The following is a 55,004-nucleotide window of genomic DNA, read 5'->3' on the forward strand; positions in this document are numbered from 1 at the left end:
TGCTGGCGGCAGTGATCGCGCGGCAGCAGAGTGGGGTGGGGCAATACCTGGATGTGAGCATGACGGACTGCTCGTTCAGCCTAAACTCCATGGCTGGCGCGGGTTATCTGGCGTGCGGTGTAGAGCCTCAATGGGAAACCCAGGTGCTCAATGGCGGCAGTTTCTACGATTACTACCGCACGCGGGACGGGCGCTGGATGTCGGTGGGCAGCCTGGAGCCGGCGTTCATGCAGGCCTTGTGCACGGCGCTGGGCCGGCCGGAGTTGACCGCCCACGGCCTCACATCCGAACGGCAGCCGGCGTTCAAGCAGGCGTTGCAGGTGGAATTCGAAAAACGCAGTTTTGATCAGCTCTGTGAGTTGTTTGCCGGTGTGGATGCCTGCGTGGAGCCTGTGCTGACGCTCAGCGAAGCCGTGGCCCATCCGCAGATAATGGCGCGGGCACTGGTCAGCCAAGTGCCCAGAAGCGATGGCTCGAGCCAGGCGCAGATTGCCTGCCCGTTGAAATTTTCAGAAGGGTTGCCGGCGCCCCGACACATTGGCGCCGCCGTGGGCGCACACAGTGATGAAGTGTTGGCGGAGCTGGGTTTCAGTGCTCAGCGGATAGCCGATTTGCGGCGGAGCAAGGTGGTAGGGTGACTGATCTGGCGCTATCGGGGGCAAGCCCCCTCCCACATTTGAAAGTTGATCGACATGACAGTGCGGTCAGATATGGGAGTCGGGCTTGCTCGCGAAGAGGCCCTTATTCCACCCGCGTTTCCCCGCTGAACACCAGGGTCTGCCGACACCGCCGACACAAATACCGCCGCCCCTGAGCCACCATTCCATGACGCTGCGACGAAAATGGAAAGTCGCTATCGGCACACGGGCAGCGGTAGATGTAGCGGGTCATCTGGCGGCGTTTCACCGCATAGGTGTGACAACGGTCCGGCGGCAGTTCGTAAACCCCGCGCATGATCAATTGCCATTCTTCGCCGTGGGGCTGGATGCGTTCGCCGAACAATTGGTGGGCGATCAGATGCGCCACTTCATGGGCCACGGTCTGCTTGAGGAAGTGTTGGCTGTTTTCCTGGTAAAGCTGGGGGTTGAAGCGCAGCAGGTTCTCGTGCAAATGCGCGACACCGGCTTTCTGGCCCCGCAGCTTGAGGCTGACCTGGGGGCGTTTGAAGCTTCGTTTGAAAAAGGACTCGGCTAGCTGGAAACACTCTTCGACGCGGGTATTGAGTTGCTCGGGCATGCTGTATCTATCTCCAGAGACGCCCAGTATGCCGTAAAACCGGGTGTTTCCGAATCTGTCAGGCGCCGAATGGTCATGCCAGACGCACAAGGCCACCTTGCGGTGGCCCTGCCGGCGCGGTGGGTGCGTCAGTTGGTGTAGATCGGCCCGACGCCCAGGCCCCAGACAATCACGGTAAACGCCATGATCGCCACCAGCACCACCAAACCTACGGCCAGTATGGAGCTGGAAAACAGGAAGCCTTCATCCGGATCGATGCTCATAAAGGTCGGCACGCCCACATACAGCAGATACACCGTATAGCAGATCGCCGCTGTCCCCACGACCATGCCCAGCCACATATGCGGGTAAAGCGCCGCCAGCCCGCCGATAAACAGTGGGGTCGCGGTATAAGTGGCGAACGCCACGCAGCGCGCCATGCTGGGATTGGCGTCGTAGGTGCGTGCCATCCAGTGGATGAAGGCGCCCATCACCGCCACGCCGGCGAGCATGGCCGCGTAGGACATGATGGTCATCCACAACGCGCTTTCCTGAGTCAACATCACGGGTGCGCGGTTGCCGATAACCCAGCCGACCCGGGTAGTGCCGATGAAGGCTGACAGGGCGGGAATCGCCGCAAGAATCAGCGTATGAGTGAGGTACATGTGGCCGATGCTTTCTTCCTTATCGCCACGGATCTCCCGCCATTCCTGGTCAGGATGGGTAAACAGCCCCACGACGTGATGGATCATGCCAGTCACTCCTGTCGTTATTACCATCGCCCCCCATCGGAGCGCCCACGGGCCAGTTGGCCTGAAAGGTCTGGATAGCTTGTATGCGACCTTATGTCGCAGTATAGGAACGGATGACCGCAAAAGCCGTAGGCCCGTTAGAGCATATTGCACTGTAAACACGCGGCGTAATCGCGCCAGGGTCTGTAGGTGGAGCACTGCAACCGCGCATTGGACTCGTTGGCGCATCCCGGTAAAATGCTGCGCTTTTCGTCACACACCTCAAGCGGATCCAAGCGCCATGGGCACTCTTACGGTCAACCAGAACAAACTGCAAAAACGCCTGCGTCGCCTGGCCGGTGAAGCGGTCGCCGATTTCAATATGATCGAGGACGGCGACAAGGTGATGGTCTGCCTCTCCGGCGGCAAAGACAGCTACACCCTGCTTGACGTGCTGCTGCACCTGCAAAAGGTCGCGCCGATCAAGTTCGAGATCGTTGCCGTCAACATGGACCAGAAACAACCGGGCTTTCCCGAGCATGTGCTGCCGGCCTACCTGAAAGAGTTGGGCATCGAGTATCACATCGTCGAAAAAGACACCTATTCGGTGGTCAAGGAGCTGATTCCGGAGGGCAAGACCACCTGCTCGCTGTGCTCGCGCCTGCGCCGTGGCACGCTCTACACCTTTGCCGATGAGATCGGCGCGACCAAGATGGCGCTGGGGCATCATCGCGACGATATCGTCGAGACGTTTTTCCTCAATATGTTCTTCAACGGCTCGCTCAAGGCCATGCCGCCCAAGCTGCGCGCCGATGACGGGCGCAACGTGGTGATTCGCCCGCTGGCCTACTGCAACGAGAAGGACATCCAGGCCTACTCCGATTTCAAGCAATTCCCGATCATCCCGTGCAACCTCTGCGGCTCCCAGGAAAACCTGCAGCGCCAGGTGGTCAAGGAGATGCTGCAGGACTGGGAGCGCAAAACGCCCGGACGCACCGAAAGCATCTTCCGCAGCCTGCAGAACGTGATCCCGTCGCAGCTGGCCGACCGCAACCTGTTCGACTTCACCAGCCTGAGGATCGATGAGACCGCCGCGTCGCGCTTCGTTAATGTGGTGAACCTCTGAGTCGATTCAAGGCTCTGACACACGGCGCTCGCGGGCGCCGTTTTCAATTCCACTGCCAGGAGAGGGCATGCGCGATTACAAGTGGCTGCACGAATATTGTCTGAATCGCTTTGGCTCGGCGGCCAAACTGGAAGCTCATTTGCCGACTCCCAAGACCCCGGCGCAATTGCGCAGGATCAGCGATGATCGCTACCTGTCGACCTTGGCACTGCGGGTATTTCGCGCCGGCCTCAAGCACAGCGTGGTGGACGCCAAATGGCCAGCCTTCGAACAGGTGTTCTTTGGCTTCGATCCGGAAAAGGTCGTGTTGATGGGCGCCGAGCATCTGGAGCGGCTGATGCAGGACACCCGCATCATTCGTCACCTGGGCAAGCTCAAGAGCGTGCCGCGCAATGCGCAGATGATCCTGGATATCACCCAGGAAAAAGGCAGCTTCGGCGCGTTCATCGCCGAGTGGCCGGTGACCGACATCGTTGGCCTGTGGAAATACCTGAGCAAGCACGGCCACCAGCTGGGCGGCCTGTCGGCCCCACGCTTTCTACGCATGGTCGGCAAGGACACCTTTGTGCCCAGCGATGACGTGGTCGCGGCGTTGAATGCACAGAAGATCGTCGACAAGGCCCCCACCAGCCTGCGCGACCTGGCGACGGTGCAGGGCGCCTTCAACCAGTGGCATGCCGAGAGTGGTCGGCCAATGTGCCAGCTGTCGATGATGCTGGCGTACACCGTCAACCACTGACCCCCACGGTCAGCGCGGCGTTCGTGGCGAGTCGCCTCGCCACGGAGGATTTATGCGGCCAGGCGTCGGTTCAACTGATGGCGCCAGCGCACATACAGCAGCGCGGTACAGAACACCGCCAGACTCGCCAGCATTTCCAGCACGCCGAACCACTGGCGGTTCGGGTCATACGCCGCCAACGCGCCCTTGATGAAATACAGGTTCACCGCAAAGCACATCCACGAGTGCCCGCGGGCGCTGCCGAGCAGCATGCCCGGTGCCAGTATCAGCAATGGCACCAACTCGATCAGCAGGATCACCCAGGGGCGAGCGCCGTGCAGATCGGCGACAAACAGGTAATACCCGCACAACAAACCCACCAGCGCCAAAAACGCCAGCAGGCTTAATGCGCGCGCCACTTTTACCCGTGGCTCCAGCCACGCTTGCGGTGGCAGTACCTTAGGCTTTCTGGCCACGGCCGTTCTCCAGCAACGTGGCGGTAGTGGCCAGGCGCAGGCCGAGGGCTTTGCACAGCGCCATTTCATGGGGGTCGAGCAGGCGCTTGCCGTCCGGCCCGGCATGGTGGCTGGCGCCGTATGGCGTGCCGCCGCCCTGGGTGTCGAGCAGGGCCTGTTCGCTGTAGGGCAGGCCGGTGATCAGCATGCCGTGGTGCAGCAGCGGTAACAGCATCGACATCAACGTGGTTTCCTGGCCGCCGTGCAGACTGGCCGTGGAGGTGAACACCCCGGCCGGTTTGCCCACCAATGCGCCGGTGAGCCACAGGTTGCTGGTGCCGTCGAGAAAATACTTGAGGGGGGCGGCCATGTTGCCGAAACGCGTCGGGCTACCGAGCGCCAGGCCCGAGCAGTGTTTCAGATCATCGAGGCTGGCATACAGCGCGCCCTCGTCCGGGATGCTCGGCGCTACCGCCTCGCACTCGGTGGACACCGCCGGCACCGTGCGCAGGCGTGCTTCCATGCCGCCCAGCTCAATGCCCCGAGCAATGTGCCGGGCCATTTCACTGACCGAGCCGTTGCGGCTGTAATACAGCACCAGCACATAGGGCGCAGTCACGGCAGAATCTCCAATACGTTCTCCGGAGGACGGCCGATGACGGCCTTGTCGGCGGTTTCCAGGATCGGGCGTTCCATCAGCTTGGGATGGGCGGCAATGGCGTCGATCAACTGGGTTTCACTGAGGCTGGCGTCAGAAAGGTTAAGGCTTTTGTATTCGTCTTCGCCGGTGCGCAGCAGCTGGCGCGCACTCAGGCCGAGTTTGCCCAGCAGCGCCTGAATTTGCGCAGCGTTGAGCGGGGTTTCCAGATAACGCACCACGGTCGGGGTAAGGCCGCGCGCTTCCAGCAGTTCGAGGGCACCGCGCGATTTCGAGCAGCGCGGGTTGTGATAAAGCGTCAGATCGGTCATATGCGGGTCGCATCTTGCAGGAGGTGGCGGGTATTCTACCTGCGCGGCGCCCGGTCCTTAAACCGTAAGAGGCATCCGGTCGCAGCCCATGTCTATTTTTACGAAGGATTACCCCATGACACGTCGACTGATCGGTGCATTGGCGATCATTACAACCCTGCTGCTCAGCGGCTGCGGGAATGACTATGGCATTGACCAATACGGCCAGAAAGTCGCGGCCGAACGTTTGGACAAACAGTGGGTGGTGATCAACTACTGGGCCGAATGGTGCGGCCCCTGCCGTACGGAAATCCCCGAGCTCAATGCCTTGGCCGAACAGCTCAAAGGCCAGAACGTCGGAGTGTTCGGGGTCAATTTCGACAATGTGCAGGGCGAAGAACTCAAGGCCGCCAGCGAGAAACTGGGGATCAAGTTCACGGTGCTGGCGCAGAACCCGGATGGCATCTTCGAGATTCCGCGCAGCGAAGCGCTGCCGGTGACGTACATCATCGATGACAAGGGTAAGGTGCGCGAGCAGTTGATGGGCGAGCAGACGGCCGCAGGGGTACTGGCCAAGCTCAAGGCGTTGCGCGGGTAAAGCGAGCTCTCAACGCAACGGTGGGAGAAGGCTCTGGTCCCACCGTTGGATGTTCATCCGATCAGAACTCGGATCAGCCTTCTTCGAGCCACAGGCGGATCGGCTTGCCTTCGGCCGGCCAGAAGCGGGTCTGCTCGATGGGCGAGACGTCCCAGCGTTGTACGTTTTGCAGGGCCTGAAAGAAGCGGTGCTCCTGCTCCATCAGGGCCTCGGCGCAGAGTTTGCGGGTGCTGCCGATCTTGCCGAAGCTGAGTTTGTCGCCGTCCAAGGTGTAGGGCGCAAACCAGTGGTTGCAGCCTCCATTGCCGTAGGCACGTCCGTCATTGCCAAGGGTGACGGTCAGGTGCGCGTAATCCATCAGCGGCCGCTCACCGATCCACTCCACCACGTAGCTGTGGTCCTGCTTGAGTTTGACCTCATCGCCCGCACAGCCGGCCAGGCCCGCGCCGAGTGCTGCCATCAGCAGCACGCCTTTCATTGCGTGGCCTTCCGGCAGCTCGGGCAGCGGTGCTTGTCGCCGTCGCTGGCCCAGCCCAACTCCGCGACACGCGCGTTGGCGGCCGGCTGCAGCGGCTCCTTGGTCAGCTTGGTTTCCACAGCGAACTCAAATTCCAGCACGGCGTCGCAGCTGTCGCAGTTGACCTTCCAGGTGTGGATCTCCAATTCGCCGAATTTCGGCCCCTGGGCCATGGCGACCCATTGGCCGGCCGGGCGGATGGAGTAGCGCGCATCGCCTTCGACGGTCAGACGCATCGACAGGGTTTTACTGCCGCGCAGGGTGACGATCAGAACGTCGCCATGTTTGATCGAGCCACCGTTGCCGGTGACCTGGTAACGGCCCGGCACCAGGGCGCGGCATTCGATCAGGGTGTGTTGCGGGCTCAGCAAGCTGAAGCGGAAATCGTGTTCGGCCATGGATCCTCCAAATAGGCGCGGCATCCTATCACGGGTGCCGGCCTATCATCAGCGCGCTATGTGACCGCTGATCAACCGTCAACCTGATTTCGCACCTGGCCGTCGGCCCATGCCGCGATGTTGGTCAGCGTGGTGGTGGCGATGGCCGCCAGGGCCTCGCGGGTCAGGAACGCCTGGTGCGCGGTGATGATCACGTTGGGAAAGGTCAGCAGGCGCGCGAGGACGTCATCCTGTAAGGGCAGGTCGGAGCGGTCTTCGAAGAACAACTGGGCTTCTTCCTCGTACACGTCCAGCCCCAGGTAGCCGAGCTGACCGTCCTTGAGGGCGTCGATCAAGGCGGGCGTGTCCACCAGTGCGCCGCGTCCGGTGTTGATCAGCATCGCCCCAGGCTGCATCTGTGCCAGTGAAACGGCGTTGATCAAGTGCCGGGTGTCTGTAGTGAGCGGGCAGTGCAGGCTGATCACCTGGGCCTGGGCGAGCAGCTCCGGCAGGCTCACGTAGCGCGCGCCGAGCGCCTGCACGTCGGGATTGGGGAAGGGGTCGTAGGCCAGGAGCGCGCAGCCGAATCCGGCCATGATCCTGGCAAAGGTTGCGCCGATCTGCCCGGTGCCGACCACGCCGACGGTTTTGCCCGCCAGGTCGAAGCCGGTTAATCCGTGCAGACTGAAATCGCCGTCGCGGGTGCGGTTGTAGGCGCGGTGCAAGCGGCGGTTGAGCGCCAGGATCAGCGCTACGGCGTGCTCGGCCACGGCGTGGGGCGAGTAGGCGGGCACGCGCACGATGGTCAGGCCCAGGCGCTTGGCGGTGGCCAGGTCGACATGGTTGTAACCGGCCGAACGCAGCGCGATCAGGCGCGTGCCGCCCTTGGCCAGGTGTTCCAGCACCGGGGCGCTGAGGTCGTCATTGATAAAAGGACAGACCACTTCGTGGTGCTCGGCCAGCGCCACGGTGTCGAGGTTCAGCCGCGCCGGCTGGAACTGCAGCTCCAGACCCGGCGGCAGCGGCGCGCCGAGAAAACTGTCGCGGTCGTAGGTTTGGCTGCTGAACAGAATTACGCGCATTGCAAAGCTCCCTGCGTATTCAAATCAATGGGCCGCGTCAGGCGCTGACCCGCGCTTCACTGGCCAATCGGGCGATGGCCATGTCGAGCTCGTCCAGTGCGTGCAAGGCCTTGGCGTCGTCCTGCTTGAGCAGGGTTTCAGCGCGCTGGCAGGCAGCGCGCAGTTGCGGCACGCCACAGTAACGTGTGGCGCCGTGCAGGCGATGCACGCGTTCGATGAGCGCGTTGTTGTCATTGGCTTGGCGAGCGACGCTGATGGCCGTGCGGTCCGCTTCCAGCGAAGCCAGCAACATGGCGAGCATGTCGGCGGCCAGGTCGGTCTTGCCGGCGGCCAGGCGCAGGCCTTCCTCATGGTCCAGCACCGGCAGTTGCACGCCAGGGGCCAGGCCGTCGGTGGTGCGCTCCGGCGCTTGGTTGCGCAGCGCCAGCCCGGTCCATTTGAGTACCACCTGGGCCAATTGCCGTTCGCTGATGGGTTTGGTCAGGTAATCGTCCATGCCGCTTTGCAGCAAGGCGCGTTTTTCGTTGGCCATGGCGTGAGCGGTGAGGGCGACGATCGGCAGCGGCGTGCCATGACGCTCGCTTTCCCACTGGCGTATCGCTTCGGTGCTCTGGCGACCGTCCATGCCGGGCATCTGCACGTCCATCAGCACCAGATCGTAGGCCTCCTGCTTGACTGCGTCGACGGCGGCGTAACCGCTTTCCACCGCGTGCACTTTGGCACCCATGTCTTCCAGCAACGTTTGCACCAGCAACAGGTTCGCCGGGTTGTCATCTACGCACAGCACACGCGGCGCGCGGCTGGACAACGGTTCGCCCGGCTCGCTGCGCGAAGGGCGCGGGCTGATCAGGTCCGACAGCGCCCGACGCAGTTTGCGGGTACACGCCGGCTTGGCCTGCAACTGGCTGTTGGGGTTGGGCACCGACTGATTGAACAGCATCTGCTCAGTGGTAGGGCACAGTACCAAGACCTTGCAGCCCAGGTGCTCCAGGTCCCACAAATGCTGGTTGAGGCGCTCCGGGGGAATGTCGTTGGCCGTCACGCCGAGTACGGCCAGGTCGATGGCCTGCTCAGTCTGATGGGCGCTGGTGATCCCGTTGGTCAGGCTTTCGAGGGTATTGAACGGGGTAACTTCCAGGCCGCAATCCTCCAGTTGGTGTTGCAGGGCCTGGCGCGCCAACTCGTGGTTTTCGAGGACGGCCACGCGATGCCCCAGCAGCGGCGCGCAGGGCAGGTCCTCGACGTCGTCCCGGGTTTTGGGCAGGTTCAGGCTGATCCAGAACTCCGAGCCTTCGCCAGGCGTGCTGTCGACGCCGATTTCGCCGCCCATCTGTTCGATCAACCGCTTGGAAATCACCAGCCCCAGGCCGGTGCCGCCGGGCTGGCGCGATAATGAGTTATCGGCCTGGCTGAAGGCCTGGAACAGCGCGCGTACGTCCTGGCTGGACAGGCCGATGCCGGTGTCCTGCACGCTGATGCGCAGTTGCACGGTGTCTTCCTGCTCCTCCTCGATCATCGCGCGGGCCACGATGGTGCCCTCGCGGGTGAACTTGATCGCATTGCTGATCAGGTTGGTGAGGATCTGCTTGAGCCGCAGCGGATCGCCCACCAGCGCCAGCGGCGTGTCGCGGTAGACCAGGCTGACAAGCTCCAGCTGCTTGGCATGGGCGGCGGGCGCGAGGATGGTCAGGGTGTCCTGCAGCAGGTCGCGCAGGTTGAATGGAATGCTGTCGAGCACCAGCTTGCCGGCTTCGATTTTGGAGAAGTCGAGAATCTCGTTGATGATGCCCAGCAGGTTGTCGGCGGATTTTTCGATGGTGCCCAGGTAGTCGAGCTGACGCGGCGTCAGTTCGCTTTTCTGCAGCAGGTGGGTAAAACCGAGGATGCCGTTGAGCGGCGTGCGGATTTCATGGCTCATATTGGCCAGAAACTCCGACTTGATGCGGCTCGCCTCCAGGGCTTCCTTGCGCGCCAGGTCCAGCTCGATGTTCTGGATTTCGATGGTTTCCAGGTTCTGGCGTACGTCTTCGGTGGCCTGGTCGATGCTGTGCTGCAGTTCTTCCTGGGCGTTCTGCAGGGTCTCGGCCATGCGGTTGATTCCCGAAGCGAGCTGATCCAGCTCCTGGCTGCCCAGCGCGGGCAGACGCGTTTGCAGATTGCCGTCCTTGAGCTGGGCCACGGCTTGCTTGATCAGGCCGATCGGCGAGGTGATCGTGCGGCTGATGCGCAGCGCCAGCGCGGCGGTAAAGATCAGCCCGATGGCAATCAACAGCAGGCTGGCGAACAGGCTGCGGTAGCCGCGCAGCAACATGCCGTTATGGGACAGTTCCACTTCGACCCAACCCAGCAGGCGGTCGCTTTCGTCGGGAATCAGGTCGCCCGCGAGGTTGCGATGCCGGCCGAACACCGGCAGCAGGTAACGGGTGGCGTCGTTGCCGGTGCGTTGCAACAGGTGTGAACTGTTGCCGATCGGTGCCGGATTGAGCATGGTCGGGCCGGCGTGGGCGAGGGTGCCGCGGTCGGGCGCGAGGAAGGACACGGTGCGTACATCCTGCTGCTCCAGGGACTGGGTGGCGATGCGCTCCAGCAAGTCCACGTTCCTGCTGCTCAGGGCCGGTGCCACCAGTGGCGCCAATTGCTCGGCGATCATCTCGCCGCGCTGCAGCAACTGGGTTTGCAGCTCCGACAGCTGCATCCAGGTGAAATACCCACCCAACAACAAGGCCATCAGGCTGGTCGGCAACAAGGTCAGCAACAGTACGCGGCCTTTTATCCCCATTCTTCTAAGCACGCCACTCTCCTGCTACTACATTGAAATCAATCGTTCGCGCAGGCATCCCGCCCGCGCCACCTGCGCAGTGTAGCCATTTGCGCGGGGTGTAATCTTGCAAATTCGACACCGCCGACAATCTTCAGGATATTGGAGGGCGAGCGGCGATTGCCTGCGGCGGGCTAATCTTGAATAATTGGCGATTGAGAATGACTTGCAGACGCTAATGACTCCCGCAGCCAGTATCCTGACCATCGAAGACGATCCCGTGCTCGGTGCCTACGTTCATGAACACTTGGAGCGCAGTGGCTTTCAGGTCACCTGGTGCCAGAACGGCCAACAGGGTCTGGACATGGCGCGCGCGCGTGCATTCGACGTGGTGTTGATGGATATTCTGCTGCCGGGGCTGGATGGCTTGTCGATCCTCACCGATTTACGCAAAAGTCATTCGACCCCGGTGATCCTGATGTCGGCCCTGGGCGCCGAGGCCGACCGGGTCAGCGGTTTTCGCCTGGGCGCAGACGACTACTTGCCCAAGCCTTTCAGCATGCTTGAGCTGCGTGTGCGCATTGAGGCCATTCTGCGTCGCGTGGCGCTTGACCGACGGCCGTTGCCTGCCCGGCCAGCCCTATGCGAAGACGTGCCGGGCCTGCGCTTTGACGATGAGCTGGATGATGTTTTCCACCAGCAGCACGCCGCCGGCCTGACCCGCAGCGAATTCCGCCTGCTGGAAACCCTGCACCGCAACGCTGAGGAAGTCTTGAGCAAAGCCTTTCTTTATCAGCATGTGCTGCAACGCGGTTATGCCCCCCATGACCGCAGCCTCGACATGCATATCAGCCAGATCCGCCGCAAGCTCAAGGCCATCGGCTACACCGAGCGCGAAGTGCGCACCGTGTGGGGCAGGGGTTATACGCTGAGCGGTCGCGATGACAGCCTTTGAACGTCCTTTGAAGCGCCTGCCGGGCAAGCACTCGTTGTTCTGGAAGCTGGCCTGCCTGTTGATTGCTTTCTGCTTACTGATGATCTGGCTCAGTTGGTCCTGGGGCCGCTACATGGAGCAGCAGAACGCCTACCTGTCCGAAGAGGCGAAATTTACCCTGGGCGGTTATGCGGCGGGCGCGGAGCAGGCTTGGAACCGAGGTGGCCATGCAGGCGTCGATGCCTGGCTGCAGATGCTGGGGGCTCGGGAAACCACCTGGGTCGGCGTGATCGGCAACGACCTGCAATCATTGAGCAGTTATCCCCTGAGCAGCTCGGAGAGCCAGCGCCTGACCTTTCTGCGCGGCTTGGACTGGCCGGTGAGCCGGCATGTGAAAGGGCTGCCCTGGTTGAAGATTGCATTCCCCACCGACCCCGAGGCCGGTTCGTTGGTGATCGAATTGCCGCAGCGTTTTATGCCCGGTCGCTATCAAGTGTTCTGGCGTGTGGTCACCAACGGCGTGATCCCTGGTTTGTTCACGCTGTTGTTGTGCATTGGCCTCTATCGCCTGCTGATCATGCCGCTCAATCAGTTGCGCGAACAGGCCAACGCCTGGCGCGCCGACCAATTGAACACACGCTTGTCGCAAGATGCGACCAGTCGCCAGGATGAGTTGGGCGAACTGGGCCGCGCCTTTGACCATATGTCCGAGCGCTTGCAGGGCACAGTGGTGCTGCAGCAGCAGTTGCTGCGAGACATGTCCCACGAACTGCGCACGCCGTTGAGCCGCCTGCGCGTGGCCTGCGACAGTGAGCAGGACCTGGCGCAGCTGCGTGAGCGCCTGGGCCGGGAAATCGACGCGATGCAGCGGCTGGTGGAAGACAGTCTGCAACTGGCCTGGCTCGACGCCGAACGGGCGCCGCTGGTCAAGGAAGCGATCCAATTGCAGGCGCTGTGGGACATGTTGCGTGAAAACGCCTGCTTTGAAAGCGATTGGCCGGCGTCGCGCCTGCCGTGCCTGCTGGGGCCTGAATGCTGGGTGCGGGGCAACCTCAATGGGCTGGCCCAGGCCCTGGAAAATATCCTGCGCAATGCCATACGGCATTCTCCGACGGGCGGGGTGGTGTGCCTGGACGGGCGGCGCGAAGGGGAGTACTGGCACTTATGGCTGGAAGACCAGGGCGGTGGAATCGATGAGCGGGACCTGGAGCGTATTTTTGCGCCGTTTACTCGGCTGGACGGCTCGCGCCCGGGCGATGGCGGCTTCGGCCTTGGGTTGAGTATCGCGCGCAATGCGCTGCAACGTCAGGACGGCAGCCTGTGGGCGGAAAATACCGGCGCGGGCCTGCGTATGCATTTACGCCTGCCGGCGCTGTAGATCTCAGCCGCGACGCTGTTTGCGTTTCTTCCATTGATGGGCAACCCACCAACGCCAGTAGCCCATGGTCAGGCAATAGGCCAGTGCGCCCAGCACCAGCCCCAGTACCACCGAACCGAGCAGAAAGGGTTGCCACAAGGTGCTTAACTGGCCGCTGATCCATTCCCAGGTCAAGTCGTCGGGAAGGCTGCGCGCGGGGACGTTCATCAGCCAGGCGCCGGTCAGATAGGTGCAAATGAACACCACCGGCATGGTGATCGGGTTGGTCAGCCACACCAGGCTCACGGCGATAGGCATGTTGCCGCGCACCGTGATGGCGAGGATCGCTGCGAGCAGCATCTGCAAGGGAATCGGAATGAACGCCGCGAACAGGCCCACGGCCATGGCCCGCGCCACCGAGTGTCGGTTGAGGTGCCAGAGGTTCGGATCATGCAGCAACGTACCGAGAAACTGTAATGACTTGTGTTCCCTGATACTGGTGGGGTCGGGCATGTACCGTTTGAATAAGCGCCGAGGCATAAGGGGTCCAGGTCGGTTCGAGGGGCAAGTATGCCCGCATTCTATAAACAGGAAATTCAGACTTTGTGACAAAACATCATAGGCCTTGTCGCAGGCCCGTCTAAGACTGAGTGGATCACTTGAAAAGGATGATTCATGAGGACAGGGATGTGTGCGCTTGCGTTGGGGCTGCTGGCGGTGGTGTTCCTACCCACGCTGCCTGCCACGGGATGGCTGATAGGCATGCTGGCGCTGGCGTTGATGCTGTTGCCATTTCGAACCTACCCACTGGCGTTTTTCCTGCTGGGACTGAGTTGGGCGTGTATCGGCGCGCAGTGGGCCCTGAATGACCGGCTGTCGCCGACGCTGGATGGGCAGACCCGTTGGGTAGAAGGCCGGGTGACGGGGTTGCCGCAACAAACCGAAGAGGCGGTGCGTTTCGAACTGACCGACGGACGGTCGCGGGCGGGTCGATTACCCAAGCGTATTCGCGTGTCCTGGCGTGACGGCCCGCCGGTACGCAGCGGCGAACGATGGCGTTTGGCAATTACCTTGAAACGGCCTGCCGGTCTGCTGAATTTCCATGGCTTTGACCGCGAAGCCTGGCTGCTGGCCCAGCGTGTCGGTGCGACCGGTTCGGTGAAAGACGGCCAACGCCTGGCGCCAGCGCACAATGCCTGGCGCGACGGCGTGCGCCAGCGGCTGCTGGCGGTGGATGCCCATGGTCGCGAGGCGGGCCTGGCCGCTCTGGTGCTGGGCGATGGCTCCGGCCTCACCATTGAGGACTGGCAGGTCTTGCAGGACACCGGCACGGTGCATCTGTTGGTGATTTCCGGGCAACACATCGGCCTGCTGGCAGGCCTGATCTACGGGCTGATCGCCGGGCTGGCGCGTCGGGGCGCCTGGCCGCGAGGCTGGCCGTGGCTGCCGTGGGCCTGTGGCCTGGCGTTTGCCGCCGCCCTGGGTTACGGATTGCTGGCCGGCTTCGGCGTGCCGGTGCAGCGTGCGTGTGTGATGGTAGGGCTGGTGCTGTTGTGGCGTTTGCGTTTTCGTCACCTGGGAGTGTGGTGGCCACTGTTGCTGGCATTCAATGGGGTGTTGATCCTGGAGCCGTTGGCCAGCCTGCAGGCAGGTTTCTGGCTGTCGTTTGCGGCGGTGGCGGTGCTGATCCTGGCGTTCAGCGGGCGTCTGGGGCCGTGGAGCCTCTGGCAGGTATGGACGCGGCCGCAATGCGCGATCGCCGTTGGGCTGTTTCCGGTACTGCTGGTGCTGGGGTTGCCCATCAGCCTGAGTGCGCCGCTCGCCAATCTGGTGGCCGTGCCGTGGATCAGCCTGGTCGTACTGCCATTGGCGCTGTTGGGCACCGCGCTGTTGAGCGTGCCAGTTGTAGGGGAAGGGCTGTTGTGGCTCGCGGGCGGCGCATTGGATGGGTTGTTCGTCGGCCTGGCCTGGCTCGCAGGGCACATGCCCGCCTGGCTGCCGGCCCAAGTGCCGTGGGCTGCCTGGCTGGTCAGCCTGCTCGGCGCGGTGGTGCTGTTATTGCCCCGCGGCGTGCCGCTGCGGGGGCTGGGTTGGCCGATGCTGCTGCTGGCGGTATTCCCTCCGCGCGCGCCGGTGCCCCACGGCCAGGTCGATGTGTTGCAACTGGATGTAGGGCAAGGGCAAGCGCTGATTCTGCGTACTCGTAATCACACGTTGCTCTACGACGCCGGGCCGCGCGCGGGAGCGTTCGACCTGGGCGCGCGCGTGGTGCTGCCGTCGTTGAAGAAACTTGGCGTCGCCAAATTGGACCTGCTGCTGCTCAGCCATGCCGATGCCGACCATGCGGGCGGCGCGGTGGCGATCGCGCGAGGCATGCCGGTTGACCGCGTGATCAGCGGAGAAACGCAACGGCTGCCGGCCCTGCTCGGCGCGCAGGCGTGTGTCAGTGGCCGGCAGTGGGTATGGGACGGGGTGGCTTTTGAATTATGGCAATGGCCTGAGGCTATCAGCGGCAACGCGAAATCCTGTGTCCTGCAAGTGCAGGCCAACGGGGAGCGCCTATTGCTGACCGGCGATATCGATCACGCCGCCGAGCGGGCGCTGCTCGACTCGCCGCTGGCGGTGCCGACCGACTGGCTGCAAGCGCCGCATCATGGCAGCCACAGCTCGTCCTCCTGGGCCTTTCTGGAGCGCCTTGCGCCCCGTTCGGTGCTGATCTCGCGCGGGCGCGGCAACGCGTTCGGACATCCCCATCCGCAGGTCATGGAGCGCTATCGGGCGCTGGGCAGCCGGGTCTACGACAGCGCCGAGCAAGGCGCCGTGCGTCTGCAATTGGGCGCTTTTGCGACCCCGGAGGTTGCGCGCGGTCAACGGCGTTTCTGGCGCGAACGGTTACCCTGACCCGGTATGCGCGACGAGCCTGGGCAATGCCAGGGTCGACGAGCCCCGCTGTCGAACCTATATGGTAAAGTGGCGCACTTTTTCGAGGGGACATTCACTGTGTGGGAATTGGTCAAATCCGGCGGCTGGATGATGTTGCCGATCATCTTGAGCTCCATCGCCGCACTCGGCATCGTCGCCGAACGCCTGTGGACCCTGCGCGCGAGCCGTGTCACCCCCGAGCATCTGCTGGGGCAGGTGTGGGGCTGGATCAAGAACAAACAGCTGGACAAGGAAAAGCTCAAGGCCCTGCGCGCCGATTCACCGCTGGGTGAAATCCTCGCCGCCGGCCTGGCCAACTCCAAGCACGGCCGCGAGATCATGAAAGAGTGCATCGAAGAGGCCGCCGCGCGGGTGATCCACGAACTGGAGCGTTATATCAACGCTCTCGGCACCATCGCCGCCATGGCGCCGCTGCTCGGTTTGCTGGGTACGGTGCTGGGCATGATCGATATTTTCAGCTCGTTCATGGGCGCGGGTATGACCACCAACGCGGCGGTGCTGGCCGGCGGCATTTCCAAGGCACTGATTACCACCGCGGCAGGCTTGATGGTGGGGATTCCCTCGGTGTTCTTCCATCGTTTCCTGCAGCGCCGCATCGATGAACTGGTCGTGGGCATGGAACAGGAAGCCATCAAATTGGTGGAAGTGGTGCAGGGCGATCGCGACGTGGATCTGGTTGGAGGCAAAGCGTGAAATTTCGCCGCAAGCAACGGGAAAATGTCGATATCAACCTGGCGTCTTTGATCGACGTAGTGTTTATCCTGCTGCTGTTTTTTGTCGTCACCACCACGTTTACCCGGCAGACCGAGTTGCGGGTCGACTTGCCCGAAGCGGTCAGCGGTTCGCCGGCCGAAGACCAGCAGGTCAAGCAGTTGGAGATCGCCATCAGCGCCGAGGGCGTGTTTTCGGTGAATAACCAGGTGCTGGAGAAAAACGATCTCAACAGTCTTATGGACGCGTTGCAGAAAGAATCCGGCGGCGATACGAAAATGCCATTGTCCATCAGCGCCGATGGCAAGACCCAGCACCAGGCCGTGGTCACCGCGATGGATGCCGCCGGCAAGCTGGGCTTCAGTCATTTGCGCATGAGCACCGTCGAGGCGGCGAGCCAACCCTGATGGCCATGTCCGATCGATTGCTCAAAGGCTGGTATGAAGGTCATCCGGCTCTGCTGTTGCTGCGGCCGCTGGAAGCCCTGTATCGCCGGGTGGTGCAGCGCAAGCGTGCGCGCTTCCTGGCGGGCGAGGGCGAAATTTATCGGGCGCCCGTGCCAGTGGTGGTGGTCGGTAATATCACCGTCGGCGGCACCGGCAAGACGCCGTTGATCCTATGGCTGATTGAGCACTGCCGCCGCAGCGGCCTGCGTGTAGGCGTGGTCAGCCGAGGCTATGGCGCCAGGCCGCCGCAATTGCCGTGGCGGGTCGAGGCCAGCCACAGCGCCGAGACGGCGGGTGACGAACCCCTGCTGATTGTGCAGCGCTGCGGCGTACCCCTGATGATCGATCCGGACCGCGGCCGTGCGGTCAAGGCGCTGCTGGACAGCGAACCCCTGGACCTGATCCTTTCCGACGACGGTTTGCAACACTATCGCCTGGCCCGTGACCTGGAGTTGGTACTGATCGATGCCGCGCGTGGCCTGGGCAATCGCCGCTGCCTGCCTGCCGGGCCTCTGCGCGAGCCAGCGGAGCGACTGCTGAGCGTCGACGCGCTGCTCTACAACGGTGCCCCCGATGATCGGGACGGTGGCTTTGCCTTCAGCCTGCAACCCACCACGCTGGTCAACCTGCAGACCGGTGAGCGCCTGCCGGTGGATCACTTTGCCAAGGGCCAGGCCGTGCATGCGGTCGCGGGCATCGGCAACCCGCAACGTTTCTTCAACACCCTTGAAACGCTACACTGGCGGCCGATACCCCATGCGTTTGCCGACCATGCGTCGTACAGCGCTGAAGTCTTGAGTTTTACACCGTCGTTGCCGCTGGTCATGACTGAGAAAGACGCGGTGAAGTGCCGCGCCTTCGCCCAGCCCGACTGGTGGTACCTTGCGGTGGATGCGCGGCCATCGCCGGCATTTGTCGCCTGGTTCGACAACCAGTTGATGCGCCTGCTGCCCGCCCGTTTCTTGCCTTAAAACGCTTCTTTCCAGGACACATTCATGGACACCAAACTGCTCGATATCCTCGCTTGCCCGATCTGCAAAGGCCCGCTCAAGCTCAGTGCCGACAAAACCGAGCTGATCAGCAAAGGCGCCGGCCTGGCATACCCGATCCGTGATGGCATCCCTGTGATGCTGGAGAGTGAAGCCCGCACCCTGACCACCGACGAGCGTCTGGATAAATGACCACTGCCTTTACCGTTGTCATTCCCTCACGCTATGCCTCGACCCGCTTGCCCGGTAAGCCGCTGCAACTGATCGGCGACAAACCGATGATTCAGCTGGTGTGGGAACAGGCCTGTAAAAGCAGCGCCGAGCGGGTGGTCGTAGCCACCGACGACCCGCGGATCATCGAGGCCTGCAAGGGTTTCGGTGCCGAAGCGGTGCTGACGCGTGAAGACCACAACTCCGGCACCGATCGCCTGGCGGAAGTGGCCACGCAACTGGGCCTGGCACCCGACGCCATCGTCGTTAACGTGCAAGGCGACGAGCCACTGATTCCGCCGAGCGTGATCGACCAGGTGGCCGCCAACCTGGCCGCCCATGCCGAAGCGCGCATGGCGACCCTGGCCGAACCGATCGAAGACATCGAGACCCTACTCAACCCGAACGTGGTCAAGGTGGTCAGCGACATCAATGGCCTGGCCCTGACGTTCAGCCGTTCCACGTTGCCGTGGGCGCGTGACGCGTTTGCCAAGCGGCCTGACGTATTGCCGGAAGGCGTGCCTTATCGCCGTCACATCGGTATCTACGCCTATCGCGCCGGTTTCCTGCATGACTTCGTCGGTTGGGGCCCGTGCTGGTTGGAAAACACCGAATCCCTGGAGCAACTGCGGGCCCTGTGGCATGGCGTGCGCATTCATGTGGGCGATGCCCTCGAAGCGCCGCCGGCCGGTGTCGATACCCAGGAAGACCTTGAGCGCGTTCGTCGTTTGCTGGGGGCTTGATGGAAGTTTTGTTCGTCTGCCTGGGCAATATCTGCCGTTCGCCGACTGCCGAAGGTGTGCTGCGCCATAAATTGCGTGAGGCCGGGCTGGCGGGACAGGTCGAGGTGGCGTCGGCCGGCACCGGCGACTGGCACGTCGGCAACCCGCCCGACCAACGCAGCCAGCGGGCCGCGCTGCGGCGTGGGTATGACCTGTCGGCCCAGCGCGCCCAACAGGTGTCGCGCGCCGATTTTGCCCGCTACGATCTGATCCTGGCCATGGACCACAGCAACCTGCGCAACCTCAAGGCGATGCAGCCCGCGCAGGGCAAGGCTGAACTGGACCTGTTCCTGCGTCGCTACGAAGGGGTGGTGGATGAAGTGCCAGACCCTTATTACGAAGGTGAACAAGGCTTTGAGCGGGTCCTGGACTTGATCGAGACCGCCTGCGATTTACTGGTGATCGAATTGAAGGGGCGCTTATGACCTTGCATATGCGAGCGCAGGCGTCGCTCAAGCCATTCAACAGCTTTGGCATTGATGTGCGTGCTCAGCTGTTTGCCGAAGCCCGCAGCGATGATGATGTGCGCGAAGCGCTGGCCTATGCCGCGACGCACGCGCTGCCACTGCTGGTGATTGGCGGCGGTAGTAACCTGCTGTTGACCCGGGATATTCCAGCGCTGGTGCTGCGCATGGCCACCCAAGGTATCCGGGTATTGCACGATGATGGTATGCAGGTGGTGGTCGAGGCCGAGGCAGGCGAGGCCTGGCACCCCTTTGTGCTGTGGACCCTCGCACACGGCTTTGGCGGCCTGGAAAACCTCAGCCTGATCCCTGGCACCGTCGGTGCGGCACCCATGCAGAACATCGGCGCCTATGGCGTAGAGATCAAGGACGTGTTCGCCGGCTTGACCGCCCTGGATCGCCACACGGGTGAGTTGCGCGACTTCAGTCTGGAGGAGTGCCGCTTCGCCTACCGCGACAGTGTGTTCAAGCACGAGACCGGTCGTTGGCTGATCCTGCGCGTGCGCTTCGCCCTCAGCCGTGCCAGCCACCTCAAACTCGATTACGGCCCGGTTCAGCAGCGCCTGGCCGGGCAAGGCATCACCGAAGCCACGCCGAGTGATGTGAGCCGCGCAATCTGCAGCATTCGCCAGGAAAAACTACCGGACCCGGCAGTGCTGGGCAATGCCGGCAGCTTCTTCAAGAACCCGCTGGTGTCCAAGGCGCTGGCAGAGGAACTCAAGGCGTTGTATCCGGATCTGGTGGCATATCCACAAGCCGATGGGCAAATGAAGCTCGCCGCCGGCTGGCTGATCGACAAGGCCGGCTGGAAGGGCTTCCGGGATGGCGACGCAGGCGTGCACGCGCTGCAGGCGCTGGTGCTGGTCAACTATGGCGGCGCCTCAGGGCACGACATCGCCAACCTGGCCCAGCGCATCCAGCATGATATCGCTGAGCGCTTCAAGGTTGAGCTGGAAATGGAACCCAACCAGTATTGAACCCCTGAAAACAAAAATGCCCCGCATCTTTCGATACGGGGCATTTTTTTTCCGCTGTGAATCAGTCGTCGCGGCTCATGATGCCGAAGATCTGCAACAGGCTGATGAACAGGTTGTAGATCGATACATACAGGCTCACGGTCGCCATGATGTAGTTACGCTCACCGCCGTGGATGATGGCGCTGGTCTGAAACAGGATGCACACCGAGGAGAACAGCACGAAACCGGCGCTGATCGCTAGCTGCAAGCCGCTGATCTGGAAGAACATGCCTGCGACCACAGCCGCCAGCAACACGAAGAAACCAGCGGTGATAAAGCCGCCCAGGAAGCTCATGTCCTTACGGGTAATGAGAACGTAGGCCGACAAACCACCAAATACCAGCGCGGTCATCGCAAACGCCGAACTGACCACTTCCGCCCCGCCGGCCATGCCGAGGTAACGGTTGAGGATCGGGCCGAGGATAAAGCCCATGAAGCCGGTCAGGGCAAACGCCGACACCAGGCCCCAGGCCGAGTCGCGCAGCTTGTTGGTGAGGAAGAACAGGCCATAGAAACCGATCAGCACCACGAAGATATTCGGGTAGCCCACACGCATTTGCTGCGCTACGAACGCCATCACGCCACTGAAGGCGAGGGTGAGGGCGAGCAGGCCATAGGTGTTGCGCAACACGCGGCTGACTTCAAGCTGCTCAGCCTGCGCGTTGCCATTCACTGCGTAATTCTGTTCGCGCATGGCGACACTCCTTGGGTTTTGAAACGTTCAGTCGCAAAGATCATAACAGACGCTCTGTAACAAGCGATGGCGAGAGTTTGACAGTGTGTTTCATTCGGGTATTATGGCGCCCGCTGAGACGGGATGGGCTATTATCATCCGTTATCGCACAAGGGAAATTGGCAGAGTGGTTGAATGCACCGGTCTTGAAAACCGGCGGACGTTAATAGCGTCTCCAGGGTTCGAATCCCTGGTTTCCCGCCAAACATGAAAGAGAAATCCCGCAAGCCAGGGGCTTTGCGGGATTTTTTTTGCCTGTGATTTGTGTTTCTACCCCCCTCTGTACCCCCGTTTGTGGCGGGATTGGCAGGGCCCGTGTGGGTCGGTATGGCGGAGGGGGGAGCAAAAAGTGACAGGCCGGCAGCAGTGCAACGGTTTAAGTCTCACACCTCATTTGTCTGGAAATGGTAGCGACAAAAGCCAGGCACTAAATGCATTCAACGAGGGTAAATTCTGATACCGAGTCGCGTAGATAAGATAGTAGCTACGACCGCTTTCCATCGGTTCAAACAATGCAACGAGTTCGCCGCTCTTCAATTCATCCTGCACAAGAATTTCTGGAACTAGGCCAATTCCAATCCCTGCTGATACCGCCTGAATGAGGTGAGCCGTGAGCTCAAAGCTCGGGCCTGCACGCATGTTTCTGTGGTCAACGTTATGGTTGTCGAACCAGTCAGACCAGGCACTGGGCCTCGATACGACATTTAACAATGTATGCTCAGCAACGTTCGCGGGTGTCATTGAGCGGTACTCGGGCAGCGCTGCAGGACTGGCAACCACTGCCAGTTTTTCAGTGAGCAACTTATGTGAAATGTAGCCTGGCCAGTCCCCGGAGCCGACGCAGATGATTGCGTTCATGTCGTGAGTTGAAGAGTGCACGTCCTCCCGGATGATTCTCGAATGTATGTGAACCAGGATTTCCGGGTGTTTTGCGTAGAACTCATGCATCCGTGGAAGCAGCCATTTCGAACCTAGTGTCGGCAGTACCGCCAGGCTCAGTGGGCCACCGTCATTCTTGTACGAAATGGTCTGCAATGTTGCGCTTCGAATGCGACCCAAAGCCGCCGTCAACTCGTGTTGATACAGCGCGCCGGCAGCCGTCAGTTCAATCTTTCGGCCTTCACGCCTGAAGAGCTCGATTTCAAGTTGAGCCTCCAAGGTTTGTACCTGGCGGCTGACAGCGCTCTGGGTCAACGCCAGCTCTTCTGCTGCCTTGGTGAAGCTGCAATGGCGCGCAGCAGCTTCGAAGGCAACCAACAGCGACATTGAGGGGGTCAGTCTTCTCGCGTTCATTCATAAAGCTCATGCAAAACCAGCAGAAATTACGTTTGTTCCAAGCGTGCGTAGGCGCAAGAATCATTGAAACCATATGCAGCTACTCGGTGCGCCCTGTACTAAGCATACGTAATGCGAATGCATAGATTAGCTTTTTAGCCCGTAGGAATTCCATCATGATTGCCCGGTTATCACCTCCAAATACCCAGAAAACGACCTATGACGCTTTTCTGAACGCGCTCCAAGGGGCGGGGTTTCAAGGTGAAATTGCCCGCAACTATGGCGACCGAACGGTATTAGCTACCGACAATTCTATTTACCAGCGTCTGCCCCAAGCTGCTTTGTTTCCATTGGACGCGCAGGATGTGGAGATTTTGGCGCGGCTGGTCAGTAATGCTGAGCACAGTACAGTGGTGCTCACGCCTCGAGGTGGAGGTACTGGCACCAATGGGCAATCGCTTACTGACGGTGTGGTGGTCGACCTGTCCAGGCATCTCAACAACATCCTGGAAATCAATGTCCAGGAGCGCTGGGTCAGAGTACAGAGTGGTGTGGTTAAGGATCAGTTGAACGCGGCACTCAAACCCTATGGATTGTTCTTTGCACCTGAACTCTCAACGTCGAATCGCGCGACTATTGGAGGGATGATCAACACCGATGCGAGTGGTCAGGGGAGCTGTACCTATGGCAAGACTCGCGATCACGTTCTCGAGCTTTCTACAGTATTGCTTGGCGGTAATCGTCTCACCAGTTCAGCTGTCGACGCGGAGCATTTGCCCGCGCTGACAAGGCGCAAAGACCGGGTCGGTGAGGTCTACAGATGTGTTTTGGACATCGCCGATACTCAAGCTGAATTGATCAGGAACACCTTCCCCAAACTCAATCGCTGCCTGACCGGTTATGACCTGGCACACCTGCGCGAATCGGACGGACGCTTCAATCTGAATAGTGTGCTTTGTGGCTCTGAAGGGTCGCTTGGATTCATCGTTGAGGCAAAACTGAACGTCTTGCCTATCCCGAAATATTCCATTCTGGTTAACGTACGTTACGCCGGATTTATGGATGCCTTGCGCGATGCGAAGGCCCTGATGGAAATGAAGCCGCTGTCGATCGAGACCGTGGACTCCAAAGTGCTGATGCTGGCGATGAAAGATATTGTCTGGCACGGCGTCGCAGAGTATTTCCCTGAAGATCCTGATACAGCGACGCTGGGGATCAACCTCATTGAATTTAGCGGAGACGATGAAGAGGTTGTTCTGCAGAGTGTTCATGAATTCGTACTGCACCTGCAGCGCGATACCTCTGTTGTGCGCTTGGGGCACACGCTGGCGATCGGAGCTGATGCGCTAAAGCGGGTTTATGCGATGCGTAAGCGCGCAGTGGGTTTGTTGGGCAACGTCAAAGGAGAGGCCAGACCACAGCCGTTTGTCGAGGACACCGCTGTTCCTCCCGAAAACCTTGCTGACTTCATCCAGGAGTTTCGAGCGCTCCTGGATAGCTATGACTTGCAGTACGGTATGTTCGGCCACGTCGACGCTGGTGTACTGCATGTGCGCCCTATCCTTGATATGAAAGATCCTGTTCAGGCGGCCTTGGTCCGACCGATTTCCGATGCGGTCGCTGCCTTGACTCAAAAACATGGCGGGTTGTTATGGGGGGAGCATGGCAAGGGCTTGCGGTCGCAGTATGTGCCAGATTACTTCGGCGATTTGTACCCGGCTTTGCAGGAGCTGAAGGCAGCCTTTGACCCACACAATCAACTCAATCCAGGCAAGATTGCAACGCCGAAAACTGTCCCGGGTTCTCGACTGACACGCGTTGACGAAGTGGAGTTGCGCGGTGACTTAGACCGGACAATTGATGAGCGTGTTTGGCAAAGCTATGACACTGCTGTTCATTGCAATGGCAATGGCGCTTGCTACAACTTCGATCCTGATGACGCCATGTGCCCATCCTGGAAGGCTACGCGCAATCGAATTCACTCTCCGAAAGGCCGAGCATCGCTGATACGTGAATGGCTGAGATTGCAGGGGGAGCAGGGCGTTGATGTTCTGGCTGCAAGTGATCGGCTGCGTTTGTCCGCTGCCCCTCAGAACCTTGCACATCGGGCCGTTAACAGCTTGGCGCAGAAGATGGGCCAGCAAGACTTTTCCCACGAGGTTTATAACGCGATGACAGGTTGCCTGGCATGCAAATCATGCGCAGGCCAATGCCCTGTCAAAGTGAATGTGCCTGAGTTTAGATCACGCTTTCTTGAGCTTTATCACAGTCGGTATTTGCGTCCCCTTAAGGACTACCTGATCGGCTCCTTGGAATACACAGTTCCTTACATCGCCAAGATGCCGCGTCTCTACAATTTCGTGATGAGCGCTCGACCGGTTCGCTGGTTACTCGAACGAGCTGCCGGGATGGTAGATAGCCCTCTACTCAGCCTGGTGGATTTTGCGGCCGTTTGCCGGCGCTGGAACGTGGAGGTGGCAATGCCTGAACGCCTGGAAACTCTTTCAGGTGAGCAGCGTGCGAAAAGTGTCATCCTTGTACAGGACGCTTTCACTCGTTTTTTTGAAACACCGTTGCTCGTTGACTGGGTGGAGCTGATCTCTCGGCTTGGCTACAAAGTCTACCTGGCACCGTACGCGCCTAATGGCAAACCCCTTCAGGTGCAGGGCTTTCTCAAAGCATTTGAGAAGGCTGCCAGCGTCAATGGAAAGTCGTTGCTCAGTCTTCAGCAGTATCAAGTTCCATTGGTGGGGCTCGACCCAGCGATGACCTTGGTGTACCGACAGGAGTACGCCAAGATATTGGGCGCCGGCGAAGCTCCCCTGGTGATGCTTGCGCAGGAGTGGCTTATCAATGCGTTGCCGCAAAATGAAGTAACGAAAGTGGATGAGCCTTACCACTTCCTGCCGCACTGCACTGAAAAAACTAATGAACCAGGCAGCATCGGCCAATGGCAGAAGATCTTTGAACGTATGGGACTAACGCTTCAGGTACAAGCAAGTGGCTGCTGCGGGATGTCGGGTACCTACGGACATGAAACGAGAAACGCCGAAACGTCGGAGACGATCTATGGGCAATCCTGGAAGCTGCTCATCCAGAAGTTTAACCAATCGGGACGAGTTGTTGCCGATGGCTATTCTTGCCGCAGTCAGGTTAAGCGACAGGAGGGTGCGACGGTGCTCCATCCGCTGCAGGTTCTGTTGGCTCGCATGAAAGAGACAGCGATGGAGACCTGATAAATCTCCACCAGCACCGACTCATGAGCAGGCTGGGGTACAGCAAGCGCTGTGAACTGTTCCCCGGTACCGAGGTTTCATGAATGGATTTGGGCTGGTCAACGGTGGTTTAGGAGCGGGCGGGTGGAGTCTGATCCCACGTGCTCAGCGATGGATTGAATTTGCTTTTGGATGTTAAGCACTGTGAAACCCGCCAAGGGGCTAGGCAGGACTTAAATCATCGGCCGGCTCCTAATGCACGGACGAAGTCATTGGTTATAGGTTGCTCATATTCAACCTCAATGTCGTGGGTGGTTCGGCCCTCAGGGCCGCTCTGCTGCCATGATAGAAACAAACGCCGATAGGCCCGTAGTGCCAGATTTAGGGAAATGCTGGGTCAGATGAGTTCGAAGGCGATGGGGATGTGGCGATGATCCACTTTATGTATTTCGTCATTTCTTTGAGTGGAGCGGCACCCTCGAAGATGATGAGTAGCGGCAGGCAGAAATTTGTTTCATGGATAGCGGTATAAGTAAAACGGATTAGCCCCTGTCCTGGTCGCCGTGAAAAAATCGCCCTGCTTTAGGTTCTGTGTGCGGCAAACAGGATTGATTTGAACATTTTGACGGGTGGAATCAATGGTCGACGTTATGCTTTCTAGCCTATCTAATGAAGAATTGGAGCGCCTTTCAACCGAAATTGATGCGCAGTATGCAAATTGCTGCGATCTCGGCTTCAAGTTGAATATGGCCAGAGGCATACCGTCGCTAGAGCAATTGCAGCTTTCACAAGAGCTTTTGGTTGACCGTTTGGAGCCGCCCTATGTTGACGTCAGTGGTGTGGATGCGCGCAATTATGGCGGGCAAGCTGGGCTTTTGGAGTCGAGGGCTCTGTTTTCTGAGTTACTTGAGGCGCCAGTGGAAAATGTCGTGGTCGGCGGTAGTTCCAGTCTCGCACTGATGTATGAGTGGATTTCTCAAGCGTGGCGAGTTGGAACCTGTGAGGGAGATGTTCCTTGGTCGCAAGTTGCGGGCGGTATCAGTTTCATATGTATTGTGCCGGGGTATGATCGCCATTTCGCAATGTGTGAAGATTTTGGAATAAAAATGATTGCTGTGCCGATGCTGGAAGATGGCCCAGATATCAATATGATCAAAGATCTCGTGCTGGACGATCCCTCGATTAAAGGTGTTTGGTGTGTGCCTAAATACAGTAATCCAACAGGTACAAGCTATTCGACTCGTGTGATATACGAACTCGCCTCTATGCCGGTCGCAGCTCGGGATTTTCGGATTTTTTGGGATAATGCCTACGCGGTGCACCCTCTTGCCCAAGACGATGTGCAGATCGCCAATATCCATGAATTGTGCGCGGCCAGTGGGTATCCTGACCGTTCGCTGGTATTCGCGTCGACTTCGAAGATGACCCTGCCTGGCTCAGGAATGGCTGCCATTGTCTCCTCAAAGCGAAACACCGATTGGTGGCTTGAGCGAGCAAAACTCAGAAGTGTCGGGCCAGACAAGATCAGCCAGCTGCGCCAGACACGATTTCTGAAAAGTGCCGATAACGTGAAATTGTTGATGGGAAAGCACAGGGATCTGCTTGCACCTAAATTTGCTAAAGTTGACGAAGTATTTTCTAGCAAATTGTCCGGTTATGATTTTGCCCGCTGGACTAAGCCGAAAGGCGGATACTTTGTAAGCTTGAATGTGGCTCCGGGTACTGCAAGTAGGATTGTGGAACTTGCAGATAACGCCGGGGTGTCCTTCGCGGTTCCTGGTTCCTGTTTTCCTGGCGCAATAGATCCAACTGACTCGCAACTTCGAATTGCGCCGTCTTATCCGCCACTGGACGATTTGACTGTTGGACTTGAGGTTGTCGCTGTAAGCGTGCTTAAAGCGGCTGTGGATCAAGCGAAAGCACAGCGCGGATAATTTGTGGAAGTTGAAAATGGCAATGTCTTTGATGTTGCCATTTCTTTGTGTGTAAACATTTTTTTATTGTGTATTTTGGCTTTATTTGTCTTGTGGATTTGACTATATAAAAAAGGGATTTGCCTTTAAACAGGGCGTTGGCGAAATTAGCTTCGTCTGTTGTGGATGCTGTGGGCGCACTCGATCTCGTCAAGAAAACGAAAATCTTTGATGCGGTCGCCAGTTTAAATAAGAAGTACAAGTCAGGCAGGAAAACAATATGAGTTCCGAATACAAGTACCATCGTTCTAACGTTAGCTGGACTGCTGAGAAGCGCGCAGCTGCCGCCACCGCCGTGTCCAATCTCATGGGCTGGGGATCTGCGGTCGAGGAAGTTCAAAGCTGGCCTGGATACAAGGTGCTGCCACTGTGGTCGCTAGACCAGCAAGCACGATCGCTGGGGCTGGGCAAAATTTTCTTCAAAGACGAGAGCGAGCGTTTCGGTCGCGAGCTCGGTAGCTTCAAGGCATTGGGTGCCCCGTACACGGTCTACATGCTCCTCGCCGATGCTGTCGAGAAGGAAACGGGCATAAGACCTACCGCTGCACAGCTGCGCTCGAAAGAATTCAAAGCCATCACTGAGCGCGTCACCGTCTGCGTCGCCACCGATGGCAACCAGGGGCGTGGCCTGGCATACGCAGCCGCAAACTTTGGTTGCCGTTGCGTGGTCTATATCCATGGCCATGTCAGCCCAGGCAGGAAAGAAGCTATGGAGCGCTACGGTGCGATCGTGATCCGCATCGATGGCGAGTACGAGGCTTCCGTTAAACGCGCCAAGGAAGACGGTCGCATGAACGGTTGGCATTTCGTCAGCAGCACCTCTTGGGACGATTTCAACGAGCCGCTGCCGCGCCACGTCATGAATGCCTACATGGTGATGGTGGAAGAGGCAATTGCAGCTGTCCCTGACTTGTCCAAAGTCACCCACGTTTTCATGCAAGGCGGTGTGGGCAGCATTGCGGCGGCGATCTTCCTTGGCATCGCGCTAGAGCTCAAAGAGGACAACCTGCCTCGTTTCGTCATGATTGAGCCTACTGAGGCGGACTGCCTCTATCAGAGCTCTGTCCAAGGCATCGCTACGCCATCCTCTGGCAGTCTGCGCACCATTATGGCTGGCTTGGCGTGCCGCGAAGTGTCACCTGCCGCCTGGAAGATCCTGGAGTGGTTGTGCACTGACTATCTTGCTGTGCCGGACACCTGGGCTGTCGATGCCATGAAGGCACTGGCCGATGGCGGCGGCGATGCGCCAATCGTATGTGGTGAGACGTCTGCAGCGGGTTATAGCGTGTTGTTGAAAGCGGCTCAGTTGCCTGAGCTGAAAGCACAACTGGGGCTCAACCAGAACAGCCAAGTAATGCTGTTTGGTGCTGAGGGTGCCACGGATCCAGTCATCTACGAGAACCTGGTGGGCATCGCCCCCTCCGACGTTTTCGCGCGTCAGGAAGCATTTTCGAAATAGTTCGTCATCCCCCAGCTTAGGCTTGAGGAACGAAGGAGTTTTTAAATGGCACACAATCCTGATCTTGAATTTGAAACGCTTGCGTCGAGCTTTGGAATCAATGCTGACTCACTCGCAGGCCCCGCCGGGCTTTACAAGGCCGCAGTCATCGACGGAGCCAGCGTATTTCTCAGTGGCCAGATCCCGAAAGTCGGAAATGAAGTAGTCGTTTCGGGAAAGGTTGGAAGTGAGGTAAGTCTCGAGGACGCCAAGCGTGGGGCTGCAATCGCTGCCATACGGTTGCTGGCGGTTCTTAAGGACGCTGTGGGTTCGCTCGCCAACATCAGCGCGGTTACCCGAGTGAACGTCTTCGTTCAGTGCGCCGAGGGTTTTGCTCAGCAGACCCAAGTTGCCGATGCCGCCTCCGGGGTGCTGCAGGCGGTACTCGGTGAGGCCGCTGGACATGCACGCACAGCCGTGGGTGTCGCGGCTCTTCCTCGTAATGCAAGCGTAGAAGTTGACCTGATGGCTTCCTTGAAGCACTAACAGCCGGCGACAGATGCTGAGGAGGCGACTCGGGGTGAATTGCATCCCCCTGCGCTGTCCTCCTCAGCTTCAAAATAAATACAGCATTGGTGGATTGGTGATGAATGCAGCAAATTCAAATGAGGCCGTTGTATCCCCTGATGAAATCAGATCGATTTTCTCAGAGAGAATGTCTCAGATGTACAAAGACGAGGTGCCTCAATATTCGACGCTTCTCGATATTGTGTCTGGAGTGAACCGAGAGGTTCTGGATCAAGATCCTGCCCTTGAGATCTGCCTGAAAAATAACGACGACTTAGCCCGACTTTCCCAGGAATACCACGGTGCCATTCGACTTGGCACCGCCACCGAACTTTCGACCATGCGCCGGGTGTTTGCTGTGTTGGGTATGGATCCTGTCAATTACTACGATTTGAGCGTTGCCGGCATTCCTGTTCACGCCACTGCATTTCGACCTACCACGCGGGCGTCTTTGTCCAAGAATCCATTCCGAGTGTTCACCTCGCTTCTGCGTCTGGAATTGATCGACGATCCAGATCTTAGGGAGGTCGCCTCTCAGATTCTGAGCAAACGAAACATCTACACCGCTCGGGCGCTTGAGTTGCTCGAAATCGTTGAGCAGCGGGGAGGGCTGGATGACCGGCAGGCCAAAGAGTTCGTCGAGGAAATCCTCGAAACTTTCCGTTGGCACAATGAGGCAACCGTACACGCAGCGACGTACGAACGGCTTCATTCGGCTCACCGCCTTGTGGCGGATGTGGTCAGCTTCAGAGGGCCGCACATCAATCACCTGACGCCTCGTACGCTGGACATTGATAAGGCGCAACACGAGATGCCGAAGCGAGGGGTAACTCCTAAAAACATCATCGAAGGCCCACCTCGGCGTAACGTGCCTATCTTACTTCGCCAGACGAGCTTCAAGGCGCTGGAGGAAACGGTGTCTTTCCAAGGCGCTAGTGAAGAGGGCACCCATACCGCACGTTTTGGAGAAATCGAGCAGCGAGGCATAGCGCTGACGCCAAAAGGTATGGCGTTGTACGATCGATTGCTCAATCAAGCCAGGGCATCGATCGGTGAGGAAGTCGATTACGATAAAGTCTTGAGCCAGGTGTTCAGTGAATTCCCAGACGATCTGGACGAAATTCGGACTAAAAAACTTGCGTATTTCAAGTACCGTGTTGCGCGCGAGGATGCCACCGGCCTTAGTATGAACACTGATGTCGAAGATCTTATCAAGATCGGAGTGATTGAGGTCACGCCTGTCCTTTACGAGGATTTCCTTCCTGTAAGTGCTGCAGGCATCTTTCAATCGAATCTCGGTGGGACTGAGCAAAAGGCCTATGCGTCTAATGCCGCCAAGGCTGAGTTCGAAAGGGCGTTGGGTGCGAGTGTGTTGGAAAGCTGTGAGCTATATACCGATATTCAGGAAAAATCGCTCAACGAAGTTCAACTTTGGATTTTGAACTGTGCGGCTGAAAGCGTCAATGCCTGATTAAGATGAGTGCGCCGATGGCAGTAATTCTGGCTTAGGCTAATCTATCTATTTTCATTCGGGTTATAATGGAACGCTATAGAGCATCATTGATGATGCTCTATAGCGTTTTTGTAGTTTGTGGAAAGGTGAGATCATGAATTTGCGATCGGTTGACCTGAATCTTCTCGTCATTTTTGACACGCTGATGACGGAGCGTCACGTGACTAGGGCGGCATTGAAGGTTCCCATGAGCCAACCCGCAATGAGTAGTGCGCTTGCCCGTCTTCGACTGTTGTTCAAAGATGATCTTTTTGTCAGGGTGGGTGGCAACATGGAGCCCACCGCGCGGGCGCTTGAATTGAGCGTGGGCGTTAGTCGTATCCTGAGGGAAACCGAGCGACTGATGAATTCGGATGTCATGTTCGATGCCTCGACCAGTGAACATCACTCTGTAGGGCGAATGTCCGACCTGGTGAGCTATCTGGTTCTGCCCAAGTTGCTTCGCCGATTGGAGCTGGACGCGCCAGCCATGAAGCTGGACGTCAAACATATTTCCATCGATGAGACTTTAAAAGGCCTTGAGGATGAACGCTTAGATTTCGCCGTGTCCACTCAATTGGAGCACACTAATAGCATTGTAAGCCAGCCGGTATTCACGGATCGATTGGTGTGCGTTATGCGGCCTGGGCATCCTCTAGCAGGTAAAAAAATGTCAATGGATGAGTTTCTCGCAGCGGGGCATATTCATGTTGCGGTGACATCTCACGACCTGCGTTTTGTAGATAACACTCTTGTAGAGAGCAAACTTGAAAGAAACATAGTTATCACTGTACCACACTGGTTAATCCTGCCTGCTGTACTCTCCGATACGAACTACATCGCGGTGTTTTCAGAAAAGCTTGCCAGGCAACTACCTGACGGCGTGATTGCGTGGAGTGAAATGCCATTTTTTTGCCCCACGTTTAACTGGGAGCTTTATTGGCACAAACGAAATCAAAATAGTGCACCGCACGTGTGGATGAGATCGCTCATAACCGAGTCGTGTAACTCACTGGACTGAGAAACTCATTCCAGGTTTGAAAAGGCGTTGTAGGTGATTATCTGTGTTTAATCAATCGGATGCCTGAAAAGATTGTTCCGATCCCTGCAAAGATCACACCTAGCCACAGTGCGAAGTAGGGCGCTCTGTCAGGCTGCGTGTGAAAGGCAAAGGCCACAGAAGCGGCTCCTAGGGTTTGTCCGATCAGACGCGACAGAGCGACCATTGCACTTGCGCTACCGCTTCGATGTTTGGGGGCGCTGGAGATCATGGTCTTGAGATTGGGCGCCTGAAAGAGTCCGAAACCCAAGCCACAAATCATCATCCGCCAGGCGATGTCAATAAATCCGATCTCGTCCGGCAGGAAGCACAGGCTGAGCATGCCGATGGCGAGAATGAATAGCCCGGCAGTGCACAAGCTGCCTGGATTCATTCTGTCCGACAACGCGCCGCTGACGATCGCCATGCAGGCCACAACTGCAGGCCATGGTGTGATGTACAGGCCGGTCATCATGGGCGTTGCAGACAGAAAATCATGGAAGAGAAAGGGGAGGGCGATGAAGGCAACGCCCTGTGTCATGAACGCAAAAATTGAAGTCAGGGAAGAGAAGCTGAATTGCGCGGACTTGAACAGGTCTGTCGCAAGCATCGGGGAGGCGTGCTTTCTTTGATGGAAAATCAAAATCAGAAAGCATGCACCTGCAGCTAACAGTTCATAGACCGCTTCTGAGTCGAATCCTGAATGAGCCAAAGTCACCAGACCCAGAATGGCGAGTACGAAAAGGGCGATACATAAAACCGCGCCAAAGAAGTCGAAGGAGCGTCTAGACATGTCCGTAGCAGGAACGTGCTTTCGTGTCAGGTACAGGCAATAGATGCCGACTGGCACATTCAGCAAAAAAAGCATATGCCAATTGGCTACAGCTAGCACGCAAGCGGCTACCGTTGGGCCGGCGGTGAAGGATAGACCGACAACAAGAGCATATATACCCATGCCTTTGCCTAGCTTTTCTGGCGGATAACATTGTTTGATCAGCGCTGTTACAACACTGCCAATCGCAGCGCCGCCGATGCCCTGAAGAGAGCGGGCGACAATGAGCCACAGGAGGTCTGTTGAAACACCCGCCAAAAACGAGGATGAGGTGAACAGAATCAGTCCGAAAAAGAATACTTTCTTGTGGCCGAAAATTTCGCCAAGTGAAGCAAATGGTAGTAGTAGAGCAATGACGGAAATCTGGTAAGTCGTAATTAACCAGATCGTCTGCGATGATGTTACACCGAGTGCACTTGAAATAGTTGGCAGGGCGGTGTTGATCAATGACAGGTCAAGTGTAATTATTGTTGCTGCCAGGCATAGCGCGATGATTGCACAGACATTGATTTTACTGGGGTCGTTTATGAGATTCTTTGAATCTAATGTGCTGCTGAGTGTCATTGTCTGACCTTATATAAATTCTGGGGTAGGTGCACACCATGCGGTAATTATCCTGTTATTATTTTGTGCCTATTCTGTTCTTCGACGCAGAATGCTGCAATTCATTTTATGTATAGTGCTATTCATCAATTCAATTTAGGCGGAAGCGGATCACGATGAAAATTTTGGAATTGGTCTGCTTGCCAGGATTTATGTTGTCGGATGACTTATGGAGCGACCTCATTCCAGAGTTGCCTGCCAATGTACGGGTTACATGCATTGATATCCGTGGCACGTCTATTAGAGAGATGGCCGAGCATGTGGTGGTATCTGCTCCCCCGAGCTTTGTTATTTGCGGGTTCTCCATGGGTGGTTATGTGGCACGTGAGGTCGTGCGACTTGCCCCGGAGCGGGTGAAGGGGTTGATTGTCATTGCCAGTTCCAGTCGAGCCGATACCGAGCAGCAGATCTCTCAAAAAAACTTTGCGCATGAGCAAATATCCAAAAGTGACTTTGCCGGTTTGAGTAAAAGCGTCATCGCTAAAGGGTTTGGCGATCTTAATCGCGGGAATCAGCGGTTGGTTGACAGAGTTCAGGCCATGAGTATTAAACTTGGTAAAGATGTCTTTTTGAAGCAATCTCAGGTTGTACGTGAGAGTGATCTAGAGTCGCTGTCTAGCGTGTCCCAGCCGACGCTTTTGATTGCTGCTGATCAAGACAAATTGCGCTCCCCAGAGGAGATGCTTGAAATCGCGGAGCGTATCCAAGGGTCTGAATTTTCACTGATCCGTGAATCTGGCCATATGATCCCGTTAGAGCAGCCGAAGAAACTAGGGGAAGTTATTTCTCGCTGGGTGAATCAGTGGATTGCGTTATAAGCGCTATTCGTATTATCTTCTTTTCATACCCTCATCCACTAGCTGGATAAGGGTATATCAAATATCGATTGTACTTATTCACTTCCTGAGCCGAGTATCGGAGCTGCTTCTGGTGAGGTGGCCGAAGTGTATGGTTGGCTGTTTTAAAAGTGGTGCCGCCTGCTCGTGCCAGGTATGGGCGCGATGTTCCAGGTCGGAGGTTAATAAACCCCTTCTGTTAATAATAACAGGCATTTACTGAATGGATACTTTCTGCCATTCTTTAATGAAGGCTATATATGAACAAAATAATAGTAAGAAGCATTATGGTTGCAATGGTGCTGGGTATCCTACTGGGTGCTGCAATCCATCATTCAGTCAGTGACCCTCAGCGCATTGCCGAATTGTCTGGTTATCTGAGCATTGGCACTGATATCTTTATGCGCCTCATAAAGATGATCATCGGGCCGTTGGTATTTGCGACGTTAGTTCCAGGTCTTGCGAGGATGGGTGACTCTTCCGATATTGGCCGCGTGGGCGCCAAAGCCATGACTTGGTTTATAGGCGCATCCCTGGTTTCTCTTTTTCTCGGGATGCTCATGGCCAACCTCTTGGCCCCTGGCGCCGGCATGGGATTGACGCTTCCAGCAGCGGACGCTCAGACGAATCTCAACACTTCAGTCTTCTCACTCAAAGACTTCATCACTCACTTGGTGCCTCGCTCGATCGCCGAAGCAATGGCGCAGAATGAAGTATTGCAGATTGTCGTATTCTCCATTTTTTGCGGTACCGCCTTGGCTACTCTGGGGAAATCCGGAGAGCCCTTCGTTGATGTGGTCGAGTCTATCGGCCACATGATGCTGAAGATCACCACGTTCGTGATGTGGCTCGCCCCTGTAGCTGTGTTCACCGCGCTTGCCAACGTCATCGCACTCAAAGGCCTTGGCGTCGTTATTACCTTCGCGAAGTTCATCGGCTGTTTCTACCTCGGACTTGTTGTCCTGTGGGCACTACTGATTTTTGCCGGGTACATGGTGCTGGGCAAAAGCGTGTTCACCCTGATCAAAAGCGTCAAAGGGCCTTTCTTTCTGTCGTTCTTTACCGCCAGCTCCGAGGCTGCGTTCCCGCAGCTTCTGGTTTGTCTGGATAAGTTTGGTGTCAAACGCAAGATATCGGGATTTGTCCTGCCACTCGGATACTCCTTCAACCTCGATGGCACCATGGTTTACTGCACCTTCACGGTGCTGTTTATCGCTCAGGCGTATGGCATCGACATGTCCTTGGCAACTCAGGTGAGCATGTTGCTTATGCTGATGGTTACCTCCAAGGGCATTGCTGGTGTGCCACGAGCATCATTGATCGTCATCGCGGCAACGCTGACACACTTTGGGTTACCAGAGGAGGGTATTCTGCTTGTCATGGCCATCGACACTTTCCTGGATATGGGACGATCTGCAACAAATGCCGTGGGTAATTCCATCGCCTGTGCTGTGGTCGCTAAGTGGGAGGGAGACCTTGCGCCTTCTGCCGCCTGCGATGAACTGTTCGTTGAATGTCCTCCTTTAGAACAACCAGTTCCGCGACGCTCTAATGTGGCCTAGTCTTCCCTCAGCGTAGAGCCACCTGGTGACCCGGGTGGTTCTCATCTCCTAAGCCCCACAATGCGATTGTGCGTCGTGTTTACGGCGCCTACAGTGTGAAAACGATCATTCGATAACATTCAGCTTCTCCTCACTGAGCTTGTTCCATATGACCTTTGAGCTTCTGCAAAATGTAGACGGCAATTGCGCCAGCCAAATTGTTAGCAAGACGCGCTTCGGCATGATGCGCGGCCTTGTTCCCGCCATGTGCACTGCTGACATGCGTGCGCAAAACACCCACTCCCTGAGCAATTGATTTCACTCCGCCGAAAAGCCTTGCTATGTCGTCACCGTAAGCGGTTCCATCCGGGAGCTTAAGTGCCGGAAAATCATTAACTACTTGTCCTATGAGCTTCGTAATGACGAGTTCAGTTGGGAGGGGTAACCCCCTGGTTTCAAGGTAATGGCGGCAGACAGATTCGACGAAAGCATTGGTATGAGAGATTGAGTCGGCTGGATCGGTCAGTATCGCAATGCGAGCTTTGTTCCATTGCTTTTCAAGATAGCTACCGTTCATCAACTCCGTGAGATCGTCATGAACAGCCTCGCTTTGATTGTTCGAAAACTCCGACAATAACTGCGCAGAACTCTTTGCTTCGCCTAGCAGTTGAGTCAGACTTTTTTCAACCGCATTCCATATGGAGTCGATCGCTGCGGGGGAGGCGAGCTTCGTCAGCTTTTCATCACTCAATTCGCTAATGTTTTTGATGGTCATATGCCCTTCATAGGGCGTGCCCTGTTGCATGGCATCATCAATGGTAGAAGACGTTAGAACCCTAAGATGCTGGCCATCAAAATAGAACTGGCCATACTCTCAGTCATTCTCATCGATATAACCGAGATTAACATGCTCCCCTGTTGCATACAGATTTAGCTCCCCAACAGCCTCCCGAAGTTCTTTTTCTACGGCATCTAGTCCGGCACGAATTTCACCACGTGATTCGCGCACCTGTTTCGCCAATCGGGCCAGAACATCCTTTCTACTGGTCATGGATCACTCGCAATCTAGTTTTCTGAAGGGAATATGAGGGGCGTGTTGGCGCTTTGCAACGCAGCTTCCGCCTTTTGTATCAGATGGATTGAGCACGCCGTGCTAGGTTCGAGCAGGGGCCGCCAATCTTGAGAGGGAACAAAACCTTCTTTCTAACTGGTAGCCCATACCCATGTTTCGCTGAGCGTCCCGGGATGGCAGCATGCTGCTGCCTGGGATCCTCGATGTTCAGCCGCATGCTAACAGTCTCAGCTTCCGCTCTGAGCTGGAACACGGGCGCCATCCACGGCCAATGATTCTGAATAAGAATTTCATGAGAGGCAGTGAGAGAGTTAGGAACTGCGGAAGCAGGCAACGTGCTATTCGATGAACTGCGAGAGTAAAGCAGTAAGGAACAACGTCGCTTTGAGATTGGTAGCGGTCATACCAAGTTCTTGCTGATCGACACCATGGTCGCAGGGCCAAGGTTGTGTTGGCAATCACTGCGACCAGAGTGAAGGCGAAAATTGCGCGCGGATCAAGGTTTCGCCTTCGCAGGGGAGTGACAGTTTAGATTACAAGGTGACCTGAAGCTGCCTGAACACAGCCGCCATCAAAATCCCGGCTGCAATCGCTGGAAGAGATTTGCGCAGTGTTAGCATCACAATGGCAGTCGTTAGCAATGCGAGTCGCGCGCCGTTATCACCCGTGATCGCCATCGGTGTCAGCACCGCCACCAATACCGATCCAGACATGGCGCTGATGAACTGCTGCACCCTGTAGTTGATGGGCACAAATGACATCACGAATACGCCACCCCATCGGGTCGCGAGTGTGACAATTGCCATGATCAGAATGATGTACAGCGTGCCGAACCCTGATATTTCAATGCTCATTCTTTTTCTCCGTCCACACTGCGCCCAGCAAACCACCCGCCAATGCTCCAGTAACAACGTGACTGTTTTCAGGCAAATACAAATAGGCCAATAAGGACGCTACGGCTGCCACACTCCAGATGACCAACATACGCAGGTTTTTTTGACCTCCGAGCACCATCGCGAGAAGAAAACAGCCCATCACCATGTCGAGGCCTAGACTCACTGGGTTCTGAATGACGCTTCCAAACTTCAGCCCCAGCCAACTGCCAAGCGACCAAGCCGACCACAGCGCAAGACCGCCCCCAAACAGCAGTCCCATGCCTCGCTTGCCGCTGTTGAACGCCTGCATCGACATCGCCCAGTTGGCGTCGGAAACCACCATCATCACGCCGTAACGCTTGGCGCGTGGTAGTTCGCGTAACCAGGGGTACAGGGTTGCTCCCATCAACAGATGGCGGGCATTGATCGCGAATACCGTGATCACCAACGGTATTACCGGGACGTGCTGACCCCAGAGGTCAAGCACGGCAAATTGTGCTGCGCCGGCAAATACCAGAATACTCATTAGAAGAGTTGACGCTTCGCTCAGCCCTGTCTGCGCGGCAGCAAGCCCGAAGGCAATCGCAAAGACCACAACGAACATGGAGATCGGCAATAGCTGTTTGAAGCCGCTCCATATTTCGTATTTATCCAATTCTACTGAGCTTGCATCGACACTTAACACCATTCCACCTCACTGGATTAGGTTGTACCTCTATTCAGGCGTCATTTTGGGGGCGCTGAGCGATCCAAGAAAAGCGAATAAGTTTTATAATCGCCATTCGAGTTTCGAATGGCTAAGGTTTAGTGATGCACTCCAAGGATTTGCAGATTGACTGGCTACGAACGTTCGTGGCTGTGGTTGATACCGGTTCCATGACGGCGGCAGCGCGACAGGTATCGCGCTCGCAGTCAGCCGTCAGCATGCAACTGAAGAAGCTAGAAGATAGTATCGGTCGCCCTTTGCTCAACCGCGAGCCTAGGCAACTGTCTCTGACGCCCGCTGGCTTCGATCTGCTGGGCTATGCGCGCAGGTTGCTGGCGTCTCACTCGACGCTGGTGCTTGCTATGCATGGTGGGGCTCTTTCAGGACGGGTGTCTCTTGGCGTTCCTGACGACTATGCAGTGCCGTACCTGGTGCCAGTGCTCAGACACTTTGCTGCGCGCTTCGGTGAGGTCGAGGTCACTTTGGTATGTGAAGAGTCCACAGCGCTGCTCGCAAAGGTTGATCGGGGTGAGATCGATTTGGCGCTGGTAACCCGTGATGCACCTTCACGTGGTGAGTTGCTCTTCAGGGAGGCCTTGGTGTGGGGCGCCGCTGAACAACACGAGATCTGGAAGCGCAGCCCGCTACCGATTGCAGTGCATGAATTAGGCGGACGGTTGCGTACCGAGATACTGGCAGCGCTTGAGGCTCAGCAACGTGAGTATCGAGTTGTCTACAACAGTCCTAATATCGGCGGGCAGATTGCTGCTGCTCAAAGCGGAATGGCAGTTGCTGTGCTTACGCGGTGCAGCCTTCCACCTACTCTAAAGATGCTGGATGCGCGGCAAGGTTTACCCGAGCTTCCAGTAATTGAAGTCGTGCTGATGCGGAGCCGGGACTCAAAGGGATCTCGTGCCGTAGATACACTGTACGATGAGGTCGTGGGTTCCCTAAGAGATCCACTATGTGTTGAACGAGCTAAATGAATCGAGCTTTGAGCTGACAGATATGACGGGAGCGCCGGGCAAATTGCTTCTCTCAGATAGAATAATTCGACTCTTCGGTGCTATTTGCTGTACCTAGCAGGATATCTAAAAAAATATGCACATGAGTGGCTTTGAATTGTACTCATAAATCAATGTGCTGACTGTAGCTGTATCCAAAAAGGGTAAGAAACTAAAATTCAGTGACTCTCAACCCTATTGGACGACCAATCATGCACAGCGTCAGTTTTAAGCAAGTTGATGTGTTCACTTTCGAACGATACAAAGGTAACCCTGTGGCAGTCGTTCTCGATGCGAAGGAGCTGTCGGACGCCGAGATGCAACAGATTGCCAATTGGACGAACCTTTCAGAAACCACTTTCGTATTACCGAAAACTCAAGAGCAGGCCGATTATCGCGTTCGCATTTTCACGCCTGGATCAGAGCTCCCGTTCGCGGGCCATCCAACTATCGGCACCGCACACGCTCTCATAGAGGCCGGCGCCATCGCTCCCACCGACGGCGTCGTAGTTCAAGAGTGCGGTGCTGGGTTGGTGCGGCTTGATGTCACCATTGACGAGGCCGGAAAGCAGTTAATCTCGTTTGAGCTCCCCCATCCGAAGTTCGAGCCATTTGATACTCAACGCATTGATGAATTGGAGGCCTGTTTGGGCACATCCATATCACGTGAGTATCCACCTGTTCTTGTTGACGTCGGTGCACGTTGGGTTGTCGTCCAGCTCGCCAGTGCTCAGCAGGTGATTGCGAATAAGCCTGATTTGCAGAGTATGAAGGTAAGCAATCTACGCGATAGAGCAACTGGGGTAATTGTTTTCGGCAAGTACCCGGTTGACGGCACTGCAGATGTAGAAATACGCGCTTTTGCTCCAGCTTGCGGTGTTAGCGAAGATCCCGTTTGCGGCAGTGGAAACGGAGCCATGGCGGCTTTTATCCGACATACCGGGCAGGCCGAAGCATTTGGCAGTCAATTTCGAGCCAGTCAGGGTCAAATTTTGGGCCGCGCGGGTTTCATCAATCTCGAAGTGAGCGATGAGGTCATCAAGGTCGGAGGCGAAGCCGTTACCTGTATTGACGGATTGATCAATCTTCGCTGATGAACGGTGTCCAGCTACCTCCGGTGGCTGGGCATGCCTAATCACCGTCACCGACTTTTGAAAGACGGGGGGGAACACCCGTATCGGTGCATCGTCAGAGTTTCTTTTGCTTGGTGGTCAATGAGACCCACGCGACACCGCTCAATGTCACTAAGGCCGAAATGCCGCTGAGCATTGTGATGTCCTCGCTGAGGATGAGAACGCCAAGTACCATGCTCAAGATGGGGACTGAAAGCTGAACGGCCCCGGCAGTAATAGTGGTCATTCGAACCCGTGCCCAATACCAGATCGCGTATCCAACGGCTGACGTTAAACCTCCAGCAATCACTGCATACCACGCCCCGGTAGTATCGACACGCAGATGATCATGTTGGTAAAGCACGAGCACAACAGCAAAGGGAATTGCCCCAAGAAAACTGCTCGCTGTCTTGACGAGTGGAGACTCGTTAGCCTTTCCCGCCACTGAGAAAGCGCCCCACGCGATTCCTGCAACTGCCATCAACGCGGCAGCATAGGCAGGCGGTGCCGATGCGGATGGGGCAAGAAAAGCAATCATTCCCCCGAGAGCAACGAACAGCCCGAAGATGCTTGTGCGTTCCCCCCTCCGGAGCCCATAAGAAATCATAAGGACTTGTGCAGATGCAAAGAGTATCAATGCGCCTGCGCCGGTACTGATGTCACGGTAGGCGAAGGAAAAGGCGGCGACATATGTGAAGAGAAAGACTGCGGCCCACCACTGCGCTTTGAGCTGTTTAATTTTTCCGCCCTGAGCCAGGAAAATTATCAGTAATGTCAGTGCGCCCGATATCACTCGGATGCCACTGAATGAAGCCGCATCGATGTCGGTCGTTTGAAAAGCTGCCCTGGTGAGCAATGAGTTGGCTGCGAACGCAATCATTGCAAGGCTCGTCATCAGAACGATAAAAGGCGCGACTGATGCGTTGCTAGCCGCTGTGTCAGTGCTCTGGCCTGAGCTCTTGAACGTCATTCTGAATCTCCATCACCGATTTCAATGCAATCGCAAGTGCGACACTGTGCGCTAGGTGTTAGCGCACGAGAGCGATGACGCTTAGGGCAAACCATTCTGTGCCACACTTTCACCTGCGACAGTCAACACAATCCGGAATTTGGCTTCACCAGACTTCAACTTCTGAAAGGCCTCATTGGCTTGTTCGAGTGGCATGACCTCGATTCTCGGACGTACATCCGTGAGCACGCTGAAATCCAAGGTGCGCTCATTTTCGTAGGGTGTGCCTGTGAGGGATCCGCACACACTGCGTTCGCCGACGACTAACTGTCCAGACGACACGGGCAGGGGTGACTTGTGTGCTCCAAGCAGAATCAACCTTCCTTGAGGTGCCAATCCGCCCATCACCGCAGACACGGCGTCGGGATGACCGACGGTGCTGACGATGGCCTGAGCACCGCCCAAGCTGTTGAGCGTTGCTGCAGCATCTTCGTTATTGGTGTCGATATAGAGATGCGCCCCCAATGCCAGCGCATCATCTGCAATGTCTTGACCTCGGCCCACGGCGATGACTCTAAAACCCATGCGGCGCGCATACTGGAGCGCCATGTGTCCGAGGCCTCCTATACCAAGAATGGCCACGGTGTCACCCGCGTTGGCACCACATTTTTTTAGGGCATTGAAGGTCGCTATACCTGCGCAGAGGAGCGGGGCGGCCTCCACTGCGTCGAGCTCGTCGGGGATCGACACCAGTCCGCTGCTGCGAGCGATCATCAGCTCGGCATAGCCACCGTCACAGGTAGCACCAACGAAATGTTGGTTAGGGCAAAGTTGAAAGTTGCCCTGACGGCATTGGGGGCACTCGTTACAGTGTCCGCCGAGTCGGCCCACCCCTACGCGTTGGCCAATCTTCCAGATGGAAGAGGTGTGAGCGCCGAGCGCCTTTATACGGCCAACCACCTCATGACCTGGTACCCGTGGTGGTTGCAGCGTTGGATCTGCACCTTCGATGTCGCTTATGTCGGCACCACAGATGCCGCACGCTTCGACTTCAATCAATACCTCTCCGGTACATGGAGTAGGTATCGGGCGATCCACCATTTCGAGGACTCCAGGCCGGGTCACTTGCATTGCTTGGTAAGTATTTTTCATGGTCTTGTGTCCTATGGTTAGGTCAGATTTGACGTGAGTGGGTTCAGCGCTTCATCGATTCAAAGCTGGGCGAAGCCCCCGTCAACAACAATCTCCGCACCCAACATGTAGCGCGATTCATCGCTGGCAAGAAACAGCACGGCTTGGGCAATCTCGTGTGGATCCCCCAACCGGCGAGCAGGAATTCGAAGCGCCATTTGCCGCTTTGTCTCGGCCAATCGTTCAGGCGTGGCACCTTCCAATTCGAAGATTGGCGTGTCTACTGCACCAGGGCTTACGGCGTTGACGCGAATTTTTCGATCCATTAATTCGCATGACCACGAACGAGCAAATGAGCGTACGGCTGACTTGGTCGCGGCCAAGGCAGAGAAACCACCCATGCCGACCGCGTTTAGCCAGGCGGAGTTGAGTACGACTGAGGCGCCGTCACGCAGCACAGGTGTAATGGCTTGCATGGAGAAGAACAGACCTTTGACGTTGACGGCCATAAGCTCGTCAAAGCGAGCCTCTTCGGTAGTGAGCAGGGGTGTGGAGAACGCCACGCCAGCATTGCCGAAGAAAATGTCCAAACCACCTTCACCAAACGTCTCGGCAACTTTTCGAGCCATGCGTTGCATATCATTGAGGCTGCGTACATCGGCCTGAATCGTTGTCACTGCGCCGCCCAGTTCTGCACCAACCTGTTTGAGACGTTCTGCGTCTCGGCCAGTAATGACCACTCGGGCTCCTTCTTCGACAAACAGCTGTGCAGTCGCCAGACCAATGCCACTGGTTGCGCCAGTGATCAAAGCAGTTTTGCCTCGTAGTCTCATGTTCAGTTCCTCAGGAGATCGGCTTAATGAGGGGCTCTTCGTCATCCACTAAAGCGTCGCTCTCAACTAGAGAAGTGCTGACATCTGAACCGCGAACGAGCGTCATATCGACGGGGCATCTATCGGCGATGGCCAGAAGCTTTCGGCGCTGCTCATCGTCGAGAGGCCCGTTCAAAGTGATCGAACGAGTGAAAAGATCCGCAGGTGACTGGTCGTTTCGCTTGGCGTGCATGACGTGGGCACTGGCACGTTGGAGCGGAATTCCTTTGCGGCGGGCATACATGCGCATGGTCATAACCGTACATGCCGCCAAACCTGCAGAAACGAGCTCATAGGGTGACAGTCCGCTTGCGAGTCCTCCCACGGATTTCGGTTCATCCGCGAGCAAATGGTGAGCGCCGGTGCTCAATCTGAGCTGGAACAATCCCGCTCCTGTCTCCTCTGCAGTTACACCTTCGCCCGTAGAGATATCGGCGATGTCATCGACCAACTTGGGCAGGTAGCGGGCGGCCCAAGCAGCGATTACTGATGCTGCATAGTCCGAGTCAGCCCGGCGTGTTAGCAGATGGTTGGCATCGTCCAGCGAAACAAAACTCTTAGGGTGGCGCGCCGCCAGGAAGATCCTTGAAGCGTTGTTGATTCCGACCACATTGTCGCCAGGAGCATGCAAGACCAACAATGGCTTGCCCATCTGGGCAATACGCTCTTCGAGATTCTGCTGTCGAGCGTCGTCTACGAATGATTTGCGTACTGTGAAAGGGCGACCACCCAGTAGAAGTTGCGCTTCGCCCTCTGTCTCGATCTGCGCGAGAGCGTCATTGTCGAACTGATGAAGGATATGTTTCACATCGGCAGGAGCACCGATGGTTGCCACTGCTTGCACGGAGGGCATTTCGGCGGCGGCACTCAACGCTGCCGCCCCACCCAAACTGTGGCCAATCAGTAATGAAGGAGGATGGCCTGCTTCAGTCATAGCGCGGCCTGCGGCGATGAGATCACCCACATCAGCGGCGAAAGTTGAGTCAGCGAATTCTCCTTCGCTACCCCCGAGTCCTGCGAAGTCAAAACGCAGTACACCAATCCCGTTCAGTGCAAGGGCTCGTGCAATCCGCGCTGCCGCGAGGCTTTCCTTTCCACAAGTGAAACAATGGGCAAAAATAGCCCACCCACGAGGTGTGGTCTGTGGACGCTCAATTCGTCCAGACAGCACTGTTCCAAGTGCTCCGTGAAAGTCAAAACGTTGATCTGGCATGTTCTCTTCCTCAACGAATGGGGGGGTATTCGTTTAGTCCGGCAATGGCGATAAGGCCCGAATTGCCAGCGACGTGGCCTCAATGGCACCGGCAACGTATCCAGGGAACTGTGGTGACCATTCACTGGCGATGCCGGTCAGTCGCCCCTTCCAAATCCCTGAACTCGCCGCAGCTTGGGGAGTATTTGTGGGATGGCCAGCCGAGCTAAGATCAGCTTCGGTAGAGGTCAAAGGATCCTGCGCCCAGTCCTTGATGAAGTCAGCGCGTGGTTCCGCTGCCTGTGATCCAAAGAGACGTACGAGTTGTGCATGGCAGTGTTCGCGCAGCACATCCTCGGGAACCGCTTTACGGACGTACGCCGGTACACCGAAGAAGCCAAATAGCGCCGCGCTGTCATCAGGCATGGACGCATCGTGTATTTCGCCCAATGGGCCTCGCGCGCTCCGCGCTGCACCGGACAGCCCCTGCTCCCGCCAGAATGGTCTGTCGTAGATCGCAAGGTATTTGGCATGAGGCGCCATCCAAGTGGCAGTGTCTCGCCACTGTCGAGCCAGCTCGGTTGGCAATGCTGGCTCGAACTTGATGTTGCGCTCTACGAGACGCGGAGGCATTGCCAGCAAGACTTGTTCTGCGCACCAGGTCGTGAGGTTTCCGGCAGAGTCTGTGCTATCAATTTCTACATTGGCCGGTGTGGCGCGAATCGAGAGGACGGTCTGATCGGTAAGCGTTCGTTTTGAGTCCAGCGCTCGGCTCAGTGCGTCTATGAGTGCCGACATGCCACCTTTCAAGCGAATAGAGGCCGGTGAGCTGGCATAGCCACGCATGCGTGCCGGCGAATCACTCGACGCGCGTTCCATCATCATGTCGCCAGTGTCGAACTGCTCGAAGTATTCCAGGCCTAGCTGCACAATCAGTTGATGCAGTTCAATCTGGAAGTCGGGCCAGAACCAAGTGGGCCCTAAATCAAATCGATCAAAGGTATTTGTCGACGCCCGGTCGTGGGGCGCTCTGACTGATGCGATTCGGCCTCCGAGCACATCACGCGCCTCCAGAAGCATGTAATCCTGGCGACCCTGACGTTCAAGTAGGTAAGCGGCATACAGGCCGCTCAAGCCTGCTCCGACGATGACAGTGCGTACGTGTCGCATTTAGACCTCTGCCGTCAGGTCGGCCAGATGGCCTGTCTTGAGATAGACGGTGGCACCCTGTTCGCCGGCGATAATAGGGGGGATTTCTCCAGCGGGTGTGCGCACCCAGCTACCAGAGGTAAAAGAGCGCTCACTCACAACCACTTCACCTTCCAGCACCAACAACTCCGCGCCTTGTACGGGCGTTGAGAGGAGCGCTTCAGATGCAGGCAGTCGAATTAAACAGACTTCCTCAGATTGGTCTGAGAACAAGGGGCAGATCTCACGATCACCGTGACGGAGCCAATTGTTTGGGTCGCTGGTGTCAATCCGCACGTGTTGGGCTTCGTCGTCGCGCATTTGCTGAAGTTTGACGAAGATAGTCGCGCCCTCACAGCTGGAGGGGCGGTGTCCAGAGCCGGGTGGGTTACGCAGATACCAGCCAGCGGGATAATCTTCGTCGTCCTCAGAAAAAGTACCGGCCAACACAAGGATCTCCTCACCGCCTGGGTGCATGTGGTGTGGGAAGTACGAATCGGGTGCATACCGCACTATGCTGGTTGCACGGGCTTTTTCTGCTCCCACGCGATCCAGCATCACGCGCTCTACACCACTTTGAGGTGAAGAGACCCATTCATACTTGTGGGACGCCACGAATGCGCGGCGTGAGAAATCTGAGTTGATCAGCATGACGACTTTCCAAATAACGCGCTGACAGGTGCCCTAGGGAAGCGGGCACCTGTCACTGCGACTTATGCTTTCGGGAGCTGTTGGTATGTCTCGATGACACGCGCCGAGTAGGTGAGCGCAGCACCGGCATTGAGGGCGATTGCAACACCCAATGCTTCGGAGATTTCTTCCAGCGTTGCGCCGGCTTCGACAGCCTTTTTAGTATGCACAGAGATGCATCCATCGCAGCGCGTGGTAACGGCCACGGCGAGGGCGATCATTTCGTGAAACTTGGCTTCCAAATGACCTGTCTTGGCAGCAGCGTTGTCGATAGTCATCAGGCCGCGCATAACGTCGGGGCTCTGTTTTGCGTAATCGCCTACGCGTTCCAGAAGGGTTTCACGGTAAGCGTTCCAGTCTTGCATCATGACGGTATTCCTCTTGAAAATTTGGGCATGCGTCGCCTTGCTGCGCTTATAACGCGGCTTAGGCGGCTAGGTAGATGCGCACATCGGGTGCGGCATCGAGCAGTGGTTTCAGAGCTTCGACGACGTCCGCCGTGAACAGCTCGCTTTGCAGGTAGGCGCGTGCGTTTTCTGTGGTGTCAAAGCCGTGCAGCACTTGCACATCCTCATCGCGTACAAGCAGCTCTTTGGACTGCGCACCCTTGATGGTTTCGAGGAAGGGCGCCTTGTACGTCTGGTAGATGCCGGCGGCTTCAGGACGTTTGGCAGCGGCAATCTTGAGGTTGATTTGCAGATAGACCATATGCATTTCTCCTTACCAGGTGGTGCAGCAATGTAGGCAGGCACGAGTGCCTGCCCGAGGTGTATCAGTTGCGGCCAGCCATCACGCCGCCATCGACATCCCAAATCGCGCCAGTGACCCAGCCTGCTTTATCTGAAAGCAGGAAGGAGACGACTTCGGCTACGTCCTGTGGAGTGCCGACACGACCGATTGGGTGAAAACTGTTGAAACCTTGCAGTGCGCTATGAACTTCAGCTTTAGGAATAAAGCCTTCGTAGATCGGGGTTTGTACGACCGCAGGGGAGACCGCATTGACGCGAATTTGCTTGGGAGCCAATTCCATCGCCAGATGTTGGGTCAGCGAGTGCAGACCGGCCTTGGCCATCGAATAGGCCGACGACGGAGTGGCCGCAATGGCTTGTTTGGCCCACATCGAACCGATGTTGACGATCGCACCTGGCTTGCTCTTGGCGACCAGATTGGCGGCTACTTTCTGAGTGATGAAGAAGAACGCTTTGTTCAGCTTCATGTACTGGTCGTAATCTGCACCCTCGTGTTCCAGAAATGGTTTAGGGAAGAAAACGCCAGCCGCGTTCACCAGCAGATCGACATCTGCATGCTGCTCATCAATGGCTTTGAGCAATGCATTCAAACCCTCGCTGCTGGATAGGTCAGCAGTCACCGCCCATACCTGACCCAATTTCGCCAGCTCCTGGCGCGCCGCTTCGGTCTTATCCGGGCGGTTGCCTACAATTACAGCGCTACCACCGCCAGCCAGCACCATGCGTGCCGATTCCAGACCCATGCCGCTGGTGCCACCGACGACCAACAGTTTTTTGCCTTTGAATTCAATGCTCATCTTGAAAACCTCGATTTTCGCCCGTCGACGACAGGACTCAGTAAAAGAAAAAATATCTCGGAGCATCCAGCTCACGCCCTTGCGCTAAACTGCACGTAGCACTCGTGCGTCCATTTACTGCTTCATCGATGGATGCGCTTGTCTGACAGATTCATTACGTCAGCAAGGCGCATTTCCTGAGCAGAGACTTTGCTCCGGCTTCGATATGGGATGGATTCTTCTCTGATTTGCATACGCCGACAAACGAGATAAAGTGTTCCTTTTTGAAAGAAATTCTTTACCGATATGAAATCGCCCGTTCACCTGAATGCCCTACGCGCCTTTGAAGCCAGCGCCCGCCATCAAAGCTTTTCAGCGGCAGCGGCGGAGTTGAATGTCACACCCGCGGCAGTCGGACAGCTCGTACGCACCTTGGAGGATTGGCTGGGTGCACCACTGTTTCTGCGCAGTAGCAGTGGACGCGTGCGGTTAATACCTACTGAAACTGCTGAGCGTGCGCTGCCGGATATTCGGGCCGGCTTCGACAGGTTGGTTCTCGGCATGGAGAGACTTCAGGAGGCATCCCCTTCAGGCGTACTCACCGTGGCGATAAGTCCTGCATTTGCTGCCAAGTGGCTGCTGCCAAGGATTGAGCACTTTCACAACGCTCGACCTGATACTGATGTAAGACTTGATACCAACCTAAAGCCCGTGGACTTCCTCGCTCAGCGTATTGATATCGGGGTGCGATACGGCGCAGGTAGTTGGCCAGGCCTGGTGGCAGATAAGCTGATGGGCGAAGAGGTCTACCCTGTATGTTCACCAAGACTGCTTAGCGAACATTGGCGTTTGCAAAAGCCAAGCGATCTGGCAAGCGAGACCTTGATTCATGATTTGTCGATGGATAGGCATACGGGCTTCCCGTCTTGGGAGATGTGGTTGCAGACGGCTGGCATCACCAACACTGCGACACGCGGCATGCAAATCAACAACTCAGCGGCTGTTCTACAGGCTGCAATCGACGGTCACGGTGTAGCCCTGGCTCGAAGCGTGATGGCAGCCGATGACCTCGCCGCAGGACGTTTAGTACGTTTGTTCCCGGAGATATCATGCATGTCGCCATTGGCTTATTACGTCGTATATCGAGCAGAGTGCTCCAGCTTGCCGAAACTGTCCGCTTTTCGAGACTGGCTATTCGAGGAGGCAGCGTCGAAGTAAATGAGCTGACATTCGGAGCGGCTACCGATAGTCAGCCGCTTGAAGGCGGTGCTCGCCCCGAAGGGCTTTACCACCTAACAGGCTGAACCACATGGCATTGACCTTCTTGCTGCAAGCAGGCCAGTGCCGAGCAGACCTGTTACGTTTGAGGCTGGACGCTTGCTTTAGATGGGCGACGCTGTAGCCAAAGGAGCCCGAACATAGCCAGCAGCACTGGAACCAGAATTAGACCGGAGACGGTCGTCCAGCCATATGCGTCGAGCAGTCCGCCAGATAGAAATGAACCGAAAACCATAGTGCCGAATACAACGAAGTCGTTGATCGCTTGTACGCGCGGCCCGTCTTCTGAGGTGTGGCAGGTCAGCACCAAGGCAGAGGCCCCGAGAAAACCAAAGTTCCAGCCAACGCCAAGCAATACCAGTGCTAGCCAAAAATGGCCAACGCTCATCCCTAGCATCCCAACCAGTGCAGCCATGCCTATCAGCCCTAGCCCTAATTGGATGATCAATGGAGCACCCAAACGGCTGATCAACCTGCCTGTAAAAAAGCTTGGTGCGTACATGGCGATTACATGTAGTTCGATGCCGGTGTTCGAATGCACTCTGGCAATTCCACACAGTTCCATCGCCAGTGGAGCGGATGTCATCATGAAGTTCATCATCATGTAACTGACAACCCCGCATGCCATAGCGATGACAAAGCGAGGCTGGCGAAGCACCTCTGCGATGGAGCCAGAAGGCCGGGCCTCACTATGTGCTATCTGCGGGCTGAAGCGAACGCCCCACAGAATCCAGCCCGTCAGCGCAGCAAGACCAGCGGCCGCGATATACGTCAGTGCATAAGTATGAGGAGAGAGATCCATGGTCGCACTGACCAATTGAGGGCCCAACACGCCAGCGGCGACACCACCAGCCAGTACGGTCGACAGCGCTTTGGGACGATCGTCTGAATTGACGCATTCGGCAGCAGCGAAGCGGAAGGTCAGTACAACCGCAGCATAAGCACCGCCGAAAAGCATAGCGATGCAAAACAGTATGAACGAACTGACATACAGGGCGTAGGCGGCAAGGAGGCCGACGATAACACCACAGATATTTCCGACGGCAAACGCAGAATTACGACCGAAGCGGCGGGATATATGGCCTATAGGTAAGGTGGCCAAAGCCATTCCGATGACAAATATTGAGATCGGAAGCGTTGCCAAGGTCGGACTTGGCGCAAGCATGTTACCGATGATTGCTCCAGTGGCATACACCACCACTGAGTTGGCACCAGATAAAGCCTGGGCAAGTGTGAGGCGCAAGATGTTCGGATTCATCCGAGAAGCAGACATTTTGAGTTTTCCAAATTACTTTTTTGTGAAGCACCGCCGGCCATAGTTACTAGCTTCGGGGGAAGCGACAAACCAGAATTTGTGTCTCGGTGCAAAAGAAAAACTTTCTCTGCGGAAGCCGGCCAGTAACTGACATCGGAACCAAACCAGGTCAGGCATCGGCTCTTCAATTGAGCCTGCTGCGTGGGTGAAGCGTGGATTCCAATTTTCGTGTGTTCAGTAGGCGAAAGCGCCGACGCCTTTTTTACCTTGCCATGAATGACGTCGAGCGCACCCGGACGAGAGCAGCATTAGCGCAAAAACAACGGGATCTGCTAGCGCTTTCATAAGACGATCTTGCAGGCGTTTTCTCAGGGCAAATTTCTGAGAAAATCTACCAAACCATCGCTGGTGTTCGGCCTGATGATTAATTCTGCCAAAAATACCTTCGAATCCATGGATGCGAACTTCCATGGGTATGCAACCAACCCGTCAGATGAGCCTCCAGCTCGCTGAGCAATATTTCCCACTCGCACTCTACTGCCAAAAGCAGCACGGAACTGCTCATTCGATAGTATTGATATTTATAATCACCACAGAGACGTTGAAACCCTACCAACTGGATGGTAGCGTTGTTGAGTGTTTTAGATAAATGCAACCAACACCATCCCTGTGAGAATCCCATGCAAGATTGGAAGCAAACCCGCAAACACATCAATACTCGTTTGGTAGAGCTCAACGGCCTGTCGCCGGAAACGATGAAAGGCATGGCTGCTCTCGGTGCTGCCGGTAGCAAAACAAATCATCTGGACGCCAAGACTCGCGAGCTCATCTCCCTTGCAGTTGCCGTGACGACCCGCTGCGACGGCTGCATTGCCTTCCACGCTGCTGAAGCCAAGAAGCTCGGCGTAACCAGTGAAGAGGTAGCAGAAGCACTGGGAGTGGCCATCAACATGAATGCCGGTGCTGCGCTGGTCTACAGCACCCACGTGCTCGACGCGTTCGACAAGTCCTAAATCAAACGCCGAATTTCTCCCTTCAACGACGTCGAGATAAATCATGAATAAGCTGTTCACTCCTTACGATCTGGCCGGTATTGCTTTGAAAAACCGCGTTGTCATGGCCCCCATGACTCGCACCCGAACCTTGAACAACATTCCGAATGAATCCAACGCGCTTTACTACGCGCAACGTGCTTCTGCCGGTTTGCTGATCACCGAAGGCCTGCCTATTTCCGATGAGGCTCGCGGCTATCTGTACACCCCTGGCATTTACGAGGATGTGCACTTACCAGGCTGGCGCAAAGTGACTGATGCGGTGCATGCCAAGGGTGGGAAAATTTTTGCTCAGCTCTGGCACGTTGGCCGCATGTCCCACGTCTCGGTACATGGAATAGTGCCTGTGTCCTCGGGCACGGTGCCTGCAGTGGATACCACTGTGTATGCCTGGATCGAACCTACCAAATCAGGCCCTGTTCAACCTAGCGCACCACGCGCCTTGGAGACTGAAGAAGTAAAGCGCGTCATCGCTGACTTCGTGAAGTCCGCACGGATGGCCATGGACGCCGGCTTTGACGGTATCGAAATCATGGCAGCCAACGGCTTCCTCTTCGACCAATTCCTGAGCAGCGCACTGAATGCTCGGACAGACCAGTACGGTGGCTCCATCGCGAACCGTCAGCGCTTCCTGCTGGAAACCATTGACGCGATTGCTGCTGAAATCGGCGGATCGAAAATCGGTGTGCGTTTCTCTCCGTTTGGTCGCCTCTATGACTTCGGTGTGTACGAAGGCGAAGAAGAAACCTGGATGAGCATGGCTGCTGCTCTCAACGAACGAGAGCTGGCATTTGTTCACCTGAACTACCAACCGACCATCCTTGCCGCGCAAACGCCACCTGGTTTCGGCGCTGCATTCCGTGAAGCGTACAAGGGCACCTTGATGGCTGCGGGCGGCTTCACCAAGGAGATCGCTGAGTCTGAGCTGGCCAAAGGCGAGCTAGACCTGATTGCCTTTGGCACCGCCTATATTGCTAACCCTGATCTGGTAGAGCGTATGCAGAACGATTGGCCATTGGCCGAAAGTGATCGCGCGACCTACTACGGTGTAAGCGATTCGATTGATAAGGGTTACACCGATTATCCGGAATACGCAGCCGCCAACGCCTGATATCCCATCCCAAACATTTAGGAGAACACCATGCCACTCGTGACTATTAAAGGCATTGAAGGCGTTTTTACCGACGAGCAAAAAGCCGAGGTCATCCGCAAAGTGACTGACGCCATGGTGTCGGTTGAAGGCGAAAACATGCGTGCCCTCACCTGGGTCATCTTCGAAGAGGTTAAGAGCGGAGACTGGGGTATTGCTGGCAAACCTGTGACTGCGCAGGAAGTATTGAAGCTGCAAGCCGGCCAGTAAGGCTTCACCTTCAGGTCATTAGCTTCCTGTTCGTTGAGTGCGGTTATGCTCAACGAACAGGGAGCTTTTCCGTTCTTAAAGAACGCCAGGTTTGTGGGTACTACTCCGTGATTTTGATCATTTACGCCCATCCTTACCCTGATAAATCCAACGTCAACATGTTGATGCTCAAGCTGGCAGTCAACAATCCAGATGTTGCAATCCGTTCGCTGTACGACCTCTACCCCGATTTCAATATCGACGTTGAAGCTGAGCAGAGGGCGGTGGAACAGGCAGATCTACTGGTTCTGCAACACCCTCTGTACTGGTATAGCTACCCACCTCTCTTGAAGCTGTGGATCGATAAGGTCTTCACTCAGGGCTGGGCCTACGGCGAGGGTGGCACCGCTTTGAAAAACAAAAAACTGCTGTGGGCCGTGACTACCGGTGGAGAGCATGATCATTTTGAAGGCGGCGACCACCCAGGTTTTGCTGTGCTGTCTCAGCCCCTACAAGCAACAGCGAATTACTGCGGGATGGATTGGTTAAGTCCAGTCGCAGTCCACGGCGCTTACAGAGCAGATCAAATCGCACTGCTCACCCAGATCCGTCACTACGGCGAGCGCCTGATCTCATGGAAGGAAGAATGAATGGACACTCACAGTCTGATTGAAATGCTCATCTACCTGGGCTCAGCTGCCTTGATAGTCCCAATCGCCGTTCGGTTAGGGCTGGGCCCGGTTCTAGGCTACCTGATAGCCGGCTGCCTGATCGGCCCATGGGGGTTGAAGCTTGTAACCGATGTCGAGTCCATCCTGCACTTTGCTGAAATCGGCGTAGTGTTGATGCTGTTCATCATTGGTCTTGAACTCGACCCCAAGCGCCTTTGGGCCATGCGCCGCATGGTGTTCGGCGGTGGCGCTTTGCAGATGCTGGCATGCGGTGCTGCCATCGCAATATTTTGCGCTGCACTTGGCTTGAACTGGACGGCTGCGCTGCTGGTAGGGCTGACGTTAAGCCTGTCCTCGACTGCTATCGCGATGCAGGCCATGACCGAGCGAAACATGAACTCCACCGCAGTGGGTCGCAGCAGTTTTGCCGTGTTGCTTTTCCAGGACATCGCGGCGATTCCCCTAGTGGCCATGATCCCACTGCTGGCCGCAAATGGTGGTACGCCCTCAGGTGCAGAGCTGGCCCTGTCCATCGCAAAAATCGTCGGAGCGATTGTCGCAGTGGTTCTCTTGGGCCAATACGTATCTCGCCCTGTCCTTCGCTTTGTAGCGCGCTCCGGCTTGAGGGAAATCTTCAGTGCCGTCGCATTGTTCCTGGTGTTCGGGTTCGGGCTCTTGTTGGAAGAGGCCGGCTTATCCATGGCCATGGGCGCTTTCCTGGCAGGCGTTCTCTTGGCCAGCTCGGAATATCGCCACGCTCTGGAAAGCGATATCGAACCCTTCAAAGGACTTTTGCTGGGTCTGTTCTTTATCGGTGTAGGGATGTCGATTGACTTCGGCACGCTGATCGATTCGCCGCTGAAAGTCATCACTCTGACCTTGGGCTTTATCCTGATCAAGCTGCTCGTGATCAGGCTCCTGGGGCGCTTCCTGAATGTCCCAAGTGATCAGCGCTCATGGCAGGCGGTGTTCCTTGGACAGGGAAGTGAGTTTGCCTTTGTAGTATTTGGCGCAGCGACAGTCGCCGGCATCCTGATAGACCCTTGGGGTAAAAGCCTGACGTTGGCGGTGGCGCTGTCCATGTGTGTAACGCCACTGCTGATCCTTTTGCTCAATCATCTGGAGTCTTCGAGCAAGCAGAGCAGCAAGGAATCGGACACCATTGATCAGAG

Annotated in this window: 58 protein-coding genes and 1 tRNA gene (2 of these 59 cut by a window edge); 31 read left to right on the plus strand and 28 right to left on the minus strand. The window is 56.8% G+C overall.

Going from position 1 to position 55,004, the window contains the following annotated elements; genetic code table 11:
• On the plus strand, positions 1-638 hold the 3' portion of the coding sequence (locus G7025_RS03590; RefSeq protein WP_181076657.1) for a CaiB/BaiF CoA transferase family protein. 538 nt of this gene lie to the left of the window's left edge; 638 of the gene's 1,176 nt are visible here — the last part of the coding sequence; its start codon lies beyond the left edge, outside the window; the stop codon is at positions 636-638.
• A 103-nt stretch (positions 639-741) separates the two neighbouring features.
• Here G7025_RS03590 and G7025_RS03595 read toward each other — a convergent pair whose 3' ends face one another.
• Both G7025_RS03595 and G7025_RS03600 read right to left on the minus strand, forming a co-directional pair.
• Entirely contained in the window at positions 742-1,236 is a 495-nt protein-coding gene (locus G7025_RS03595) for a SprT family zinc-dependent metalloprotease (protein ID WP_181076658.1), read from the minus strand.
• A gap of 128 nt (positions 1,237-1,364) precedes the next feature.
• On the minus strand, positions 1,365-1,967 hold the full coding sequence (locus G7025_RS03600; RefSeq protein WP_181076660.1) for a Yip1 family protein: 603 nt from the start codon (positions 1,965-1,967) through the stop codon (positions 1,365-1,367).
• Positions 1,968-2,247: 280 nt separating this feature from the next.
• Between G7025_RS03600 and ttcA the strand changes: the two genes are divergently transcribed.
• A complete protein-coding gene (gene ttcA, locus G7025_RS03605; protein WP_181076661.1) occupies positions 2,248-3,072 on the plus strand; it encodes a tRNA 2-thiocytidine(32) synthetase TtcA in 825 nt (274 codons plus the stop codon).
• Positions 3,073-3,139: 67 nt separating this feature from the next.
• On the plus strand, positions 3,140-3,811 hold the full coding sequence (locus G7025_RS03610; RefSeq protein WP_181076663.1) for a DNA-3-methyladenine glycosylase I: 672 nt from the start codon (positions 3,140-3,142) through the stop codon (positions 3,809-3,811).
• 50 nt (positions 3,812-3,861) lie between these two features.
• Here G7025_RS03610 and G7025_RS03615 read toward each other — a convergent pair whose 3' ends face one another.
• From G7025_RS03615 to arsC, 3 genes are read right to left on the minus strand one after another with little or no spacing between them, the layout of a single operon-like run.
• On the minus strand, positions 3,862-4,266 hold the full coding sequence (locus G7025_RS03615; protein ID WP_181076665.1) for a DUF2069 domain-containing protein: 405 nt from the start codon (positions 4,264-4,266) through the stop codon (positions 3,862-3,864).
• Entirely contained in the window at positions 4,250-4,864 is a 615-nt protein-coding gene (gene wrbA / locus G7025_RS03620) for an NAD(P)H:quinone oxidoreductase (protein ID WP_181076666.1), read from the minus strand. The genes G7025_RS03615 and wrbA overlap by 17 nt, the downstream gene beginning before the upstream one ends.
• Entirely contained in the window at positions 4,861-5,214 is a 354-nt protein-coding gene (gene arsC, locus G7025_RS03625) for an arsenate reductase (glutaredoxin) (RefSeq protein ID WP_181076667.1), read from the minus strand. The genes wrbA and arsC overlap by 4 nt, the downstream gene beginning before the upstream one ends.
• Positions 5,215-5,329: 115 nt before the next feature.
• Between arsC and G7025_RS03630 the strand changes: the two genes are divergently transcribed.
• On the plus strand, positions 5,330-5,791 hold the full coding sequence (locus G7025_RS03630; protein WP_181076669.1) for a TlpA disulfide reductase family protein: 462 nt from the start codon (positions 5,330-5,332) through the stop codon (positions 5,789-5,791).
• Between the two features lie 73 nt (positions 5,792-5,864).
• On the opposite strand, the gene G7025_RS03635 is transcribed toward G7025_RS03630, so the two are convergent.
• The 4 genes from G7025_RS03635 to G7025_RS03650 all read right to left on the minus strand — a co-directional run bounded on the left by G7025_RS03635 (position 5,865) and on the right by G7025_RS03650 (position 10,558).
• Complete coding sequence (locus G7025_RS03635; protein ID WP_181076670.1) at positions 5,865-6,269, minus strand: META domain-containing protein; 405 nt, start codon at positions 6,267-6,269, stop codon at positions 5,865-5,867.
• A complete protein-coding gene (locus G7025_RS03640) occupies positions 6,266-6,706 on the minus strand; it encodes a hypothetical protein (RefSeq protein WP_181076672.1) in 441 nt (146 codons plus the stop codon). Before G7025_RS03640 ends, G7025_RS03635 begins: the two co-directional genes overlap by 4 nt.
• Before the next feature lie 71 nt (positions 6,707-6,777).
• Positions 6,778-7,767 carry a 2-hydroxyacid dehydrogenase gene (locus G7025_RS03645; RefSeq protein WP_181076674.1) on the minus strand — a complete coding sequence of 330 codons (990 nt, stop codon included), beginning with the start codon at positions 7,765-7,767 and terminating at the stop codon, positions 6,778-6,780.
• Between the two features lie 37 nt (positions 7,768-7,804).
• A complete protein-coding gene (locus G7025_RS03650; RefSeq protein WP_181076676.1) occupies positions 7,805-10,558 on the minus strand; it encodes a response regulator in 2,754 nt (917 codons plus the stop codon).
• A 205-nt stretch (positions 10,559-10,763) separates the two neighbouring features.
• On the opposite strand from G7025_RS03650, the gene G7025_RS03655 reads away from it, so the two are divergent.
• Both G7025_RS03655 and G7025_RS03660 read left to right on the plus strand, forming a co-directional pair.
• The gene (locus G7025_RS03655; RefSeq protein ID WP_181076678.1) at positions 10,764-11,480 is read left to right on the plus strand and encodes a response regulator transcription factor; all 717 of its coding nucleotides are present in this window, start codon (positions 10,764-10,766) and stop codon (positions 11,478-11,480) included.
• Entirely contained in the window at positions 11,467-12,837 is a 1,371-nt protein-coding gene (locus G7025_RS03660; RefSeq protein WP_181076679.1) for a sensor histidine kinase, read from the plus strand. The genes G7025_RS03655 and G7025_RS03660 overlap by 14 nt, the downstream gene beginning before the upstream one ends.
• Before the next feature lie 3 nt (positions 12,838-12,840).
• On the opposite strand, the gene G7025_RS03665 is transcribed toward G7025_RS03660, so the two are convergent.
• On the minus strand, positions 12,841-13,356 hold the full coding sequence (locus G7025_RS03665) for a DUF2062 domain-containing protein (protein ID WP_181076681.1): 516 nt from the start codon (positions 13,354-13,356) through the stop codon (positions 12,841-12,843).
• 135 nt (positions 13,357-13,491) lie between these two features.
• Here G7025_RS03665 and G7025_RS03670 point away from each other — a divergent pair, with 135 nt between their 5' ends.
• The 8 genes from G7025_RS03670 (at position 13,492) to murB (ending at position 20,338) form a co-directional block, all read left to right on the plus strand.
• Entirely contained in the window at positions 13,492-15,717 is a 2,226-nt protein-coding gene (locus G7025_RS03670; RefSeq protein ID WP_181076683.1) for a DNA internalization-related competence protein ComEC/Rec2, read from the plus strand.
• A gap of 99 nt (positions 15,718-15,816) precedes the next feature.
• Positions 15,817-16,452, plus strand: a complete 636-nt coding sequence (locus G7025_RS03675; protein WP_159936015.1) for a MotA/TolQ/ExbB proton channel family protein — start codon at positions 15,817-15,819, stop codon at positions 16,450-16,452.
• On the plus strand, positions 16,449-16,877 hold the full coding sequence (locus tag G7025_RS03680; protein WP_181076685.1) for an ExbD/TolR family protein: 429 nt from the start codon (positions 16,449-16,451) through the stop codon (positions 16,875-16,877). The genes G7025_RS03675 and G7025_RS03680 overlap by 4 nt, the downstream gene beginning before the upstream one ends.
• Positions 16,877-17,887, plus strand: coding sequence for a tetraacyldisaccharide 4'-kinase (gene lpxK / locus G7025_RS03685; RefSeq protein WP_181076686.1), 1,011 nt, complete (start codon positions 16,877-16,879; stop codon positions 17,885-17,887). Before G7025_RS03680 ends, lpxK begins: the two co-directional genes overlap by 1 nt.
• A gap of 24 nt (positions 17,888-17,911) precedes the next feature.
• Positions 17,912-18,097, plus strand: coding sequence for a Trm112 family protein (locus G7025_RS03690; RefSeq protein ID WP_003174668.1), 186 nt, complete (start codon positions 17,912-17,914; stop codon positions 18,095-18,097).
• Complete coding sequence (gene kdsB, locus G7025_RS03695; protein ID WP_181076688.1) at positions 18,094-18,858, plus strand: 3-deoxy-manno-octulosonate cytidylyltransferase; 765 nt, start codon at positions 18,094-18,096, stop codon at positions 18,856-18,858. Before G7025_RS03690 ends, kdsB begins: the two co-directional genes overlap by 4 nt.
• Positions 18,858-19,322, plus strand: coding sequence for a low molecular weight protein-tyrosine-phosphatase (locus tag G7025_RS03700; RefSeq protein WP_181076689.1), 465 nt, complete (start codon positions 18,858-18,860; stop codon positions 19,320-19,322). Before kdsB ends, G7025_RS03700 begins: the two co-directional genes overlap by 1 nt.
• The gene (murB, locus tag G7025_RS03705) at positions 19,319-20,338 is read left to right on the plus strand and encodes a UDP-N-acetylmuramate dehydrogenase (RefSeq protein WP_181076691.1); all 1,020 of its coding nucleotides are present in this window, start codon (positions 19,319-19,321) and stop codon (positions 20,336-20,338) included. The genes G7025_RS03700 and murB overlap by 4 nt, the downstream gene beginning before the upstream one ends.
• 61 nt (positions 20,339-20,399) lie before the next feature.
• Here the strand turns inward: murB and G7025_RS03710 are convergent, their stop codons facing one another.
• Positions 20,400-21,071 carry a Bax inhibitor-1/YccA family protein gene (locus tag G7025_RS03710; protein WP_003174664.1) on the minus strand — a complete coding sequence of 224 codons (672 nt, stop codon included), beginning with the start codon at positions 21,069-21,071 and terminating at the stop codon, positions 20,400-20,402.
• 152 nt (positions 21,072-21,223) lie between these two features.
• On the opposite strand from G7025_RS03710, the gene G7025_RS03715 reads away from it, so the two are divergent.
• Positions 21,224-21,314: transfer RNA gene (locus tag G7025_RS03715), tRNA-Ser, on the plus strand.
• Between the two features lie 186 nt (positions 21,315-21,500).
• On the opposite strand, the gene G7025_RS03720 is transcribed toward G7025_RS03715, so the two are convergent.
• Complete coding sequence (locus G7025_RS03720) at positions 21,501-22,403, minus strand: LysR substrate-binding domain-containing protein (RefSeq protein ID WP_181076692.1); 903 nt, start codon at positions 22,401-22,403, stop codon at positions 21,501-21,503.
• A gap of 158 nt (positions 22,404-22,561) precedes the next feature.
• Between G7025_RS03720 and ydiJ the strand changes: the two genes are divergently transcribed.
• The 6 genes from ydiJ (at position 22,562) to G7025_RS03750 (ending at position 32,091) form a co-directional block, all read left to right on the plus strand.
• Positions 22,562-25,621, plus strand: a complete 3,060-nt coding sequence (ydiJ, locus tag G7025_RS03725; RefSeq protein WP_181076694.1) for a D-2-hydroxyglutarate dehydrogenase YdiJ — start codon at positions 22,562-22,564, stop codon at positions 25,619-25,621.
• 617 nt (positions 25,622-26,238) lie between these two features.
• The gene (locus G7025_RS03730; protein WP_258197633.1) at positions 26,239-27,534 is read left to right on the plus strand and encodes an aminotransferase; all 1,296 of its coding nucleotides are present in this window, start codon (positions 26,239-26,241) and stop codon (positions 27,532-27,534) included.
• A gap of 259 nt (positions 27,535-27,793) precedes the next feature.
• Entirely contained in the window at positions 27,794-29,032 is a 1,239-nt protein-coding gene (locus G7025_RS03735; protein ID WP_181076696.1) for a diaminopropionate ammonia-lyase, read from the plus strand.
• A 45-nt stretch (positions 29,033-29,077) separates the two neighbouring features.
• Positions 29,078-29,557 (plus strand): RidA family protein, encoded by a 480-nt coding sequence (locus G7025_RS03740; protein ID WP_181076697.1) that lies wholly within the window; start codon positions 29,078-29,080, stop codon positions 29,555-29,557.
• Positions 29,558-29,657: 100 nt separating this feature from the next.
• Positions 29,658-31,049: a 2-oxoadipate dioxygenase/decarboxylase HglS gene (gene hglS, locus G7025_RS03745; protein ID WP_181076958.1), complete on the plus strand. Its 1,392-nt coding sequence runs from the start codon at positions 29,658-29,660 to the stop codon at positions 31,047-31,049.
• A 136-nt stretch (positions 31,050-31,185) separates the two neighbouring features.
• On the plus strand, positions 31,186-32,091 hold the full coding sequence (locus G7025_RS03750; RefSeq protein ID WP_181076699.1) for a LysR family transcriptional regulator: 906 nt from the start codon (positions 31,186-31,188) through the stop codon (positions 32,089-32,091).
• Positions 32,092-32,128: 37 nt separating this feature from the next.
• Here G7025_RS03750 and G7025_RS03755 read toward each other — a convergent pair whose 3' ends face one another.
• Positions 32,129-33,505 carry an MFS transporter gene (locus tag G7025_RS03755; RefSeq protein ID WP_181076700.1) on the minus strand — a complete coding sequence of 459 codons (1,377 nt, stop codon included), beginning with the start codon at positions 33,503-33,505 and terminating at the stop codon, positions 32,129-32,131.
• 155 nt (positions 33,506-33,660) lie between these two features.
• Between G7025_RS03755 and G7025_RS03760 the strand changes: the two genes are divergently transcribed.
• Together G7025_RS03760 and G7025_RS03765 are read left to right on the plus strand one after the other, a co-directional pair.
• Positions 33,661-34,362, plus strand: a complete 702-nt coding sequence (locus G7025_RS03760; protein WP_181076702.1) for an alpha/beta fold hydrolase — start codon at positions 33,661-33,663, stop codon at positions 34,360-34,362.
• 278 nt (positions 34,363-34,640) lie between these two features.
• Complete coding sequence (locus tag G7025_RS03765; protein WP_181076703.1) at positions 34,641-35,942, plus strand: dicarboxylate/amino acid:cation symporter; 1,302 nt, start codon at positions 34,641-34,643, stop codon at positions 35,940-35,942.
• 130 nt (positions 35,943-36,072) lie between these two features.
• Here G7025_RS03765 and G7025_RS03770 read toward each other — a convergent pair whose 3' ends face one another.
• The 4 genes from G7025_RS03770 to G7025_RS03780 form a co-directional block, all read right to left on the minus strand.
• Positions 36,073-36,696 (minus strand): abortive infection family protein, encoded by a 624-nt coding sequence (locus G7025_RS03770; RefSeq protein WP_258197634.1) that lies wholly within the window; start codon positions 36,694-36,696, stop codon positions 36,073-36,075.
• Between the two features lie 99 nt (positions 36,697-36,795).
• On the minus strand, positions 36,796-36,972 hold the full coding sequence (locus tag G7025_RS26690; RefSeq protein WP_258197635.1) for a hypothetical protein: 177 nt from the start codon (positions 36,970-36,972) through the stop codon (positions 36,796-36,798).
• Positions 36,973-37,526: 554 nt separating this feature from the next.
• Positions 37,527-37,847 (minus strand): AzlD family protein, encoded by a 321-nt coding sequence (locus G7025_RS03775; RefSeq protein WP_181076705.1) that lies wholly within the window; start codon positions 37,845-37,847, stop codon positions 37,527-37,529.
• Positions 37,837-38,556: an AzlC family ABC transporter permease gene (locus G7025_RS03780; protein ID WP_052198973.1), complete on the minus strand. Its 720-nt coding sequence runs from the start codon at positions 38,554-38,556 to the stop codon at positions 37,837-37,839. The genes G7025_RS03775 and G7025_RS03780 overlap by 11 nt, the downstream gene beginning before the upstream one ends.
• A gap of 122 nt (positions 38,557-38,678) precedes the next feature.
• Here G7025_RS03780 and G7025_RS03785 point away from each other — a divergent pair, with 122 nt between their 5' ends.
• Positions 38,679-39,560, plus strand: coding sequence for a LysR family transcriptional regulator (locus tag G7025_RS03785; RefSeq protein ID WP_181076707.1), 882 nt, complete (start codon positions 38,679-38,681; stop codon positions 39,558-39,560).
• Between the two features lie 230 nt (positions 39,561-39,790).
• Positions 39,791-40,672, plus strand: coding sequence for a PhzF family phenazine biosynthesis protein (locus tag G7025_RS03790; RefSeq protein ID WP_181076708.1), 882 nt, complete (start codon positions 39,791-39,793; stop codon positions 40,670-40,672).
• 94 nt (positions 40,673-40,766) lie between these two features.
• Here the strand turns inward: G7025_RS03790 and G7025_RS03795 are convergent, their stop codons facing one another.
• The 9 genes from G7025_RS03795 to G7025_RS03835 form a co-directional block, all read right to left on the minus strand.
• Complete coding sequence (locus G7025_RS03795; protein WP_219855163.1) at positions 40,767-41,660, minus strand: DMT family transporter; 894 nt, start codon at positions 41,658-41,660, stop codon at positions 40,767-40,769.
• Between the two features lie 81 nt (positions 41,661-41,741).
• Positions 41,742-42,791 (minus strand): alcohol dehydrogenase, encoded by a 1,050-nt coding sequence (locus G7025_RS03800; RefSeq protein ID WP_181076710.1) that lies wholly within the window; start codon positions 42,789-42,791, stop codon positions 41,742-41,744.
• 59 nt (positions 42,792-42,850) lie between these two features.
• Positions 42,851-43,603 (minus strand): SDR family oxidoreductase, encoded by a 753-nt coding sequence (locus G7025_RS03805; RefSeq protein ID WP_181076712.1) that lies wholly within the window; start codon positions 43,601-43,603, stop codon positions 42,851-42,853.
• A gap of 10 nt (positions 43,604-43,613) precedes the next feature.
• On the minus strand, positions 43,614-44,855 hold the full coding sequence (locus G7025_RS03810; protein ID WP_181076713.1) for a bifunctional alpha/beta hydrolase/OsmC family protein: 1,242 nt from the start codon (positions 44,853-44,855) through the stop codon (positions 43,614-43,616).
• Between the two features lie 33 nt (positions 44,856-44,888).
• Positions 44,889-46,004: a flavin monoamine oxidase family protein gene (locus G7025_RS03815; RefSeq protein WP_181076715.1), complete on the minus strand. Its 1,116-nt coding sequence runs from the start codon at positions 46,002-46,004 to the stop codon at positions 44,889-44,891.
• Entirely contained in the window at positions 46,005-46,673 is a 669-nt protein-coding gene (locus tag G7025_RS03820) for a cupin domain-containing protein (RefSeq protein WP_181076717.1), read from the minus strand.
• Positions 46,674-46,735: 62 nt separating this feature from the next.
• On the minus strand, positions 46,736-47,077 hold the full coding sequence (locus tag G7025_RS03825) for a carboxymuconolactone decarboxylase family protein (RefSeq protein WP_219855171.1): 342 nt from the start codon (positions 47,075-47,077) through the stop codon (positions 46,736-46,738).
• Between the two features lie 61 nt (positions 47,078-47,138).
• A complete protein-coding gene (locus G7025_RS03830; RefSeq protein WP_034138528.1) occupies positions 47,139-47,420 on the minus strand; it encodes a hypothetical protein in 282 nt (93 codons plus the stop codon).
• A gap of 64 nt (positions 47,421-47,484) precedes the next feature.
• Positions 47,485-48,258: an SDR family NAD(P)-dependent oxidoreductase gene (locus G7025_RS03835; RefSeq protein WP_034138527.1), complete on the minus strand. Its 774-nt coding sequence runs from the start codon at positions 48,256-48,258 to the stop codon at positions 47,485-47,487.
• A gap of 285 nt (positions 48,259-48,543) precedes the next feature.
• Here G7025_RS03835 and gcvA point away from each other — a divergent pair, with 285 nt between their 5' ends.
• A complete protein-coding gene (gcvA, locus tag G7025_RS03840; protein WP_094065882.1) occupies positions 48,544-49,455 on the plus strand; it encodes a transcriptional regulator GcvA in 912 nt (303 codons plus the stop codon).
• Positions 49,456-49,594: 139 nt separating this feature from the next.
• Here the strand turns inward: gcvA and G7025_RS03845 are convergent, their stop codons facing one another.
• A complete protein-coding gene (locus G7025_RS03845; RefSeq protein ID WP_181076718.1) occupies positions 49,595-50,788 on the minus strand; it encodes an MFS transporter in 1,194 nt (397 codons plus the stop codon).
• Between the two features lie 216 nt (positions 50,789-51,004).
• Complete coding sequence (locus tag G7025_RS03850; protein ID WP_181076720.1) at positions 51,005-51,241, minus strand: hypothetical protein; 237 nt, start codon at positions 51,239-51,241, stop codon at positions 51,005-51,007.
• A gap of 209 nt (positions 51,242-51,450) precedes the next feature.
• Here G7025_RS03850 and G7025_RS03855 point away from each other — a divergent pair, with 209 nt between their 5' ends.
• From G7025_RS03855 to kefC, 5 genes are all read left to right on the plus strand, one after another.
• Positions 51,451-51,783 carry a carboxymuconolactone decarboxylase family protein gene (locus tag G7025_RS03855; protein WP_181076721.1) on the plus strand — a complete coding sequence of 111 codons (333 nt, stop codon included), beginning with the start codon at positions 51,451-51,453 and terminating at the stop codon, positions 51,781-51,783.
• Between the two features lie 43 nt (positions 51,784-51,826).
• Positions 51,827-52,933: an alkene reductase gene (locus tag G7025_RS03860; protein ID WP_181076723.1), complete on the plus strand. Its 1,107-nt coding sequence runs from the start codon at positions 51,827-51,829 to the stop codon at positions 52,931-52,933.
• A 30-nt stretch (positions 52,934-52,963) separates the two neighbouring features.
• Positions 52,964-53,182, plus strand: a complete 219-nt coding sequence (locus G7025_RS03865; protein WP_054090583.1) for a tautomerase family protein — start codon at positions 52,964-52,966, stop codon at positions 53,180-53,182.
• Positions 53,183-53,289: 107 nt separating this feature from the next.
• Positions 53,290-53,811 carry a glutathione-regulated potassium-efflux system oxidoreductase KefF gene (gene kefF, locus G7025_RS03870; protein WP_181076724.1) on the plus strand — a complete coding sequence of 174 codons (522 nt, stop codon included), beginning with the start codon at positions 53,290-53,292 and terminating at the stop codon, positions 53,809-53,811.
• Positions 53,812-55,004, plus strand: the 5' portion of a protein-coding gene (gene kefC, locus G7025_RS03875; RefSeq protein ID WP_181076727.1) for a glutathione-regulated potassium-efflux system protein KefC. 634 nt of this gene lie beyond the right edge of the window; the window shows 1,193 of its 1,827 coding nt (coding positions 1-1,193); the start codon lies at positions 53,812-53,814; its stop codon lies off the right edge, out of view. It begins immediately after the preceding gene.

The sequence above is a fragment of the Pseudomonas lurida genome (assembly GCF_013522705.1).
Lineage (GTDB): Bacteria > Pseudomonadota > Gammaproteobacteria > Pseudomonadales > Pseudomonadaceae > Aquipseudomonas > Aquipseudomonas quebecensis.

What these genes read in the sequence shown, in the direction of transcription:
- G7025_RS03595 (WP_181076658.1), bottom strand. Translation starts at nt 1,236, where the DNA reads ATGCCCGAGCAACTCAATACCCGCGTCGAAGAGTGTTTCCAGCTAGCC.
- G7025_RS03600 (WP_181076660.1), bottom strand. Translation starts at nt 1,967, where the DNA reads ATGATCCATCACGTCGTGGGGCTGTTTACCCATCCTGACCAGGAATGG.
- ttcA (WP_181076661.1), top strand. Translation starts at nt 2,248, where the DNA reads ATGGGCACTCTTACGGTCAACCAGAACAAACTGCAAAAACGCCTGCGT.
- G7025_RS03610 (WP_181076663.1), top strand. Translation starts at nt 3,140, where the DNA reads ATGCGCGATTACAAGTGGCTGCACGAATATTGTCTGAATCGCTTTGGC.
- arsC (WP_181076667.1), bottom strand. Translation starts at nt 5,214, where the DNA reads ATGACCGATCTGACGCTTTATCACAACCCGCGCTGCTCGAAATCGCGC.
- G7025_RS03630 (WP_181076669.1), top strand. Translation starts at nt 5,330, where the DNA reads ATGACACGTCGACTGATCGGTGCATTGGCGATCATTACAACCCTGCTG.
- G7025_RS03635 (WP_181076670.1), bottom strand. Translation starts at nt 6,269, where the DNA reads ATGAAAGGCGTGCTGCTGATGGCAGCACTCGGCGCGGGCCTGGCCGGC.
- G7025_RS03640 (WP_181076672.1), bottom strand. Translation starts at nt 6,706, where the DNA reads ATGGCCGAACACGATTTCCGCTTCAGCTTGCTGAGCCCGCAACACACC.
- G7025_RS03645 (WP_181076674.1), bottom strand. Translation starts at nt 7,767, where the DNA reads ATGCGCGTAATTCTGTTCAGCAGCCAAACCTACGACCGCGACAGTTTT.
- G7025_RS03655 (WP_181076678.1), top strand. Translation starts at nt 10,764, where the DNA reads ATGACTCCCGCAGCCAGTATCCTGACCATCGAAGACGATCCCGTGCTC.
- G7025_RS03660 (WP_181076679.1), top strand. Translation starts at nt 11,467, where the DNA reads ATGACAGCCTTTGAACGTCCTTTGAAGCGCCTGCCGGGCAAGCACTCG.
- G7025_RS03665 (WP_181076681.1), bottom strand. Translation starts at nt 13,356, where the DNA reads ATGCCTCGGCGCTTATTCAAACGGTACATGCCCGACCCCACCAGTATC.
- G7025_RS03670 (WP_181076683.1), top strand. Translation starts at nt 13,492, where the DNA reads ATGAGGACAGGGATGTGTGCGCTTGCGTTGGGGCTGCTGGCGGTGGTG.
- lpxK (WP_181076686.1), top strand. Translation starts at nt 16,877, where the DNA reads ATGGCCATGTCCGATCGATTGCTCAAAGGCTGGTATGAAGGTCATCCG.
- G7025_RS03690 (WP_003174668.1), top strand. Translation starts at nt 17,912, where the DNA reads ATGGACACCAAACTGCTCGATATCCTCGCTTGCCCGATCTGCAAAGGC.
- kdsB (WP_181076688.1), top strand. Translation starts at nt 18,094, where the DNA reads ATGACCACTGCCTTTACCGTTGTCATTCCCTCACGCTATGCCTCGACC.
- G7025_RS03700 (WP_181076689.1), top strand. Translation starts at nt 18,858, where the DNA reads ATGGAAGTTTTGTTCGTCTGCCTGGGCAATATCTGCCGTTCGCCGACT.
- murB (WP_181076691.1), top strand. Translation starts at nt 19,319, where the DNA reads ATGACCTTGCATATGCGAGCGCAGGCGTCGCTCAAGCCATTCAACAGC.
- G7025_RS03710 (WP_003174664.1), bottom strand. Translation starts at nt 21,071, where the DNA reads ATGCGCGAACAGAATTACGCAGTGAATGGCAACGCGCAGGCTGAGCAG.
- G7025_RS03720 (WP_181076692.1), bottom strand. Translation starts at nt 22,403, where the DNA reads ATGAACGCGAGAAGACTGACCCCCTCAATGTCGCTGTTGGTTGCCTTC.
- ydiJ (WP_181076694.1), top strand. Translation starts at nt 22,562, where the DNA reads ATGATTGCCCGGTTATCACCTCCAAATACCCAGAAAACGACCTATGAC.
- G7025_RS03730 (WP_258197633.1), top strand. Translation starts at nt 26,239, where the DNA reads ATGGTCGACGTTATGCTTTCTAGCCTATCTAATGAAGAATTGGAGCGC.
- G7025_RS03735 (WP_181076696.1), top strand. Translation starts at nt 27,794, where the DNA reads ATGAGTTCCGAATACAAGTACCATCGTTCTAACGTTAGCTGGACTGCT.
- G7025_RS03740 (WP_181076697.1), top strand. Translation starts at nt 29,078, where the DNA reads ATGGCACACAATCCTGATCTTGAATTTGAAACGCTTGCGTCGAGCTTT.
- hglS (WP_181076958.1), top strand. Translation starts at nt 29,658, where the DNA reads ATGAATGCAGCAAATTCAAATGAGGCCGTTGTATCCCCTGATGAAATC.
- G7025_RS03750 (WP_181076699.1), top strand. Translation starts at nt 31,186, where the DNA reads ATGAATTTGCGATCGGTTGACCTGAATCTTCTCGTCATTTTTGACACG.
- G7025_RS03755 (WP_181076700.1), bottom strand. Translation starts at nt 33,505, where the DNA reads ATGACACTCAGCAGCACATTAGATTCAAAGAATCTCATAAACGACCCC.
- G7025_RS03760 (WP_181076702.1), top strand. Translation starts at nt 33,661, where the DNA reads ATGAAAATTTTGGAATTGGTCTGCTTGCCAGGATTTATGTTGTCGGAT.
- G7025_RS03765 (WP_181076703.1), top strand. Translation starts at nt 34,641, where the DNA reads ATGAACAAAATAATAGTAAGAAGCATTATGGTTGCAATGGTGCTGGGT.
- G7025_RS03770 (WP_258197634.1), bottom strand. Translation starts at nt 36,696, where the DNA reads ATGACCATCAAAAACATTAGCGAATTGAGTGATGAAAAGCTGACGAAG.
- G7025_RS26690 (WP_258197635.1), bottom strand. Translation starts at nt 36,972, where the DNA reads ATGACCAGTAGAAAGGATGTTCTGGCCCGATTGGCGAAACAGGTGCGC.
- G7025_RS03775 (WP_181076705.1), bottom strand. Translation starts at nt 37,847, where the DNA reads ATGAGCATTGAAATATCAGGGTTCGGCACGCTGTACATCATTCTGATC.
- G7025_RS03780 (WP_052198973.1), bottom strand. Translation starts at nt 38,556, where the DNA reads ATGGTGTTAAGTGTCGATGCAAGCTCAGTAGAATTGGATAAATACGAA.
- G7025_RS03785 (WP_181076707.1), top strand. Translation starts at nt 38,679, where the DNA reads ATGCACTCCAAGGATTTGCAGATTGACTGGCTACGAACGTTCGTGGCT.
- G7025_RS03790 (WP_181076708.1), top strand. Translation starts at nt 39,791, where the DNA reads ATGCACAGCGTCAGTTTTAAGCAAGTTGATGTGTTCACTTTCGAACGA.
- G7025_RS03795 (WP_219855163.1), bottom strand. Translation starts at nt 41,660, where the DNA reads ATGACGTTCAAGAGCTCAGGCCAGAGCACTGACACAGCGGCTAGCAAC.
- G7025_RS03800 (WP_181076710.1), bottom strand. Translation starts at nt 42,791, where the DNA reads ATGAAAAATACTTACCAAGCAATGCAAGTGACCCGGCCTGGAGTCCTC.
- G7025_RS03805 (WP_181076712.1), bottom strand. Translation starts at nt 43,603, where the DNA reads ATGAGACTACGAGGCAAAACTGCTTTGATCACTGGCGCAACCAGTGGC.
- G7025_RS03810 (WP_181076713.1), bottom strand. Translation starts at nt 44,855, where the DNA reads ATGCCAGATCAACGTTTTGACTTTCACGGAGCACTTGGAACAGTGCTG.
- G7025_RS03815 (WP_181076715.1), bottom strand. Translation starts at nt 46,004, where the DNA reads ATGCGACACGTACGCACTGTCATCGTCGGAGCAGGCTTGAGCGGCCTG.
- G7025_RS03820 (WP_181076717.1), bottom strand. Translation starts at nt 46,673, where the DNA reads ATGCTGATCAACTCAGATTTCTCACGCCGCGCATTCGTGGCGTCCCAC.
- G7025_RS03825 (WP_219855171.1), bottom strand. Translation starts at nt 47,077, where the DNA reads ATGCAAGACTGGAACGCTTACCGTGAAACCCTTCTGGAACGCGTAGGC.
- G7025_RS03830 (WP_034138528.1), bottom strand. Translation starts at nt 47,420, where the DNA reads ATGGTCTATCTGCAAATCAACCTCAAGATTGCCGCTGCCAAACGTCCT.
- G7025_RS03835 (WP_034138527.1), bottom strand. Translation starts at nt 48,258, where the DNA reads ATGAGCATTGAATTCAAAGGCAAAAAACTGTTGGTCGTCGGTGGCACC.
- gcvA (WP_094065882.1), top strand. Translation starts at nt 48,544, where the DNA reads ATGAAATCGCCCGTTCACCTGAATGCCCTACGCGCCTTTGAAGCCAGC.
- G7025_RS03845 (WP_181076718.1), bottom strand. Translation starts at nt 50,788, where the DNA reads ATGTCTGCTTCTCGGATGAATCCGAACATCTTGCGCCTCACACTTGCC.
- G7025_RS03850 (WP_181076720.1), bottom strand. Translation starts at nt 51,241, where the DNA reads ATGGAAGTTCGCATCCATGGATTCGAAGGTATTTTTGGCAGAATTAAT.
- G7025_RS03855 (WP_181076721.1), top strand. Translation starts at nt 51,451, where the DNA reads ATGCAAGATTGGAAGCAAACCCGCAAACACATCAATACTCGTTTGGTA.
- G7025_RS03860 (WP_181076723.1), top strand. Translation starts at nt 51,827, where the DNA reads ATGAATAAGCTGTTCACTCCTTACGATCTGGCCGGTATTGCTTTGAAA.
- G7025_RS03865 (WP_054090583.1), top strand. Translation starts at nt 52,964, where the DNA reads ATGCCACTCGTGACTATTAAAGGCATTGAAGGCGTTTTTACCGACGAG.